Here is a 57671-nt window from a genome sequence, read left to right as displayed (position 1 = left end):
ATTGTGGATCACACCCACAACATAACCATTCTGAACTGAACCATGGGCGTGATCACATCAGATGAGCTTAGTGCTAAAGGGGGGAGGGATAACTACCCCATAAAAGTCTGAGGGGTTATGACTCTTGTTTACAGCGCTGAGATCAACGCGAATAAACAAGTCAGCAGCAAGCTGCTGTGGATCGATTAGGCTTCTGATTGATCTCTAGATCAATGGGGTGAGCGCATGCTCAGACGCTCGATAGGAGATTACTAAGGCAGTGATTTGGGATTGGCAACGTCGCAGAAGGATCTCATCGCTGGCCAAACCGTACTTAAACAAAGTTAGACAGTTGATATCAGCTGAACAAAGTTGTGCGGGGGTGTTGAAGTTAGGCCCCTGGATGAGCAGCTATTGCCCAAACTAAAGGAGCGGCTCCGGCAACAATTGCGCTCAGGAGTTGGGCAAGCATGACAACGACCTGCTTTGAACTCATAACAGAGGCCTAGGGGTTCTGGGCAAATCCGGTTCACTGGGATCCGGGCACTCGCAGGTCTCGACTTCACCGCATCCAGAGCAATAAATCTCTGTGAAGATCTCCTCGGTATTGCTGGTTTCGATTTCGCCAATATTTGTTTTGTCTATAGGTGGCGCAAAATCAAGGCCACTAAGCAACTCCCGAACAATCAGGCGAAGTTCTTCTGGGTCATCAGTAATGTCAACCCGAGCCTGAGCTCCTTCTACTGCTAGAAGCCTCATTGCTGGAAGTTGCTCAGATCGTTCTGAAAGTGGGAGCCCCATTGCCTGAGGTAAGATTGGTAATTATTAGTATTGATACAGCCCTGAACAAGAACTTGTGTGGTCTGTGAGCATCTGAACACTAGACACACCCGTATGAAGACTTAATTAAGCTAAATCGCGGAGATGGGTGGCTATAAAGAAAAAATGGCTGAGATGCAATAAGAGGCTCGTTAGAGCATGCGTAGGAGAACTAAAAAACCTGAAAGGTTTAGATTCAGTGATGTTAATTCTAGGCATAAAAAATTCAATGCCGTAGTTTGGCTTTAGGCCAAACGTATCTACGATGACTGAGGTTCAATAAAAAATTACTAATTGAACAGCCTAGTCAGGCACTAATGAATAAACTTTGCTGCGTAGAGGGAAAAGCAATTAACTTGCGAAATTTATTGCTGGTTTGGACGAAAAAACAACAACTCGACGCGCTATGGACAAGGATTTGACAATGTAGGCTATAATGGTGTTATACTGTAACAATTGCCCTCTCCATGAGGGTGGTTGCATTTATCCATGTAATGAGTCATGACTGTAACCAAGTCCAGTCCAGCCAATAAAAACAGCATACGCAAAGTCCAGCTGATACCCAGAAGCTCGCATTCAGAACAGGTCAGACTTGTGAATACAAGCCTTCCTGGTATAACAGTAATCGCAAGAAAGGATCTATGGAACGACTTTAGGAATCGATTGAAAATAAACAATTATGAAATTGGATTATTAGCAAACGACCTAAACAAACTTGCTCAAAGAATTCAACCAGTGATTATCAATGTAATTGATACTGTAGAGGGCATCATTGCAAGTTTCAGAAAAGCACTTCATATGGATTCAAAATAGCAAAAGTTTTTCTTATTGCTATGAACTTAAGAGGTATAAAGTTTTATTATCCATACATAAATTCTTCTGCAAATTCACTACAAATAACAGAACATTGAGAGGTGATCGCTCAAATTGAAATCAAATAAATAGAGTAGGCTAATACAATAAATGGATCGAAGCTAATAATTGCCTATCAAGTTTAAAGGGAAGAGCCCCTTTAATACGGGAAAGGTGACCTCTTGATTGCATTTACAAGACAACGTAAGTTAATTTGTCAAGACGTCAAGTTGATTTTGGTAAGGGATTAAATCAGCAGACGAAAAAAACCTCTGGAACAAGAGACCTCGAGAGATATCGAAGGTGTAACCCATGGAACTCAAGCACTAGTAACCAGTAGATGCAACTTATACCTTGGAAAGAGCATCTGGAGAAAGATCTCTCGTGTCCAACACAGATATGAACGGCTCAAGAACGTAAACTTGTCAACATCTAGCGATTTCGAAGTTTTGCAGGCTAATGCATTATTGAAAACTCATATAAACAAGTGCTAGAAGGATAAACATTGGAAAAATGCGTTACAAAGAACTGATTAGCCTAAGTAATAGGAGGAAAGGCATGATTGATGTGCACAAGATCAACAAGCCAAGTGATTGGTCTAGTAAAGACTTCTCGGAGAAAAAGAAGGAAGATAATATGACTAATTACACAAGCAATGAAGCATTCACGATAGAAACAACCAAACAAATTAGACCGCAGATAAGACCAGCTAACTACACTGTTCAGTAGTTCTAATCAGATATAAAGTCAAGACAAAAGGCATTCGCTGACCAATACGTTATAATATTATGGATTTGTTTTTAATGATGGGTAAGACCAAGCAACATAAAAAGCTCGTAAGGCTGGCGGAGAAAGCCGAGCTATGCGCGACACGAGAAGAAGCTCAAAAGCTCATCCGAAAAGCCGAAAAGGCGCACGCAAAACTGGAAGCATAGACGCTTTTTGCTCTTGATGTTTAACAGACCTGCCGGTATTAAGGCAAATATCTCAAGTCAGCAAAGTCAAGTCAAATCGATTGCCTGAGACTGCGTAACGAAGCAATTGGATGCCACCGAAAAAGAGTTATCGACTATGAAATTAATTTGAATAAAACACAAGCAATCCATTGCTTTGCAGAGACCATAGAATCAATTTCCTTGAGGAAATCGATCGGTGAATGGGTATGATCATCTCGGCACCAGTCTCAAGTATGACTCTGCAGAAATGGCTTTTCAAGGCACATTTTCAAAACTATCGCGTCTCGGGGGATAAGTGCTATCACTAGCCTTGAATGTTGCTAGATATAGCAAAGAAACTATCAATGAAATTGCTGCTGCTGTTGCAATGAAATAAGCGAGCATCTGCATCAGATCAACGAATCTAGGTAGTCGGACGCTACATCCAAGCAACCGCAAGAATCTTCATTCCGTTGTCTTTCTCATTGATATTAGGCATTTGATCATCCAAAAGTAGCTTTCAAGCCAATATGATTATCAATATGAGGCCAGGAATGCAGCGAAAACCAGCAAAGGTGACATGTAACAATATATACACAGTAAAACATTAGAGAATGAGCTCGTCTATTCGAAATAAATTCTGGAAAGGAAAGTCGAGCAAGTAAATTGAGATGTAAGAGCAGCAAAGAGAGAACGTTATCTACAAATGAAAAAGATGGGTTAGATTAGGCCATTATAAAGAGCGTATAGAACAGTAAAATATCTTAGTACCGCCTTACAACGAGAATCATAGGCCTAATGATCAGTCTTAAACAAGAGTAACGCGTCAATGAACAGCAGAAAAGCCAAAAAGCACACTCAACTGTAAGAAAGATAAAACTAGTTGAATGATTTAAGATGAAAACAGTTGAGGGTTATGATTTTTGCAAAGCAAAGCATAACTTATAGACGAATTTTATTAACTGTAAGGGATTCATTAACAGATTCTCTGCGAGTAATTAGAATCCAATGCCATTAAACTAACTGCGATACTATTCTGCACATCACGCGAATTGTAAAAGTTTATATTATTTATTGATAAAATTAATATGTAGTAAAAGATTATTTCAGCAATATCCAAGATAAAACTAAAAAGCTGCAACAATATCGTCTACACTGGAGTCAGAGGCTAACCACATCGGCCAAAAACAAACCAAGAGTGCACTCAAGCACCCAGAATTTCTAGCTCAATCCAATGACAACAATTCACATTCTCGACAATTTAGAGCCTTTTCTTAACTCTGTTGGGCGTATTTATGAGGTGGGCGGCGGAATTATTACTGTTTTAGCGATCCTATGGATTCTAAACTTCGTTGCAGGTCTAATCCGTAACACCTATGCCGCTGGCCACTCATTGGGTAAATTTTACAGATCATATCTCCATCGCTATTTAAAGACTGCCTTTGTCGCAATCCTATCTGTCATAACGAAGAAAGTCTCCAATTCATCTGATTCTACAAAAGACACCATCAAAGCGTAGGTCTGAGTTAATGCAAACCATAGGGAGCAAAGTAATTGGGTAATAGGCTTTAGCAAAAGCAGGAAGGGATGCAAAATAATTTAAAGAGCATTAGTGATAAATCATAAGTCAGTAAAAAGATAGATTTTACTTAACACAACGACCAAGAAATGACAATGTTGATAAATAAATCCTTTGCGGTAGTCTATTTGATGACTAAAATAATTAAGACTAATACAAAAAATAATGACCTGAAGAAGGCAAGAATGATTCGTTTGAGGGTGTATCATCTAAATGACATAGCTATCGCCAGGTATAATCTATTAATTATAAAACATTTGATTCGAACAACTGGAAGCCTATTGTAATCAAAGAGTATCAAGACCTGGAAGAATAAACAAAACGCAAAAAAGTAATATTTGAACAAAAGTAGACATTGGCATTAATCCCTGCAAGAATGATCACTATTCAAGCCATTCTTGTTGGTTAGACGCTCGGACATCAATGTTGTTCTCAGTCCTAGTCATACTCCACATCCTTGCTGCTACGGTTTGGACTGGAGGACAGTTGATTTTAAATCTAAGGGTCCTGCCAGATGCTCTCAAAGAAAAGAGTGTGGCTCAGGTGCGCTCATTTGAAAAGATGTTCGAGCCTTTAAGGGTGACATCACTAGCAATTCAAGTCATTAGTGGTCTCTGGTTAACATCGATCTATCTACCAGGAGGCCGAGGACTTTTTTCATTTCAGACACCAATTACATCCCTACTAACAACAAAACTGATCCTATTGGCTATCGCCTTTGCATTGGCTCTCCATGCACAAATAAGACTAATTCCTAATCTCAACGACGACAATCTTATTGAATTATCTTGGCATATTCGTAGCATTACAACAGTATCAATTGCCTTTGTGATTGTCGGTGCTGGTATCAGATTAGGAGGATTCTAAGTCAACGAAAATCATAAATTGTTTCATATATCAATACTATTGATTGGATATCCGATCAGATATTAAGGCAAGATAGTGAATTGACTGAGTGAAGGGCTAGGCGATTAGATATCCTACCTTCTATTCCAAGATCCTGGCTAGCTCTGAAAAAGCATGAGTTGGTAAATCTCACAAAACGAAGTGTCATGACCAAATGGTACTGAATAAGTGCCTTTCCTTTTCAGCCAAAAAATTCATCGTCGCCCATGAATGTATTTACAAACTAAAAATCAAATACGAACCCAACAACGGCAAAGTTAAAGCCCATTACCTAATCCCTCCGGATGACTCGACAATTGCCAGATATGGAGCTTGCTGAGCTTTTGTGGACAATTCATACCCGCTGGCTACAGGGTCCTCCATATATGTGTGAAGAGTGCCTGCAGGCTCGTCGTCAAGCACGTCATAGTGAAGTTGGATGGGTTCGTCAACACCAACTATTCGACCGGCAAGCAAGGATCAGACTAAGAGCATGAATAAATATTAAAACTTCCCAAAGTGATGTATTTAGGCACGTAAGTGATTCATTGATTATACAATTGTCAAGATCCATTTCGCACCTATTGGTATATTGTCAATAATTAGCTGTGGCTATTTTCAACAATAGAGTTTCAGTCCTGATGACTAATTAGGAGAAATAAAGAAATTGAGGATTTCAATCACTTAAAAATGTCTTGGGATCATGTAAAGGAATTAATTATTGATTGCTATTGTTGACTCTAACAATATAGATCGAACCGAAGGCTAAATATGTTTTGGTTTTACGCCTCGGCCAAGGCAAAGCATACAAGTGTGGTATGTAACAGGTGAAGACTTCAAATAGCCAACACCACCACAACGTAAGCATACAGATGAACTCTTAGTATGAGAGGGTTTGAGCAAGCAAGGATCAGTCTTGTGGGAGGGCTTGAGTGTTGTCATCATTGTTCTTTGTATGAAAAAGGTGTCCAAGGCCCTTGACATTGGCTTGCTCACCATCACAGGCAAAACCTCTCTACACAACCCCCAAGCTGGGTGATCTTCACCAATAGACTTGGATCAATCCTCAGCAGACAAGAGTCATTATTGCCTTAGGCATTTGGCAAAATCCCTGTTAAGCGGTGCAAATAGTGATAACTTCGACTAATGCCAATATATTGGTGCTATGCATGTAAAGCAAAAAACAGTAAGCACTATTAAGCTTATGCCACGGATCCAATCACTATTGCCAAAAATCAACAACATGAAACTCCCGGCAAAAACTGCCCTAACAGCTGGAATTGCAACAGCTGTCATCATAATTCTGCCTTACATTGTAAATTTGATGTTTACAGTGCTGCCAGGGTTCCTAGGAGCACTTGCCAGCGTTCTAACGCCTATTTTCACAGCAGCGGGGCTGGCCTGGCTGATCACCTACATCTGGACAAAGCAGTGAAAGAATATATCTCTGGGCAAGAATGAATTCAAAAAATAATACAATTGCAATAATGGTTTAGTTGTTCATTAATTAGTTGCTCTGTATATACATTTAGCTTTCTTGCAAAAGCAGAGCGTATTTAATTGATATAAGCACTGATTTTGACAATACTCCCACAATCAGACTTACAGATTCAGGAATGAATGGTGCTGACAATACTTCTCAACGAAACCAATGGATCAAATGCAATAAGTAAATACAGCCAATTCGGTAGCCAACATATAAGGCAGAAAGGTGCGCAGTATTAAAACCAAGATTCGCAAATAGATGAACTATTCTAAGCCGTAATATCCATACGGTTATTGGCTGCAAAAGCATTCAATAAAACCATCGAGATTGAAACCTCTACTTCTCTCTAAGCTCTATCTTAAAGACGTGATCATCTTCCTTAAGGCTAACCTTAAACACTATCAATACTCTCCCTGCGAAACTAAATATAATGACTCAAACAAATAAATTGGCCAAAACCGTTCCAGGCAAGGCACTAGCTCCAGCAGCCAAAACTGGTTCAATCCTAGCAACGACAAAAACACCTGCAGCAACAAGGGTTGTTGCATGAATGAGAGCCGAGACAGGAACGGGTGCTTTCAATACATCAGGCCGCCAGATATACAATGGAAACTCTATTAATTTTGCAATTGGTCCCATAATCATAAGGAGGCAAAGGAGAAGAGTCATTGGATTTGAAAGCTTACCGCTGACAATCGCTTCTTCGAGAAGGGATCCAGTTTCATCAAATCCAAAACTTCTGGTCACCCAGAACAAACCAAGACTACCAAGTAGAAATCCAACGTCACCAAGACGGTCAACCAGGAAAATGTTTTGGGTTGTTTTGGAAGAGCCATTGGTGTCGTACCAAAAACCAACTAGAAGGGATGAAGAGATCCCAACCAACAGCCAAAAGACAAACATCTCTAATAGGTTTGGACTTAGGGCTAGGCCTAGCAAGGCACTAGTAAAAAAACCTAGATAAGTAAAAAAACTCACATAGTTTTTTTTGCCAACCATATAAATGTGTGCGGACAACATCAACAACATCCCTGCAGTGCTGATCAGCGCAAGCATCTCAGCACCAATGCCATCGACAACAAAACCGATCTGTAAATTGAGATCAGTTAAGCCTGGCCAGTCGAAGATCACCTTACTGGCAGCAGTTCCAGCCCTTTGTTCCGCCAGAAGGGCGTAACTGAGTACAGCTGCTGCACCAACACAGCTAACTAACAGGAATGAAACCGGCTTACTCAACCGGTTCATGGTGAGCTTGAAACTGATCAACAAAAATCCGACAAAACATGCACCTGCCAAAGGCAGCACTGGAATTAACCAAGCGAGTTCAGAAGGTAAAGGCATTAGCCGAATTTAGTGATTTTAGAAGTTGCAAGTTCTATTGTCAGATCGTCAAGTCCAACAAAGCAAAGTAAGCCGAAGACACCAAACATGGAAATTGGAAGGGTTTCATACATCACTAATAGGACGAGTTTCCCTGTTGGTAGCAAAGCCTGAGCAAGTCGCCAAATAGATCCTTAGCGTTTGGACATGAGGCCAAAACGATGAAAAGGCACGTCGACTGCATAAGGATTCAGTCAAGCCTGAAGGAAATCAGCCAAATATCCAACAAGATTCTGAATCACCGTGAGTTAATCCAATCCAAAATACCCATCAAAAGCTCGTGAAACGAGGGCACTGTGCGATCCAGTATCAAGATCAGTACCACTAAAGCATTGAGAGCAAATACTGAGACAGAAACGGCTATGCCAAGCTTTTTCTCGCGTGGAGAGATCCGAGCGTTGGCTTCTGAATTGTCCTTTGGCGTTGCATCCACCGCAATACTCAGATGATCTTTCAATCTCGATGCTAAAGCAGGGAACAGAAGTCAGCGGAGAAATGTAGAGGCTATTCATCCTTTCTGTATGCCTTGAGATGGAAGGCCTATTAGCCGAAAATCAGGCCATATCGGCAAGCCGCCATAACAAGCAACAATTCAGAGCCCCTTAGGCAGGCGTTATAGCTGCAAAGAAAGCGGCATGAGATGGCAGGATGAGGGCAGGCGTAACTTTGCCGGCAATGATGATCAACAGAATGCGCGAAGCCATCGTGGATCAACTTCGTTCTTGCAGTACACCTGAGCAGCTTCTAGCGCTAGACGAGCAAATAAGAGTCGAGACCGATGCAGGCCCCCTTTATCGCGTTATCTGTAACTTCTTGCGAGATCGCACGGTTGCTCCCGTCGAAGCAGCGAGATGGCTTAACACCTTGATGGACCATCGAGAGAAGCAACTGGACGACTGTCTCAACCTCCACTGTCAGCTTTAAGAAAAGGAACACTCTGCAGCTAATTCTTTAGGGGATACAGCCAACAGCACAGCACAGTGCTGGAGACCCCCTGCACAACGGCTTCAACGCAAAGGATTTAACGCATAGAGGTTCATGAATGACGATTGGCGACTGCAATCGGCGACTGCAATCGACGACTGCACTCTCCTAAAACCCGGTGAAATCGACGACGAATCGCCGAACTAAAGAGACAACTGACGCGACCCAAGCATTGGACAGCTAGCAAGCTAGGTATATTTGCTCAGCAGCCAAAGCAGGCGCACCAAAAGCGTTGGAACCAGCTTCAAGCAAATCATTCCTAGTTAAGTTTGGGGCTTAAGTCGCAATAATCGCTATGGATAGGCCGATTTGATCTGATTTTTGCTGCTCTTACTCCCCTATCGCTAGCACACACAAAAGCACTTATTCCTTAAGCCATTAAAAGCATTCAATCGCAATGTGATCAACAACCCTATCCAAAGAAAACAACAAGAAGCTGTTCAGACTTCATGGCCAGACCATTGACTGCCACTGCTAGATGGCTTGAGAGGAGATAGCCCTATCCCAAGCAGGGCTACGATATTAATATTTGCTTAAGATGTATTTGCGCAAATAAGATACGAATAAGTATAGGATTGGAAGCCATACTTTCAAAAATTCCTTTCTATGCGCCAATCTTTTGCTGCTACGACTGGTGCGGTACAGCCTTTGGCAACACCACGTATCCAATCAATCCGTGAAAAGATCAGCATACAGGAACTGGAACTACGACTTACAAGACTTGGTCTAGCAACAACGACCCATCCTCCAAATCCTAGCTAGCAATAAAGTTATCATGGAAAGTTAGAAAAGACAGACAAAAGATGAACAGTTGATCACCCCAAAGGGGCTCAGTAGAAAACCATAATCTGCACGAATAAAACAAAATAAAAATTCTAAATTGCCAGACACTCTACAATCCTGGCAATAGTCATTATCGTTCACTAAACAGTTGCCAAAAATACTTTATTGATAAGAAAGCCCCCCAAAGCAGACTCCAACAGAACGATAAATAGCGAAGCAAGTCGCTATGCAAATACGAGTAATCCATTAGCATGATTGGGGCAGAAGTGAAAATTTGTCACCAACAAGAGTTTCGATAACAACAAATTCACCTCTAAGTCGAGCAAAGAAATTTATGGTAATATCATATTTATCGGTAGAGAAATAGCCTACACCTCCACACTAACTGCTGATCGTGCTCGACACCGGGGCAAGTTGGAGCAAAAGGGCTAACTAGAGAGAGAAGCGAAGGATGATCGGCAACTACAAGTTGGCGATATCAAGCCAGAATGACTAAACAACGGACTGATCCTCAACGCTATGTCCCTTAACCGCCGAGACTTCCTAGGCATTAGCGGAGCAGGAGTGGCGAGCTTGTTTCTTCATAGGGACCTTGCCGCAAACCTGATCAGTGCTCCGTCACAGTCTCTCTTGTCTGACCTGCCAAGGGGAGATCAGCGAATCGCACTGATCAGCGACCTCAACTCAAGTTACGGCTCAACCAGCTACGTGTCTCAAGTTCATCGTGGCCTAGAGCTTTTAATCAAACTGCAACCCGATCTTGTCCTTTGCGCAGGCGATATGGTTGCAGGTCAGAAGCTCGGGCTCACTGCAAACCAGCTCGATGCCATGTGGTCTGCCTTTGATGAGCAGATACTGCAGCCCCTAAGAACTGTAGAAGAGTCTTTCGCTCCAACCATGGGCAACCATGACGCATCAAACAGCCGCGGACATTCGGGATATGTGTTTGAACTCGATCGACTGCATGCTCAGAAGTTCTGGAGTGCTCGCCAAGGCTCACTTGGTCTTACATTTGTTGATGCCCATCAATTCCCTTTCCGATACAGCATTCGTCATGGAGAAATCTTCGTGCTAGTTGTTGATGCCTCTTCAGCCAACGTCTCAGCAGATGACTGGGCCTGGGCCAAGAGCCAGCTAGACGGATCAGAAGCTCGCCAGGCAAAGTTGCGCTTGATGATGGGCCATCTGCCGCCTTATGCGATTGCAAAGGGACGCAATCGTGCAGGCGAAGTGCTACACGAACCAAAACGTCTGCAGCAACTACTTCTGCGCAAAAATGTACATTTATACATTAGTGGCCACCATCACGCCTGGTATCCGAGCCGTGTGGGTTCCGCCAATCTGCTTAGTCTCGGTGCCATGGGTAGTGGACCCCGTCAAAGACTCAACGACAGAATGCCCCCACAGCAGACCGTCACCTTGCTCGACCTTTTCAGCCAACAGGGCGAACTTATAGAGACCACTATTGAACTCGATGGCCTGCAAGTCTTACAAGAACAACGACTGCCCAGTTCATTGCAACCAAGCGTTGGTCCAAGGCTTGAGCTGCGCCCAACCAGAATCAATCTCAGCAACAAATCAACTGCCAACAAAACAAAGCTTTCGGTGAAACCTTAATTAAGAACAGGCTTAAAACCATCGTCTAACCTGAGCAGTGGCCAACTGCACCTCGCGTTGAAAGAGAAGGGCCGCTGCCATTAGGCATACCATCGCCATAACGAACAAAGGCACCACAAGTAAGGCAAGATCAAGTTGAGTGACCACACTGATAAAGACAACAGCTACAACCAGTGCCACCAATAGAATCGTGACGGTGAGAAGTTCAATCGCTTTCATCACCAACGCCATGCGCCTCTTCAATGCTTGTAACTCTGTTTTGCTCTCACGCTCTGATGAGACAGGTGTATCCCGGCTCTGGGTCAAAGCTTGAAGCTCACGAGAACGATCAATAATGCGAACCAATCGGCTATTGAGAACTACCAGCAAACCTCCAATACCTGCAAGCAAGAAAACTGGCGCAACAGACATCTGGATGGCCCTCGACAGGTTTTCAGCGGGTTGATGACCCACTTGGGCAACCAGATCAACAAGCCGCGAGACATGAATCATGAGTAAACGTATCGAGCAGTCAAGACAAGCTACCAAGACCCATACGAAAAGAGATGGTGGGCTGATAAACGCTAGCTAAAAGAATGAAAAAGGAACTCACTTACTGCAAAGACTGGTCAATAGCTAAGTACAGATTGGACCTGAGACATTCGAGGACATTGTCATAGGGACTATGTAACTGGAGATGTTGATGCCTGTATGAACAGGCTGAAAGGGTAGATTGTCACCAATATAGAGAGATAGGTAAAAGTGAATTTAGTCGATCAATTCAAACATTAAATAATCTGTCTTCAAAACAAAAGCAATGAAAGGGGGGAAAGTGATAATCATTCATTAGAGAAAAAGAAAGAGTCGTTCGAAATAACAAGCTCTGAACCGAAAACAAACTCAAGGTCTATTATGCGAAAAAGAAGGATGGGGAAGGATAGGCAAAAAAAAAAAAAATAAGTAAATAGGTCAAATATTGTGAAAAGTTTCTGGAAGATGAAATTTGAATAGGGATAACATAGTCTTATAAGCCAGGTTCGAGTTGATTGCAAAATGAGCAAGAATCCATTGCATCGCGCCTTCGATTTACTAACAGGTCAATGGTCTATTTTCTTGGAACAACCTGTTCCAGTTGAAGTGCTTGATGAGGAACGCATTGCTAACTCTTTGCCTTCCTTTGGCTTCTTTGTTTTACTTATCACATCAACAATAATCGCAACGTTTGGACTCATTGCCAACAACACTGCCGTTGTAATTGGAGCCATGATCGTGGCTCCATTAATGAATCCAATCTTGAGCATGGCGTATGGGATATCAATTGCAAGCAGCCTATTGATCCGACGATCATTAGTGACCTTGATCATAGGTACGGGAGTCGTTGTTATCACATCAGCATTGATAACAGCGTGCATGCCGGTAAGAGTCCTAGGCTCAGAAATACTGGCTCGTACATCACCAAATCTGATCGACCTGCTAGTGGCTATTGCGGCCGGAATAGCTGGTGCATTTTCTCTAACCCGCAAGCGTATTGCTAGTTCTATAGCTGGGGTCGCAATCGCCGTTGCGCTTGTGCCTCCACTTTGCGTTAGCGGCATTGGCTTGACACTTGATCCAGAGATCAGTGCCAGATTTGCTAGAGGGGTAATAAGGGGGCTAAACCATGAGGTTGCGACAGGTTCGTTCATACTATTTCTGGCCAACCTTATAGGCATCACCTTTGCCGCTTCACTGACCTTTCTAAGTCAGTCCTATGGATCGATCAAGCGCTCATGGCTTGCATTATTAGCATGGCTAGCACTGATTATTCTTATTTGCGTACCTCTAAGTTCATCCTTAAGAAAGTTCTTCCTTACAAAGAAGATTGAGATGGAACTCTCAACAATCGGGGCAAATCAACAAGAGACAGGAACAACAAATATAAAAATACCAGGAATTAAACAGAAGATGCAGATCCGCTATATGTATGTGAATCTAAAAGAAGACCGTGCTGTTCTAGACCTTGTACTCAATGTCCCAGAAGGCACACTGACTGAGAAAAAAGTAGCCTCTATTAATCGAATGCTTTTTGAATCAATAAAACAGTTTGGGATTCGACAACTCGATGTAGACACAAGAATCGTTCCTTCACGAGTTCATCAGTACAGAGAGACTCTTAAGCAATCAGTATCTCAGCCTAGGAAGTGGGAAATTAGCAATTAAACATTCAAGAAGACTCAAACTATCGCATATGCAAAAGATATATTTGACTGAAAATTGCTTTGATGTAGAATTTATGTGACTTGGTAAAGTTAATCATTTTGGTCGAAAAAATAACACATTTTGAATAGGAGCACCAAGAGTAATTCCCTCCCTGTCAAAAGCTTCTTTAATCTGCAACCTAAACTCACGGCCTACACTCCACTGCGCCAAGGGTTGAGTTTTTATCCAAACACGGATTAAACAACCTGATGATTGGACTTGATCAATCCCAAGGATCTCGGGAGCATCAAGAAAATAATCACTCCATTGCTTGTCATCTCTCATGGTATTGGCTACAAGCCGAACCACATCGAGCACATGGCGAAGATTCTCGCGAGCTGATACCTCGATATCAAAATTAACTCGAGACCAATCCTTAGTAAGGTTCTCTACGGTTCGAATCTGGCTATTAGGCAGAGTTGTTAGTTGACCATCAGAACCACGAAGTTGAGTGTTGAATAAATTCATATCTTCAACAAAGCCACCAAAGGTTCCGATCGTCACGACATCACCTATTGCAAAACGATCACCAGCCAAGATAAGAAATCCGTTAAGAATATCCTCAAGTACATTTCGAGAAAGAAAGCCCACACCCACAGCGATTACTCCAGCACTGGTAAAAATAGATCGATCGACTCCTATTGTTGTTAAAGTAAAAACGAGACCTAGAAAGATAGTGATTACGGTTGCTCCACCTTTAAGAACCTTAGAGTATGTACTTGCCCTAAGCGTATAGCGCATCGAACTAGCATCTCTGCTACTAATCCGCCTTATCCAATTATTGATATTGAAATCAATCATGATGACAACCAAAAGCCGCAAAATAAAGACGCCTACCCAAATCAAAGGAATCGCAATCGACTGCTGTAGGGCAATAAATGCGTATATACGCATTGAAGGATAAACAGCTGTAGCAGAAAGCAAGACTAAGACTAAAAATGCGATTCGCAGAAAATTACTTACTAATAGAACGAGTTCTAGGAAGTTCTGGGTCTGGTTCAATAAAGCATTAGTATAAGTAGCTGATCTAGGAAGATTATTGATGCTTGGATTAGGGTCTTGAGTTGTAGACTCATTGACATTATCGACGCCATATGAATCCTTTGAATGCTCGAGTGAATCGATATAATTAACATGTCCGTCATTATTGGAAAGGGGCATAAGGTTGCCCGAATAAGCAGCCATCACATCGTCTTTAAAAGATTCTGCAAGTGATTCCTGTTTATGCAATAAACTACGATTTATGGAGAGCAATGAAGCTCGTATGGTCTTGAGAAGAAACAAACCTAAAATGCCTGTTAACAACAAGCCGGCAGAAAGTAAAACACGTAATCCAGGAAAGGAGGAGGAAAATTCCAGGCCCCACAAACGATCACTAAAGTTGACCCTTATTCTCTGCTGCCACTCTTGCGCCAACTGAGGGATCTCAATGCCTGCATGCTGAGCATCTGGAGCAGTTACTGTAATTACTGTCTGTTTAAAAAGACGATACTTTGGATTGTCTGGCAAATAGATGACTGTGGCTTTATTTTGGGTGCCGATCTCCACTGCAGGAGTAAGAGGATGCAAAGGTTTCTGATGTAAGAACCACCAAAAGCGTGGATCATAGATTCGTTGTAGATCGTAAGTAGAAGCCTTCCCAGACAACTGGGTCTCTCGCCAAAACCTAACAAGACGATTTTTGACAAATTTAACAGTTAACTGAACAGATTGAGCTCGTTGTTCAATGTTCTGGGATGCCTGCTGTGGAGTAATGTTATTTGTAGCTTGCGCAGCGAGAGTGAGACGATTGTTCTGGCTAAGAATTCGAACAGGAAAAACAACTCTGCTGCAGTAAAGGCGGCCACAACGCCAAGGTCTATTAAGGTCCCAGACAGGTCGGTTCATAGGATTACTGATGGGAGCTGCTGTTGACCCCAACGAGATCTGTGCAAAAGCAGGGGAAAAAAGCAGACTGATCAGTAAGCTACAAAAAAGACATACCAACAGACGCAAAGCTAATTTTTTTTTGGAAAGTAGCTGCATTACCAATTCTTATCCATCTAAGGATTGTAGCTAGATTAAATGAGTTGCTGATCGAGAGCCAGCAAAAACAGGAAAAGTTTGATCCATCAGCATGATCTGGGAAACAAGCAGTAGATATTACCCTAGTCTATACATTTCGCCTACAATTCTAATGAAGGGAGACTTACAACCTATAGAAGAACTAGAATAGCGGCATGCTATTGCCCAAGAAAAATGCACAATATAGACAAACAATACTACGTGGAAAAGATAAGTGCGTATACGTTAAAAACGCAGGGTATAAACTATGGTAAAGAAAACTCATCGACACAAGAAAACTCATTACCAAGGAAATTAAACAGCATAATAATGTCAACACGCTATTCGCTAGCAACCAGTCAATATTAAAAATAACGTCGAAAATACTAAAGTGTTAATAGCGATAACAAAGTAAACAGTAGGACACTATAAGAGATTGCAAATGATCTTAGTAAGCAAGTCTTCGATTTAAATCATCATGCTTTGAGATATTCAACGGGTGAATAGGTAAGGATTGACTTGGTGAAGCTTATAAATCAGCATATGCCATGGATAATCTAAGAGGGGTTAGACAATGGAGGATACTATGATGCATGCTAACACTGCATCTTCTCACAACTTGAATTACCAAATGAGCATTTCTTATGTAAAATGTATTGGCTTACGCAAATGAATAAGAGAAATATTAAATTAAACCTAACTATCACTGTTGATAGTTAGGTTTAATTACGTCTAGAAGGTTTCGTATTGGTCTAGCCCTATCGATAATCAGTTAGATAAAAGCAGCAAAAGATCTATCGAATTAAGACTCTGACTTTTTCACTGAAGGCTCTAAGGTGGCCAAGTCTGCAGTTGCTTCAGCTATATTGTTGCTGAATTTACAAGTTCCCAGATAACAACCTAGGAAACGCTCTCCTTGCTTCGCAGGAAATTTATGGATAGTGCCACCTTGGGCAGTGGAATGAACAAGAATAGCTTGGAGAGCCATAATAGGTAGCAAATACTTTTCTATCTTCACGCAATACACCAGAATTGCCATAGGTGGATGTACTGGCTTGAGAGATAGGATTCAATATACCAAACAAATTAATAAATTCTAACGGATTAAGCATCTCAAATTAATTGTCGTTTAAAAACCAATTCGGACACAACTTGATGCCAGGAAAATTCAATGAAAATGAAGGTGTGTTGGATTTATCCCAAATTGCTGTAAAGAGAATTAGTACAGTTAAACAAAATAGAACTCTTATGTTAAGTTAAAAGGAGAGCTATAACACGACAGACACAAAGTTAAATCGTATTAAGTCAAGAAAGGTGGTAATAGCAAATGCTAGGGTTGATTGAACTTCGTGAATATAAAGTGGCGCTAGACATTATCATTCTGATAAGGACTCCTTGACTAAGTTACTAATAGTTTTAAATTCAACTCTATCAGCTCGATTACACCACTCAAACATCACTGATTCTGTAGTAGTTAAAGTCACACCAACTGACTCCATTCGCCTTAATGCAAACTCATAGTCAATTCTCCTACGACTACCAATTGCATCGACAGCTACAAAAACCTGATAATCATTTGAGATTAGATCTAGTGCTGTTTGAAGGACGCAGACATGAGCTTCTATTCCGCAGAGAAGAACCTTACTAATACCAGAGTCTCTAAATTGTTGAAGGATTTCGGCACATCTAACACAACTAAATGACATTTTTGGGAAAGGCTTGTGTACTATCCTTTCCTCAATTTTTTCTATAGTATCACCAAGACGTTGAGGATATTGTTCTGTTGATGCCATCTCTATACAAAGAACATTCGCAGCATCAATCAGACGCCTGATATTCCAAACGATCTGTTTCTGATCATCCACAGCCTGTATCAATCTCTCTTGCACATCAATAATCAAAAGGGCTGTGTCTTTAGATTGCATCAACATTGGGCTATGCAAAAGAGAATCAGTAGATGAGCAAGTTACATTCACAATTGAATTATTGGGATAATCATTGGTCATGGAGTTCTTAAGAATCTAGTGGATAAGTAGGAACAGGACAAGTACTAGTAAGTAAGAAAATTGACAAGATAAAGGCTGTTGGTTAATACTGTGATCATCTCAGAGCTTACGGGATTCGAGCGCAATTGCTAAACGCTCAACAGCATCAGCTAAATCCTGCTGGGGGTTTGGAGCTGCAGCAGCTTTAGCCTCCTCTTTGCGTTTGAAGCGCTCGATAGCCCTCACCACAATAAATACCACGAAGGCAATGACCAAAAAATTAATCATTGAGACCAAAAGTGCGCCTCCGGGCACGGCACTAAGTGTCTCTACCTTAAGTTTACGAAGTACAGGATCCATAACAGCGGTAGTGACCAACTGAACAAGTGCATCCACCACCTTGGAGAAGGCACCACCTACGACAACAGCGACCGCGAGATCAACGACATTGCCGCGATTGACAAAGTCAGTGAAGTCATTAAGGACGTTGGTCATTTTGCGACGGTATGCCATATGAAGCAATGACTAAAAAGACACCATAATGACTCTCTGAGTGAGATGACGCCACAATCCTCAAAATTCAAACGATTTGCCCCTTCCAAATTATCAGGGCTTGGTCAGAATAAATCTTATCTAATGACTAATGAATAAAAATTCAACTGGTTAATTCGGCAAAAGAATAAAAATCCCCTGGCCTCCACTGGCCAAGGGATCGTTTATGCGTTCCGTGAATAGTATTGCGTATATTCAAGAACTACTGAGTAATCGAAGTCCCATAAGGGTGTGCCGGATGTATCAAGCAGACTACTCAATCAATCTAATGAGATCGGTTTAGTGATTTAACATCATAGAATTATATGTATTTCTATGATGTTAAATATAACGACTTGTTGGGGGAGGTAATGCATTTGCAGGCAAACCCTAGAGGGATCAAGAAAATGATAGATCAGTTTCATGCAAGGCCAAGTGAAAAGGTGAAAATAACAGCATAAATACTTGAATTGGAAAAGTTTAAAGCCAGATTAGTACACGATATGTTATGAAAAACACAGATCAAGCACGCCAATATCTGGCCAGAATATTTAAATTATTAATAGATGAGTAAGCGGATCTGTAGGTGATATGAGAGATAATGTGCGAACAGCATTATATCCTTATCCGCTACATTTTTTTAATAGGTTGATTTTTGTCTCTGGTGCTAGTCTTAAGCAATATCAGCCTTCCAGTCATCAACATCAAAACGTACTTAGAGAGCTGATGATTAGGACTAATCAAAATTGCCTTGTGTCCTTTTTGAAGAGGTGTACAAGCCTAAATTCAGCGCGCTGGATTGAAACGTCCATTTTAGTAATTGCAAACTTTGGTTTCGTTGCCCTGATGCATATGGCGCCTGTAAGGGCAACTCCACTCAAGCTCATGTGCTCTTACATCTATGAAGGGAAAGCATATAAGGAAATATACATTGTCGACTCCGAGCAATTATTAGTAGAGATAAGTTATCCATTTGCACCATCTCAAGAAGAAAGAAATATCATCGAGAGTCTTATCGTTGAATCAACCTCACCAGTTATTGTTGTTGCTAGACTTCAAACAGGCAACAGTCATTACTTCAAATATGAGATCAACAAAGTAAAGATTGAGATCAAAACATTTTCAGTAAGCCTTGTTGCCGGAGTTCAGCCAATGACAACCCGTACTTGCAAGAGAATTAAAGATTTTCCTAGCCATCAGAGCAAGATTTAAACCTCTAGAGCTAGCTTTAACTCACTCAATTAAGGCTAGGCCAATCTATTTCAAAAAGCTATAACCAATGAGTAAGTTTACAGGATTATAATCAGTCTCAAGTATCGTTACCTAAAGAGCATTAACAGTTTTATCTAAACTTACGCTCATAACAATTCAACTCGAAAGACAGAAAAAACTAATTAAATTTTACCAATTTTCCGCAGTAAAATTTAATTATGCGCGTAGTCTTGCTACTGAGCTAATTTTTCCATAAAAGGAATCTCTAGCAGACCCGTTTGGACCATCGATAGCGATGGGGAATGCCGATTTGGCTGGAAGGCGATTGCAGCCAGCGTGAAACAACAGAGCGCTAACGCCTACCTCGACGACATGGGACTGACAACGGCAACAGGGGCGGATAGCACCATGGCTACTAATGGCAGCCCTGCCGATATCAGTTGGGAAAACCTTGATGGGGTGAGCTACTACACACAGACTCTCGCAGCACAAGCCACAGACGAAAAATCTCACAGCCTTTTAGGCAAACAGGAATCAGCACTCTTTGATCAACTTCAAGGTCCTCCCTGTCACGTGCCCAGCCAGCGGAAAGGGAACAATTAACAGTCAGTGGCAAAAGTCATCAACGACCAAACAATCTGGGCTTACACCGACCTTTTGCTTGACGAGATGGGGCCTACCCTCGATGACGGTGTGGCTGAAGAAGGTCTTAGCCTCTCATCGCAGTGGCGAACAGCCCCTTTGTGGGGATTGGCAATGACGCAGAGGGTTAATCGCAAAGCAAGCTTTTTACAAGATGGACGTGCACGCCCCCTCGAGGAAGCGGTCATCTGGCATGCTGGCGAGGCTACAAATACCTAGTAGCGCTATCAGGCCTTGCCACAAAGGCAGAAGGATCAACTATTGGCTTGGTTCAAACAACTTTAAAGAAACAACGCGATCTACCTTGAGATGCTGCCTTGCTTGTAGGAATCTCAAACCATCAATTGCGCCAATCACTCTCATTAGCGGTTACTGTTGAGAAATGCATTGCAGAGGTGGCCTTGCCTACTTCTTCGTCCCTGGCCCGTATCCATGGACAACTTGAGGTTGGCTTGCATCAGGGTGGTCGACGTTTAACGCCTCAAAGACGCCGCGTTCTTGATCTCTTTGAAAGTATTGGTTCTGGCATTCACCTCAGTGCTGAAGAAGTCCATCGGCAACTTCTAGAAGCAAACTCGAAGGTGTCTCTAGCAACGATCTACCGCACGCTGCGCTTGCTTGTCGAGATGGGCTTTCTACACGAGTTGGAAATCAGCGATGGCGGACATCGCTTTGAATTAGCAAGTCACGACCATCCTGATCATCACCATTTGGTATGCGTGCGTTGTGGTCGTACTGAGGAGTTTGAGAGCAAGCCAGTACTGGAAGCTGGACGCTCTGCTGCTGAGCGGATCGGGTTCCAACTGATCGAGTCAACATTGAATGTAAGGGCTCTATGTCCGTCTTGTCAGAGACCCTCTACAACCAATGTCCATTGATGGCTGATAACAAACATCAGTGTTGAGAATGCTGATCACACGGCATCCAATGGGTTCCCATCTGGTGAGCGCCTTTGCATCCCAACTCACGCGCCTTCGCTTCGGCCTCCAATTGAGTGGGGTAGGCCATCAAGCGAGGGTCCGTCTGCGACGCAGACTTGCCGCTCACGGGACGGTGATGCTGATGGGGATTTTCAATCTCCGACCCACCCAAAGACACCAAGCCCATGCTTATTGGACCTGCCGTCCACACTCCCATGGTGCTTACACCAACAGAAAGCAAGCCCATCCCAACGACAGAAGCATTGATCACCCCCATGGCCACAACGCCAATGGAAACAACACCCATGGGAACAACACCAATGCAAACCACTCCCATTGGGACAATACCGATCGAAATTGTGCCTAAGGGAGCTATCCCAATAGCCAGCTTTTTCGGTTTGCTCCCGCAGTGTGCTGATGCTTTGTCATCGCCAGTTTTATCAGCAGTGTTCATGGATTGTGTTGAGACTCCATTTGAATGACGTGCTTGTCACAGACCATCCACATCTGACCCATCTGATGGGACCCCTTACAACCAAATTGTGGGGCGGCAGCTTCTGCCTCAGCTTGAGTTCTAAACATCGCCTGCTTCGGTTCAGTAGCTGATGTTTCAGCAGCGTTGATCCCTACTTCGCTCATTACAACTGTCAATCCAGTCGTTGCAGCAATCAACAGTAGCCATCCACTTAATGTAGTTGAGGATAGTCGGCCCATGAGCTCCATTATTTCCACCATCCATGATGCATCCAGGTTGAAGGATGCACCACAAAATCCCCTCGCTCGCTTTTGGCGAGCGCGAACTGGATCAGGCCCATCGACTGCACCAAAACTCCACAAGCGTCGAGGCTATGGACGCACCGTTTGGTGACTGGTGGCACGAGATCGTCGTGTTCAAACCATTGGTTTTTGAAGAGGCCTTTGACGCCGTTTTGGCTGTCCGTGAGCAGCACACCGTTTTGCTCAACATCTGTCGGATGGACCCAGAACATGCCCGGCGCACCATTGATTTTGTGATTGGAGCTGTGACTGCACTTGATGGACAACATGTGCGTATTGACGAGAAAGTATTCCTATTTGCACCTTCACTTGTCGCGATCAAGACGTTGTAAGGTTCCCTTATAAGAGATTCAGGCAGCAAATCTATCGAGCGCTGATCATCAGCTTTGATCACAGGGCCTTGAATGATTAACCGATCTCTCCCTCAGATTGAAGGGCGCCGCCACAGCTTGATCCATTGCCTGCAGTGCAACCAAAACAATGAGGTCCAACAGTGATTGGTTGACCAGGCCATTGAACTTCGACATCCAGCAAGTCCCTGAGGTGGTGAACAGGCCCCTTAGGGTGAAGACTCAGTTGCTGGTTAAAATCACAGTCAAAAAGTTGGCCCTGCCAATTCACACTGATCAAGCTTCGGCACATGACCGTTTTTAGATTATCGGGATTATGAGCACCTTCTAGAAGCTGCTGATAACTCTCCCGCTGGCCGGATATCGTCAACTGTGTAGCGAAACGTTGAATCGGCATGTTCGCTATCGTAAATAATCTGGTGAATTCGATGCCATAACGTTGTTTCAGCTCTTTACGGTAGGCCTCTTCTAGTTGAGCTTGAGGAGGAGGCAGCTGAGGACCCTGGGGGTTAAAAATCAAGTTGAGAATTAGTTGCTCATCGTTTTGCCCATAACCAAGTTGATTCAACTGACGTAATCCAATAAGGCTGCGTTCAAACACTCCTTTGCCACGTTGTTGATCTACATTCTCCGCCTCGTAACAAGGCAGAGAAGCCACCACAGTGACACGATGTTTTGCGAGAAAAGCCGCCAAGTCGTGCTGGCCTGGCTCAGTGAGGATGGTTAGGTTGCAACGGTCGATAACCTCCACACCCAAACAGCTGGCCTGAATAACTAAATCCTTAAATCCTGGGTGAAGCTCGGGAGCTCCACCGGTGAGGTCAAGACATTCCAGCTGGTATTGATCCAACACCTTTGGTATCAAGGCCATGGTTTGGGGATCCATCATTTCCAGACGGGTCGGCCCTGCATTCACATGGCAGTGGGCACAGCTCTGGTTGCATCGGTAACCAAGGTTGACCTGCAAAGTACGTAGGTTGTCCCGATGCAGCTCCGGAAAAACCGCAGATCGAAACGCAGTTGCTGATGTGTCGTGAGAAGGCAACACTGAAATCATTTGAGTGCAATCATCCTGACGCGGCCAATGGCAAACAAACCACTTAGTTAGTTATTACTGCTGATGTCGAAACAAACTGATGATTCTTAGCGACCAGAGCCTTTAGCGAGACGACTTAACAGAAGTACAATACTTTACTTACGTTCAACAGAAGCTCTTTATTGAAGCAATCATCCACTAGCTTAAGAGCAAAGAGACAACAACAAAACATTCACAATACATCCTATGTTTGCTACATTTGAGCTCAAATCTGTACAACATTTACGTTCCAACTCTTACTTTGTCGATTGAGAGAAAGAAATGGCAATACGGTCAATTATACTCCAAAGACGATACAAAATACTCGAGGAGTAGGACAGGTCTCAATGCCGTACTTCCGAAGGGGTATTCACAAGGAGCAATCTATGTTTACTTTAAAAAATCATTAACATTAAAAAGAATCTTTATCTAAAAAGACATGGTTAAAAGCAATCAACTCATGAAGTCACTCAATGCAGAATTTTCAAACGACTTAGAATGATTTTTCAAGACATGGCACTGGATGAATTGTTGTTCAACAATCTCAATCTGGGAGAACAATCAATCAAGACAAAGGAACTCTAGTACTTATATCTAATCTCACACTTGAGGCCCAATAGGCACGAAGGGATGATCTCCTCTTCAGCCTTCCAAGGATTGCTAATTACAGCATTCAACGAGCTGAACGGCGTTCAGCAAGTGACCTAAACCAAGCCACGTATGTGCTGGGGCCGCTAGGAACCAGCACATCAAAATGCAAGGGATCCTCAGGGTCACTGATCCCTTGTAAACGTTCATCCAACAAGCTGGGTCGGTATACTTCACCACCACTACTATCGACAAGAACCACTCGATTGGTACGGTTATAAGTTGCACCTAAATCCTGTAACAAGGTAAGAAAACCGCGGTCGCTTCCGCCACGTAACCATCCAGTTCCATCAGGAGATGGATTGGATGTAACCGTATCACCCACACCCATCAAAAGTGGCATCTGATCAACAGGAATATGTTTGCGGCAGAGATCCAACAATCCCTGATGAGTTTTAGGTGCTGAACGCACATCAAAGTCTTTGCCGAGAGGAGCTGTGCCTTTGTGTTTAGCGATATGCTTGTTAATCAAAACCAATAGTCCGGCTTCCTTGACAGCACCTTTGAGCATGAACTGGATATCAGTGGTGCCTACATCGCCAGGGGCAGCAGGCTTAAGCCTCTCCCGTTGTCCATCACAGCCCATGTTGGGAGCAATATGCAGAAAAAACGAATTAGGCAAGCCAGCACTTATTGCACTATTAATCAATTCATTCATCAACTCCTGCAGCATAATTTGCAGGGATTGCTGAATACCGACATCGTCAGGAGTCAGGCTAAACAAGCCATTCAAGAGAATTGTGGGCGATAGCTCTGTATCAAGAACTGACTTCTTTGCGAGGATTTGGATCTCATCAGAGGTGAGCTGGGGTAGCAATGCAGGAAGACGCTGTTCAAGCAAGGTCTGCATTCGGCTAGGCAGTGCAGCAAGAAAGGCAATTTCTGCATCAGTAATGCCGGGATGACTGATCTCGCCATAACAATTCTGCAGTTGCACACCGCCTGCGGCTAATCCCGGTAAGTAGAGGCCCTGCTTAGCCGGCAGCTGGGGATCACCCAAAGCCCTCTCGACTACACAATTGACTCCACGATGTCCGCCATGCTCTCCATTGGTCAGTACAGAGAAAGACCCCTCAAGCCTTTTGGCTGCCCACACGTAGGCAGGATCCAAAACTCTCGTCAGAGGATCCTTGACAAGGGGGATACAAACGCCGTCAAGATCCTGAACGATCAAGAGGTCTTCAGTACTGACCATCTCAGCCAAAAGCTGATCGAGGTCGATGTGGCCCATGCTTGGTTGATATGGCCGGGTCTACACACCTTCCCACGTTGAGCAGGATGGGCCAAGCCACTGACTTGGAAACACTGTGGCTAGCGGCTGCTGACTAGTGAGCAGCTGTATTGGTGCGCGGAGAAAGTTCAGCTGTTTGTTGAGCAGATCCTGATTGAACTAAAGGCCACAAAAGCAGACCGATCTGAATGGAAGGTGCTCGATTTATCATAGAGATTAAACGTTTTAATATGGTGATATGCAAATTTCCATTTTCCTGAGATCAGCTGCATCCGTAGGGTCAAAGAAGAAAACAACAAATCTGCATAGAAGCAAGGAGAAGTGATGAACAACAGTTTTTTCACCAAGTCCCTAAATCCGGAGTTGATTCAAAGCAGAATTAAAACACTGGAAAATGGCAATGTAGGGTTCTACAGCGTGGGGCTTTATCCAGCCTCACTGGCATACAACTGTGCGATGCAAACCGCTGGTGTCAGCTTATTGCTTGCCCCGCGTCCAGAACGGGAATTGCTGGGAGCCTTTCCAGAGGGCTCATTGGATGGAATGGACGAGGCCCATGTTGCATCTGTTATAAAGATGGGCACACATGTAAAAGCTGGAGTTCGTGTCACAAACACACTGGCTGATCTAATTGAATGCTGTGAGCTCGTCGTGCTCAGTGCGAACAGCAACCATGTAGAGCTAGACCTTGAGGAAGCTTGCCGACTACGTGAGGAGATGAAACGAGAACAGGTTGTTCTAGCTTGTCTGGCAGGTTCCTTCTCTCATAACCAGATCAATAATGAATCATATGTCCTATGTGAAAAGCAACCAAATCTAGCTTTCTTCTCAGGATTTCACCGCCATGGAGCATTGCGAAATCCGTTTGATAGCTTCACGGCCAACTTCTGCCATCCCAATGCACTGACAGCGATGCTTGGAGCTCGAATGCTGGATCGATTGTCACCAAATATCCAGGTATCGTCAGGTGTTCACAATATTGAAGGGCAATATATCAAAGCGGCAAAAAACATGGCATCAATATTTGCTGGATTTGGGTATACATACCACCATGACAATCCAGGCGTACTTCCAACTCTGCTGACCTTACTTTTAGATCAGTGTCTTGATCAAGCTGCCACAGTATCGATGTGTAGAAATGATCGTCAGGGGCTCTACAATCAACAACCATTTTCATTAACTGAGCTTGGTTACGGAGTGCAGCGCATTGAAGCCGCATTGGCTCGAGATGGGGAGATGGAAAAGGTACGAGATCACACCTTTGCACAACTTACTGCCATGGTTGCAGATGTTAGGGGCAGCATGATGCTTCCAGTTTGTGGCAAGCCTACGCGTAACTTTCAAGCTGGGCAGGTACTCGGTAAAAAGATGAGGGAAGAAGAGCGCTGCCCTCATCAAATGGAAGAATTTGAAGAATGGTGTGAATCTGGTGGCCTACAAAAGGGGGGTTTAGAAGGCTTAAAGTCTCTGCGTTATTGGCCACAAATTGTTCGTAATTACTCTATTCCCCTGCATGATTCATCGATGGTAAATCTTTTATACATGTCTATCTATGGCAATCAGTCCAGCAAAGAAGTTGCTTATTCTGTGATGACAGAAAGCCGTGAACTCACTAATTACTGCCAGGAATCTGTCAGGCCAACCCATAGCCGCAGATATGCCGAAGCTCTTCAGAATCTTGACAACCCAGAGGCTATAGACCTCATCGTTAATGCAGTGATTGCTGACAATGGACGCCGTGCAATCCGGGATGATTCATTCCTTAATGATTCGGAGGCAGTAGACAAGACACCAGCTTATCTCAGAGCGATGAATTTAATCGAGACAAGCCTATAAGTAGGATTCACCAGCAGATCACCAGTAATTTCAAAACATCTGCTGAATGGAAACCAAATATCCTTTGATTTGAATCATGAGCAAGCTGGCTGATCTAGTTATCAGATCATAAGTCTGAGTCAATTAAGGACTTGGCAAGTCAATAGTCTTATCAGCAATTGTTTCGTAAGGTGTTGGGTCGCAACTGAGCACAATCACCTGAAGGCCACGCTTTACCGCCTGGGTCATCATCCTGAGCACTGACTCGATGCGATCTGGATCAGTATTGGTAAAAGCATCATCAAACAGAATTGGCAAACAGTCGTCATGTCCTCCTTTGAGGGCATCTGCGATCGAAAGACGAAGAGCCCCATTGAGCTGTTCCTTCATACCGCCACTTAAATCTCGAAATTGTACGTTTTGACCGTCACGTCGAAGGCCTAATTCTCGAAATCCATCATGAGGGTCGAAATTAAGTTGACAACCATCATTTTCGTTACCAAGCAGGGGCTGTAAGTAAGAACAAATTGCCTGACTAAGTGGAGTCGTATATCGATTTGATAGTTCGGCTTGAGCATGTTGAAATGATTTCAAGAGCCTTTGCTGTGCATGAGCAAGCATCAATTGTTCACGCTCCTCCAGCTTGGCCTGATTGAAGTTAACGCGGGCTTCCTCAAGAGCAGCATAAGGTTCAAGGCTTCCAAGCCCTTCACAGCGTTCACGCAGAGCTCCTCGTTGTCCGCTAAGCACCTGTAAATGTTCCTGCAAACGTTTTTCCTGGGCATCAAGCTCTGCAAGAGCTGACTTGATAGCTTGTAGAGTTTGGGTTCCGAGCTGTTGTTCCAAATCAGAAACTTTCTGTCCCAAGTGAGTCAGTGATTGATTGAGTTTCAGTAGTTTTTCCTGAATGTCTGGTTCAGGACCATGTTCAGTCAAAAGAGATTTCCTATGTTCTTTTAGTTCAATTTGTTTTGCACTTAGCACCTCAAGTGAAAGTGTAAGCTTCTGTAAGTTCTTGTCTTGCTCATACTCTTCTCGATGCAGCTGCTGAAGTTGCAACTTGATTGCCTTAATTGACTCACTAATGGTTCTGTAATTCTGGCGACATCGCTTAAGCTCAACGCGGATGGTCTCGAGATCAAGAGGTTGATTCAAGCTTCCATCATTAGAGAGTAAACTATCATCTAGCCTTGAAAGTTCTGGTTCTGAGGCCATCTCTTTTTCAAGTTCATGCTGACGATTTTCAAGTTGTTTTTTCTGTAGAGATAGGCTTATGTTTCCATCATGTCCATCTTGATATCCATTGAGTTGTTCGTTGATAAGGTTCAATTGCTGACTTAACTGATTTCTGTGATTAATCTTTTGTTCGGCTTCCTCCAAAGATTTCACTTGCCAAGCCTTTAGGGTGTCCGTGTACTTCAGAAGATGACTCTCATGGTCACGTTTTAGTTCTTCAATTCCCGTACCTTGCCCAGGATTAATATGAAAGCGAACTCCATCACCAACATTCACGGTGAAGCTTGATATAAGGCGTTTCGTCTCACCCTCCTTCAAGGGAAAACCATCGACAAGTACAGGTTGATCAGCACGTTCTAGATTGAACTCAGATGCCATCGTTTCAATGCGAATAGCACATCCTTTGACTTGGTCATAACAATCACGAAGGCGCTGCAAGTTAGCCACACCAAGATCAGGCAGTGCATCGAGTTGAATTTGCAGTGTTTGGGATTGGTTGCGCAAGCGTTGTTGCTCGTTGTGCTGTCGTTGGAGGGATTCGCGTTGAAACCTGAGCTGTGTGAGTTCTTCCAACCGTCTCATGTGCAGACCCCTTAATTCCCAATCCGATCGTTGTTGATCCAGATCATCAAGCTTTTGCTGTGTGGTCTCAATCTGCTTTTTGGTCTCACTAAGGCTGTGCTTAAGCAGAGTCTGCTGCTCACTCCCTTCCTCAAGATTCTTCTGGCAGAGGAGAAATTCATTGTGGATTTGATGATTGGCATGAAGGACGCTTTGCAGTTGATTCTTTCGCAGTTGAAGAGGTTCGAGCTGCTGTCGATAAAGGAGCAGAGCAGCTTCGTCCTGACGGGTCTGCTCCTGTTGCGTTTGCAACTCGAAACGTCGCTTCTTGAGGGCAGGTTTGCGGTCTGACGTGAGCAAATCAAGCTCATGCTCCAGTTGATCCAACTCTGCACTGGTGGATTCAAAGCTGTCCCGTTGCAGTTCAGCAGTTTTAAGAGCATCTTCCGCTCTCTCTCGTTGTTGCTGACATTGCCAAAGAAGTGAGTTACGACGAACCCCTCGACTCGTGAAAGTGGCTTCCACAAGAGCCTCCAACTCCGTACTCACCTTTTGATCAAAAGGTGATTGCAAAGACACTTCTGCCCGTTGCTCCAATTGCTGCATCAACCCATTGAGGTCGTAATGCTGGGGTCCTTGATCTAAAAGATTCTGGCCAGCTAGTCCCTGTAATACCCAGAGATGAGCCCATCGACTCGGAAGAACTCGTGCTGCCTGACGACTGCCAACGATCTCATCAACTCCGAGAAGTTTTGCTAGGAGCTCTTCTGCTGCAGAACCGTTGAGTGGAACTTCTTGCCCGGTTCCATCAAGCCTTACGCTGCCACTCTGACCACTAAAGCGTTTGCTCAACGACCAGATCGCACCTTTTGCTTCAAAAGAAAGTTCAATGAGAGGGTGGCCTGGGAAAAGGTTAGAGCGCAACGCTTCTACTAGCGAGCCGCTAGCTGTGGCCTTGAGAAATAAGACTCGATGCATCGCCTCCACAAGTGAGCTTTTACCGCTTTCATTGGCTCCAGAAATCAACGTCAATCCGGGCGAAAAGTCGATATCCAAGAGCCGATGACGGCGAACATTTTCAAGATGGCAGTGCAATAAGCGCATAGGGCGATCAGTTATTCAAGGATGACTCACTGCAAAGCCGATGGAGTTCACAAAGAGCTAACTCGATCAGCTCGGCTTCGCTCTGCTGTTCAGTTGTAAGAGATTTGGCAGGTTCAAGGTTTTCAAGTTCTCCCTGTAGTTGTAAGGCAATAGAACTAATCAAATGATCTTCACTGCGATCAGTCATGGCCCGAAGTTCTTCCTGACCTGGACGTCGATGGCAGGTTCCTTTGATGCGTACATGCAGCAATTGCGTCCTTAGCACCTCGATTAAGGCATCAAAGCGTTGATACTCACGAAGGCTCAGTTGTCCATTAATTTCAAGCCTCAATAGATCACGGCCTACTCGACTTCCAATGCGCTGCTGGAGAGTCCGCTCCAGTCGATCAAGATCGCTAGTGGTTCTGAGCTGTACCCGAAGATTGTGCCAGTGCAAACCAGCCGTTGATACAGACTTCGGGATGGGACATGTCCCTCGATCGATATCAAACACTAAAACCTGCCCACGCTGGTCCTGGTCCCCCTGATCAAAGCGATCCGGTTCAGGGGTTCCGCAATACCAAGCACGATCTCCTACTTGTTTGAGATTGTGCCAGTCGCCAAGAGCGACGTAATCAACCTGCCCATGTTGGATCATGTCAAGATCAATGCGGTTGATCCGCTCCGACTGACCAGCGCTGTCTTGGTTGTAATCAGTGCTCTCGAATCCGTGCACAGCTCCATGTGCAAGAACAATTCGAGGACAATCTTCAGCTAGATCCTGCCAATCCAGCTGACTGATCCAAGCTGAGGGGTCTTCGCTATCGCGCTGACGTAGCAGAGGGCAAGGCAAAACAAGCGCATGATCAATCAAAACCGGCTCCGGTTTAAGAAGCAACTGCATCAAGGGTGCGCGTTCTTTCAACTGCCTTTGAACATCCTGGCGCTGCCAAACACCTCCAGCTCCACCATGGTCATGATTGCCCGGGATCACCAGGACTGGACGATTCATAGAACCAATCACCTCCAAGACCTCCATCACCACAGCTGATGGGACGGTGCTGGAATCGAACAGATCGCCTGCCACCAGCACGGCATCAACGTTGTGCTCTTCGGCAACAGCAGCGATCCGTGAAACAGACAAGATCCGCTGCTGTTGCAGGCGAAAGCGCTTCTGAGGATCTGTGATATTCCTAAAGGGCTTACCGATTTGCCAGTCAGCGGTGTGAAGAAATCGGGGCAAAGCTGCAACACACTCCGGGTCCCCATGCTGCCGTGACTCTTCTATTTCTGAAGCCCCCTCAGGGGAGATCAAATTGGCAAAGCGGCCCTAGAAGTGTGTCAAGCACTGACCTCAAAGGTCTTCTGGGCTGGGGCCAGTCAGACTTGGTCATAATTCCCCGCAGAGCTAGTCAGATTTAAAGCAGTTCAGCTGCGCAGCATGGTTCTGCCACCCTTAGTGTTCGAAGTGAAATCATTAACGCCTCGGGAACGCTTTGTCCTCCGTCTGGTGTGTGACGGGTTCACCAACCGCGAGATTGGTCACCAGATGTTCATTGCAGAAACAACTGCTCGAGGGCATGTCAACTCAATCCTTCGCAAATTAGATGTCCGTAATCGTGCGGCCGCAGCTGCTGAGGGTATACGACGTCAATGGGTTGCCTAATTAAGTCTTGTGTTGAAGAATCTTTGCTGAAATCCTCAGTGCATTCAGCTTGGTTCAAGCGGATTGATTCTAAAGCACAAAAGTGATCTACAGATACAAGGGCGCGCTAGCAAGTCCTGTAGATCACCACAGTTCTCGGTCGCATAAGTTCCATAGAGCAAAGCAAAGTGCTTATTGTGCTGTCTCCAGCTGCGTGTCAAGATGACTTGCCTTGTCAGATTAGTTGAGCGAGAAACAACAACTCTTTCGAAACATTCAAAATAGAGGCTGCTTCTGATGAATGGAGCTGGCATATTAAAGATTTTAGCTTGCACGCGAGACAAGATTCATATCTATAGACAAGGATTAGAATGTTAAGTTGCAGAAACTATTACTGAGAAAGAGCTACAACAATATGCAGATCAAAAAGGTGGTCTATATGGCGAGTCAACCAACCTAACAAGACCCAATAATATAGGCGGTCATAGATTCTCCATGCCTTGACCGACAGGAATAATAAAGCTCGATTAACTATAGATTACTTATAAATTGATTGCCAGAAAGCCAGACACTGTGATCAATAGCAACCCTCAAACTTAGCCTGTTAACTTAATAAATTCACTACGGTTGGCATCAATCACTGGATCTTGAACAAGGTTTGCATCTCCAGCTCAAAGCAAAACAATCATTCCAAGCATGATGCACGAAGCAACGATGCCCTAACCTCAACCATGCCCTAACCTAAAGAATTCAATCCAGCGTGATGCCTGGTGCAAATCATCGAGTCTTTAAGTCAAGGCGAGAGCTTCGGAGATCCACCGCCTGCTTTTCCGCACACTGATCTCTGGCAAAAGCCTCTAAAAGACATCATCGTTGCTCATAAAGACACAAGTAAGCAGTCTTGGCCAAATCCCCACTCGTGACCAGCAATACTCTAATGAGTATTGCTGGTCAGTTTTGTGCTCAAGGAAATATATCAAGTATCGATGTACTGGGATCTGGCAACGTCAATGATACTTTTTTAGTGGCCTTGACGGGGACTGAACCTCAGCGCTTTGTGCTCCAACGTCTCAACACCCATGTGTTTGATCGACCTGATCTAGTGATGAAAAACATGCTCAACCTTGTTGAACATGTGGAAAGGAAATTAGCTTCAAATCCATCAGAGCTAACCGACAGGAGATGGGAGATCCCAAGAGTTCTACCAGTCCGTGGCTTAGATGAACATTGGATTGAACAAGATGGACAATTCTGGCGTTCCATCACCTACATCAACTCCGCTACAACTGTTGAGGTACTCCGCGACTATGAACACGCTAAAGAGATCGGATATGCACTTGGCATGTTTCATTACCTTATCAGTGATCTCCCCAACGATGGGTTAGCAGACACGCTTGAGAATTTTCACGTTACTCCTGCTTACTTACAACAGTTCGACATCGCCCAAACCATAGGATGCAGTGGTAGCGTTACAACTTTGAAGCGAGACTCACGCCTTAGCTCGGCGATGCATTTCATAGAGACCCGTCGCGCTGGCGTCGATGTACTAGAAGCCGCACTTTGTCGTGGTGAATTAAAGAAACGTCCCATTCATGGTGATCCGAAGATCAACAATGTCATGATCGACAACCTCACAAGACAGGCGGTGGGGTTGATTGACCTCGATACCGTCAAACCTGGCCTGGTTCACTATGACATTGGTGATTGCCTTCGTTCCTGTTGTAATCCAGCAGGAGAGGAAGCTACCGATATCAGCCAAGTTCAATTTGATCTCTCAGTATGTGAAGCAATCCTTGATGGATACCTGTCTGTAGCAAGAGGCTTCTTGAGTGAAAGGGATTATCACTACATCCCCGAGTGCATCAAATTGATCCCATTTGAACTTGGTTTGCGCTTCCTTACTGATCACCTCAATGGCAACATCTATTTCAAAACGAAACATCCAAACCAAAACCTTGATCGCGCGGAGGTGCAGTTCCGCCTCATGGAAAGTATTGAAGCTCAGTGGACCTCTATTGTTGGCTTGGTAGAGCGCCTGAGGAGCCAAAGCTAAAGATGGCTCGCCATGCTGTCATGACACGCCAAGTATGCACTCTGGTTCCCTATGAACCAAGGCAGAAACCAAACTTACTAGTTAGTGCTGAGTTTGTATGGCATGAAGAAGGGATTCTTGAGCTCAGTTATGGGCTTCGAAGTCGAGGAGAAGCTGGGCTCAACGATATTCAAATGCCCGCCACTGCAGTTTCACCACAGAGATGTGATGAGCTTTGGTCAAACACTTGCTTCGAGGCATTCCTCGCTCATCCTGGGCAAGAGAACTACTGGGAACTGAATGTTGCCCCTAGTGGTAATTGGAATCTTTACTCCCTTGAGAACTACCGCAACGGGCTCAAACCAGAGCTCGGCGTACTCCTCCCAACCATCAGCATCCATGGTGGAGCAAAAGATTTTCGCTGTGATGTGCTTCTCAATTTACAGCCCTGGTTGCCAGGTATTTCCTGCCCAGAGTTCTCTCTCGCTGCGGTCATCAAACATGCCGATGCAGATTATAGCTATTGGGCCATTCGCCACACAGGTCAAGGTCCAGACTTTCATGACCGCCGCAGTTTCATTCAACCTTAAATTGTGCAGTCATCCTGGGGACAATGCAGCAGCTCAAAAGCAAAACCATGCCAATGTTCTAGATCAGCCAGATTTAGCATTCGCAAAACTTCATTGAAACATTGAAGTTTCATGTCTAATAGATTCCGAAAGAATCAAGCAGCCTTCGGTTTCTTGATCATCATAACTGTAGCAATCATGATTACAGCACTCAACATCAGTAAAAAACAGCTTTTAATGAGGGAAGTATCTTTAGTCCATCAATGTCTGCGAATGGCTGATCTCAGCGCTTGCACGTCCATCGATATGGAACGAATCCATCCCAATACGCGTGAACTGATATGGCGGATGATCAAGAAGCTGCAGAAGAGCTGGTCGTGAGATAGACAGAAAAGGTTCGCTTCGCTACAAAATAAATGCCATCTACTCTGATCACCATGTTCAATAACATCGTTATCATTCAGCTTGCAGCTATCCTTGCTGCTTGCTCATATGACAAAGATGAGGCAATTATTAAATGGGGTGGACTGCTGGTTGCTGTCGTGACGTTGGTTGTCGGCTTGGTGCAGGGCTGAGCACTAGACAAAAAACAGTCGTTAGCTGCTAGGCGGAAAGAACTCCTACCCCGCCTTTTTTCTTGCCTGAGAAAGGAATTGTGTTTGAACTAGACGTAAAGGATGGTGCGACGAATTCAATTCAGCGTGTAGCAGCGTTGAAGGTCATCCCCTAGAGCGAGGCACCCAGCACCATCTTCTGCATAGGGTGCAAACCATGACCAAAGCCCCCTCGTCAACAGTCCACAGCCGTCGAATCCTGCTCACAGGAGCAAGTTCTGGAATCGGCTATCAAGCTGCAGTTCGAATGCATCGTGCTGGGCATCAGCTCATTCTGCCTTGTCGAGATCGTTCTACAGCCACGGCAACGCTTAAAAAGCTCTCAGAAGAGACAGTTCAACATCAGCAAGAGAGGAGCCCAGTTTCAGCTCCAGTCATGGACTTGGCTGATTTGGAAAGCATCAAACATTGTGCTGATGAGCTATTGAGCATCGGCCAGCCAATCGATACCTTGATCCTCAATGCTGGCCTTCAATACACTGGTGCAGCAAAAGCGCAGCTCTCATCTCAGGGCTACGAACTCACCATCGCGGTGAATCATCTTGGTCATCAGGCCTTGAGCATCCGCCTATTACCGCTGTTAGATGCAGGGATGAGCCCACGTGTGGTGGTAACAGCTTCCGAGGTGCATGACTCCAATTCTCCTGGCGGACGCTTTGGCAAGCCTGCTGGCTTAGGTGATTTGACGGGTCTCAAAACCGGAGCGGGCTTTGAGATGATTGATGGCAGTTCAAGCTTTAATGCAGACAAGGCCTACAAAGACAGCAAGCTTTGCAATGTACTGTTCGCTCGGGAATTGGCAAGACGCCTGAGTTTGCGTTCCATACAGATGCCAGTGCTGGCCTGGGCACCAGGGCTAGTGATACCTCGCAGCTCAGGAGGCTTCTTTCGCTACAGTCGGCGCTACAACGAATGGGGTCAGCGGGTCTTTTCACTAGTGGTGCGAGATGTGTTGCGCATTAGCGAATCAGCAGAGAATGCGGGGTCTCTACTATCGAGACTTGCGACAGAGCAATCGTTAAACACATCTCCATTTAGCTATCGAAGCAATCGTCTTGACGGTCCAGGGCAGCACCGTTTTGAAGAGGCAAGTATAAGCAAGGAAGCACAGGACAACAATCTGGCCAAGTCGCTGTGGGAAGTGAGCGCCGAGCTGATAGGACTACCTACTGAGCTACCACCTGCCTCGGTATCACAATGCTAAGCTTTGTTCAAGAGGACCTAATTAAGTGTATACATAGGCCCTGAATTATCAAAAAGTAGAAGCGACAACATGCAGAATGTATCTCAAATCCAAATTCAACGATTGACAAGTTTTGATCGTAAAATTATTGCGATTTCTACTAAGCCAACAATAACACTACTATAATGCCAAAACTTCCCCCTGAACATAAGTTTTGGGACCTGTCAGATTATGCACGTCCAGGGGCAATATGGCTGGTAAAACGACTGCTACCCACATCGATTGGCGCTATCACATTGACATGGCTATTTACCGCAGTAGGCCTAGTTAGTGTACTGCTAATTTATAATCGTTATGCACTTACACTTGCAGGATCACTACTGATATTAAAAAGCTTGCTTGATGCTGCAGATGGTGAAATGGCACGTGCAAGAAATAGACCATCACATACTGGTAGATACTTGGACTCAATAAATGATTTAATTCTGAACGGGCTTGTGTTGTTTGCGATTGGCATCCCGCTGATGGTACCTGTTGGGATAATTGCGCTGACCTGGATCTCATTTCAATTGCAAGGGACCATATTTAATTATTTTTATGTGATCAAAAGGCATCAGGCGTCCGGAGATAAAACAAGCCGTATATCCGAAGTGACATCTCCAATTCCTTACCCTCAAGAAAATCCAAGAGTGTTATTTATTCTTCATAAGCTATATCTAATTTTCTACGGGTGGCAGGACTGGATTATCGACACAATGTTCAAGGGCAATCAAATAACCAACTCAAGATCTCGCCCAATCCCAAACTGGATTATGAGCTTAATCTCTATCTTTGGCTTGGGATTCCAACTACTGATTATAGCGATACTTCTCTGCACCAATAGCTTAGAGCTAACCTTTCCTATCTTTTTGATCGTCTACAACATCATCGCGGCACTGGTTGTATTGAGTGTTTTAATATTAGGGTCAAAAAACTTACGGGAAAGAGCCGCAAGACTCTAACTTCTAATTTATAGTTAATCTTCATTGAAGGAGAGGTATTAACTGCAATCCACTAGTTCCAGATCAAGCCAATAAGATTCGCGGTAACGAGCAAGTATCCTAAATTGATTGATCTACAGAATTCAAGAACTGCCTATAAAAGACATCTCATTATCAACAGGTGGTTAAACCAAATAACTTTAGGTTGCTAGCAGTTATAGCTATGCTCAACGTACGGGGATTAAAAGCTATTGACTATTTATGGGCCAATTCATACTGTGTTAGCAATTGATCATCATCCTGACCATTCTAAATTGATCAAAGCGGTTATCTTGGACTACTTGCTGGAAACTTCCTTAAATAGGTAGGCACAGGAATTGGCTTGTTTTGATTATAACCAACAGGCAGCCATAAATCCCCAGCATCAATGTCAAAGTGAATTTCCCAATGATAAAGGCCAGTGAATGCGCGCGGATCTTCCTTCAATAAGGCTGTGTATTCGAGCACGGCCCTTCCGTAATGGTCGCTATTGTTATATCCCCACAACCCTTTACGGATATCTTGCAGCCCGCCGCGGCGTACTAGATAGCGAGCGGCTGCCTGAATCGCGTCATGGGGGTCACGGATGTCACCTTCTCCAATACCATTCTCTTGCCAAGTTGTTGGCAAGAACTGCATCGGTCCTTGCGCATTAGCTACAGAGACCCCATCAATGCGGCCCATTCCTGTTTCAACAAGGTTCACCGCTGCCAAAACTTCCCAATCGATACCCGTTGAACGTTCTGCTTTGCGGTAATAGCTCAATAACTTCTCTGCAGGCTCGGGCGGAATGATTCTCCAGGCCGGCATTAAGCGAGGAGTAAAGGATCTCCTATGCATCGCAAGAAACTCACGCCTTGCGGCTAAATGCCGTTCAGCCACATGACGCCAACGGCTCGGCAAGTGAGCCAGCACCTTATTAGAAGTGGGTAGATCCTTAGATAACACCCGGTAGATGATCTGTTGTTGATGGCCAAGGCTTGGTAGCTCTTCTTCAGGTGTTGATGGTTGAAGCAGCGCTTCTTCTACTTCTTGAAGAAGATCCGCAAGCTTGATCGGATCATCTGGAACGATGGGGTAATGACGCCCATCAGCCATACTTGGCCGATCGGCATCGCTTGGCAGAATCGGACTTTTTGGTGCGGATTGGCGTTCCGCCACAAAAACATTCGTGGTACTGAGTGACTTCAAAGCCAAGCTACCCATGAGGCTTAAAACCCCAGCGCTGATAAGCATTAGAGCGAGGTGGCGTTTCCCCATGACAACCAACTCAAAGGCAAAGATGACGCTACCGGAACGAACCAACAAAGGCTCGATGGCACTGATCAGCCCGCCGCCGCTTACGCTGCCGTCCATTACATGAAACCCTCGCGTGGCCAAGGAATCCACTCACCGAGCTGATGAGCTCAAAGAACTTGGCTGGTCCAGCGAGGACGTAGCCCGCTATGCGGAGCTATGGGACTACCGGCAGCGTTGGGGTGCAATGAACTTGGAGCGAGAGGACCGCCAGTTCCTAAGAAAGGCTGAAGCCGCTCTGCCAGCAATCGTCACTGGCAAGGCTGCAGCCAAAAAAGCCACTGAGGACAAGTCTTATTACCGCAGGCTCAACTTCTATCTCCAGGCCATGAATGAAGCAGAGTTAGCTCTCGCACTTGAAGAGAACGCTCGTGGCGCATGGCCGATCCTGCTGGAAGAAGAATTGCGAGCTCTCGACTATTACGAACCTGTTCTCGGCCTGCCAGACACCCTCAAGGCCAAGAAGTTCGATGCTGTACGTGAATCGATTGCTAACCGTGCATCCAAGCTTGCTGATGAGCAGGGCCTTGTGGTGAGTTTTGATTTCCAGGCCCCCCTCAACGCTCTCAAAGCTCAAGAGCCGACAAAATGGCGCCAATTAAGAGAAGAAGACACTGCAGCTGATCAGACCTATCCCATACTCAATGCCTCTGTGGTCGAAGGATTCCGCCAGGAAGTGAGGGCCGAATTGGTTCCCTTGATTCGCGAAACACTGCCATCCTTAGCAAAGACAGATAAAGCTGATCTACCTGACGACTGGAACCGCGCCTGAGACGAAGTTGCTAGAAAGAAGGGACCTTCCTGTTTAGATGTAGTTGACTTCACATCGCTTCGAAACCCTACAGCTTCATGCCGGCCAGGTAGCTGATCCTGTCACGAACTCACGAGCTGTACCCATTTATCAAACCAGTTCGTATGTCTTTAATGACGCTGAACATGGTGCCAACCTGTTTGGTCTTAAAGAATTCGGCAACATTTACACCCGTCTGATGAACCCCACGACGGATGTGTTTGAAAAGCGTGTTGCGGCTCTTGAGGGAGGGATTGCTGCTGTAGCGACAGCTTCCGGACAATCCGCCCAGTTCCTGGCAATTACAAACTGCATGCAGGCTGGTGACAATCTTGTCTCAACATCCTTCTTGTATGGAGGAACCTACAATCAATTCAAGGTGCAGTTTCCCCGCCTTGGCATTGATGTGAAGTTTGCGGATGGTGATGATGTTGATAGCTTTGCCACACAAATCGATGCCAACACAAAAGCAATTTATGTGGAGTCGATGGGGAACCCTCGCTTCAATATCCCTGACTTTAAAAGCCTTTCATGCTTAGCAAAAGACATGGGAATCCCCTTAATTGTTGACAACACCCTTGGAGCAGCTGGTGCTTTGCTTCGGCCCATAGAGCATGGCGCTGATGTGGTGGTGGAAAGTGCGACCAAATGGATTGGAGGCCATGGCACCAGCCTTGGTGGAGTGCTTGTGGATGCTGGCACCTTTAACTGGGGCAATGGCAAGTTCCCACTGATGAGTGAGCCAAGCGCGGCATATCACGGTCTGGTGCACTGGGATGCTTTCGGCTTCGGCAGCGACATCTGCTCCATGCTCGGCGTTCCAAGCAATCGCAATGTGGCCTTTGCACTGCGAGCTCGAGTTGAGGGACTGCGCGACTGGGGTGCAGCTCTTAGTCCATTCAATTCATTCCTACTTTTGCAAGGGCTCGAAACACTGAGTTTGCGAGTGGAGCGCCATGCATCCAATGCCATGGCTCTTGCTACATGGCTGCAGGATCATCCCAAGGTTGCCAGTGTCAACTATCCCGGCCTGAAAAATGACCCATACCACGCACAAGCCAAAACATACCTAACGAATCGAGGCATGGGATGCATGCTGATGTTCTCCCTTAAAGGAGGCTTTGATGATGCTGTGAGCTTCATCAATGGTCTTGAATTAGCTAGCCATCTCGCCAATGTTGGTGATGCCAAGACCTTGGTGATTCATCCTGCATCCACCACGCATCAACAACTTTCTGCTCAAGAGCAGGAATCTGCAGGAGTCACTCCCACAATGGTTAGGGTATCTGTTGGCCTTGAACACATCGAAGACATCAAGGCTGATTTTGAACAGGCCCTAGCGGTCATCAGCTGAGACTGGAGGCATAGATGGCGCTGATCCTGCCACGCAGTTATCACAAGATCGCCGCGGTGGAGAAGAACCGGATCTCATGGATAGAGCCGGAACTTGCAGAACGTCAGGACATCCGGCCATTAAGAATCGGAATCCTCAACATCATGCCCCTGGGCAAGCAGTATGAATTCAATCTGCTGCATCCCCTAGGGCTTTCCCCACTACAGATCGAACCAATTTGGATAAGGCTTCGTAGCCATAGCTATAAAACATGGGACCTTGCTCATCTCGACAATCTCTATGTGAGCTGGGAGGAAGCGATGGAGCCTAGTCCTATTGATGGTTTGATCATCACTGGAGCACCAGTTGAGCATCTTCCATTTGAGGAGGTGAACTACTGGCCAGAGCTAGTGAAAATCATCGAAGAGGCACGGCAGAACTGTGCAAGCACGCTTGGCTTGTGCTGGGCTGGTTTTGCCATGGCCTATCTCGAAGGTGTCGATAAAAAGTCATTTAGCAAAAAGTTATTCGGGGTGTTCCCAATGCGCAGCTTGGTCCCCGGCCATGCCCTGATGGGCACTCAAGACGATCGATTTGTGTGTCCGCAGAGTCGCCATGCGGAGTTACCTGATGGCGCAATGGAAGCTGCACAACGACAGGGGCGTCTACGTTTACTGGCACATGGTGAGAAGGTTGGATACACGATCTTTGAAACCACCGATCAACGCCAACTGGTGCATCTTGGCCATCCGGAGTACAACGCAGGCCGCCTGTTAACAGAGATGGAACGTGATCAAGCGCGAGGTGATGTTCAGCCTCCTGAAAACTTTAATCCAGACAACCCTTTAACTCTATGGCGATCACATCGAAATCTACTGTTTCAGCACTGGCTATGGTTCTGCTATCAAAGAGTAAGCTTGCTTGGCTGAAATGTTGTCAGAGTGACGACATATAGAAAAAACAATAACCAAAAGATTCAAGAAGTCTCTATCAATGGATCGTCAAAAGCACGACATATAGGGGATCTTCCTCATGCCTCGCAGACTTTCTTGACTTATAAATACAACCAAGGCAAATCCATTTGTTGCAATCAAGAAACATGGCAGACATGAAAATAGTTTTTTTGCCTATAAGACTACAGTCTGCTAAAGCAGTATTAAAATAAGGCCATTCACCATGAGTCACCCAATGATGAAAGAAAGATTTGCTACTTGCCTGATCTTTTCGGCATTGATTATGCCTGGACCAGTCATGTCAAAGCCTATCAATGAGCAATACGAGCAAAAGAATCTGACTGAATCAAGCAGAGAGCGTAATGCTGAAAACAGCGGTTTCTACACTTCGTTAGGACTATCTATAGGCTTAACTAGCAATATGTCTCTTGAGAGTACCAACGACTCGGCTCCTTGGATATCAGACGAATCTTATAAATCAATAAAACAATAGGTCCAAATATTGCTATCGGTTATATCTTCCCGGGTGAATGACGTCTCGAAGGTGAATATTTAGGCCTTTACCCAACAGCTACGAACAAATTCAAAATATCAGGAAGAAAAAATTGGAATGACGGAGACCAAATCGCCACTAATTTATTGCAACCCAATGTAATCAAGGATATTAAAACAAATTCTAAGTTTACTCCTTATATCCGTGGAGGATTAGGGTTTACCTTCAGTGAATACAATGTTATGAGTGGTGCTCACAAAGGATGCGCTTCAGGAACAACCTTTGCTGGCCAAGGCAAGACTGGAATTTCCAATGAGCTTTCCAAGGATACAAGTTTTTACTTGGGTTACCGAATTGCATGGATTAGCGGAGGTAATACTATCGATGCATGGAGCGACAATCCTAAAACTGGGGACCATTTACAACAGAGTGTAGATACCGGCATTCGCATCCGACTCTAGTAATTACTTTAAAAGTTATCTACAGTAAAAAATTAAATAATTAATATTGCTATAGAGTCTAATCCATCAGCTTCATAAGCATCTCATTGAAAAATACAACCAAAACCAGCATCGACCATTGCTATGATTAGGTAGAGCTAGAACATTCGCTAATTCTCTACAAAAGGAATCCCATCAGTGCTTACTGTTGCTAATCATTCTTCTGAATAGCTACGAAAAAATAGAAATTTGATGACGTACCAACCTCATCAAGAACGTCAGCTTGGTCTTGGAAGATAACAATTGTATTAATGTCTCCAAGGCGGTGATCAAAAAATCATCGCCTTACTTGCTTAAAAGGCAGTTCATCATTCAGACCATCGTGAAACCCTTCCGACTCTATCTAAAGATGTAAAAAGAGGGTCTGTCGATAGAGCCCATCAAATCGGCAATCAGGCAAGAGTGGTGAAGTCGCTGATGTTGAACTGCCCATCACCACCGAACACAACATCGAAACCAGGGCTACGTGCAATAACCAGATCAGGAGAGACCCCGCCACGAAGAAGATCGGACGCAGCACCAATCAAGCTCTGCTCGCCAGAACTATCGCTGGATAATGCCCAGAACATCATTCCGCCCAGCTCAGCGGCATCGACGTAAGCAGCTTTACCTGCAATTGTGCTTGGTGTCTCGATCGAACTCCAGATCTGCTCCTGGTCGTTGTAGAGATAGGCAGCCTTGGAATCGTCGTCCCAGGCAAGGTCATAGGAGCCATTATTGATGCCAGTAACGAGATCCTTCTGGTCATAATTGCCAGCCTCATAAGAACCGGGAGCAGAGTTTGCAGAGCCCAGCTCGCCATAACCCAGCTTTTCACCACTGTCGACGCCACCCCATGCCCTCGTATAAGTCGGTGCTCCCAATACCACCTTCTCGGGGGCAATTCCAGCATTCCTGAACTGCTGAATGGCAGTCACGACGTCATAACCACCAGCATCAGCCGTCATCGCAGCCTGGTGTCCTGTAACAGACTCCCAGCCGCCATGGAAGTCGTAGGTCATCACATTATAAAAATCGACGTAAGCATCAATTGCCGGCAGATTGAGATTAGCCAGCTTCTCTTGACCTCCCGCGGTAGCAATTGAGATCTCGTAGTCCTCGCCGGTGCGAGTCTCGAGGAGATCCATCTTCTGACGCAAAACCTTCAGCGTCGCCGCGAAGTTGGCGCCGTCCTGATCACTGGAAGCATTACCGCTAAGACCACCACCTCCTGGATACTCCCAGTCGAAATCAACGGTATTGAAAAAGTCGTAAGTCTCGAGTGTTGAAATGACGTTGTCAGTAAACCGCTCACGGCCGGCCACATCATCAAAGGCAAGGCTGAACTCGTCGGACAAGGTCCAACCACCAAGGGCAAGGCCAAGATTGATGTCGGGATTCAGTTGCTTCAAAAGGGCAAACTGACGCAGGTTGCCTGCAAGCTCACCGTTAACGTCCCAGCCCACTGGTACACCACTCACGCTCACGCTTCCATTCCCATTGGTGCGAGTCGTAAATTCAGAACCAGACGTATAGCTGGAGCGACGTGAATCGTCCAGGGCGGCCCACTCGTCGGCACTAAAGGTACGGCTAACTTGCTCCTCGGCGCTGTAACGCTTATCGGTGGCAGCCCAAGAATCAAAAAGGTTGACATCTCCATTGGCCTTAACATCGAAAAAGGAGTAGTTGATGTGGGTCAAGTCTTCGACATTGATGTCTTGCACCAAAAAGTCGCGGGAGTAGATACCCCACTCTTCGAAATAGCCCACGATCCGCTTAGACCCATTTGCGATGGCCATAGAAGACACCTCCAATAGATGCGCGTCGTCGTTGGTCCCCGTCTCAGGCTCAAAATCAGTGGTCGTCGGGGTACTAGACGTCTCAGACTCCTGAGGCTGCATAGGTTCCGCCTCAACAGTGATGCCTCCTGATGGCATCTGTGTCTGACCGTCAGCAAAGAACAGTTCGCTGTTCAAACTGCCACTATTTGGCAGACCTACGCTCTGAGCGTTGAAACTCACCTCGATATTCTGGCCAATTGCGATGCTCTTGTTCCAGGACGCAGGTGTCAATGTGATCCGGTTGGTACCATCCGCCAACGACTCAATCTGAGCATCCCCGGCCCAGCTCTGGAAGTTTGTATGCGGAGTCACGAAGGACACCGACCAGCCATCTAGATCTGTATTGCCGCAATTTGTGAGCGTTAGCTTTCCACTCATGCCTCCCCAATACAGGTAACCACTCACCTCAAGCGACAGCGAACCATTGCTGGCCAACACAGCATCACCAGTAGACATATCAGAGCCAATGGCGCTGTGATCCAAGGCGTTGTGATGTGGGCTGTGATGCATGCTGTGGTCAACCTCGTTGATGGTTAGCGTTTCAGCCGCCTGAACCAACTGGCCAGAACGCACCTGGTAGCCATCGGTCGTTGCACCTCCAATTGACTGCGGTGTCAGCAATAACTCCCGACTAACCAGGCTGACGGCAACCTCAGCAACCCCAAAGGGTTCCTCGAGGTTGTCTTCCATTACCTGGTCAAAATGGAACTCCAGGTTGCCTGCATACAAATCAGTACGCTTCACTCCCACCAACAGCAAGCTCTGTGATGAGGGATCCACTGAAATCAGTAGGCCCTCGTCGGTGTCGGTCAATGACAAGCGCTCACGTGTGCCTAGATATAGAAAGTTCAGCTTCTGGGTCTGGGGATCAAAGTTCTCGAGCCGCTCATGGACGCCATATTCATGGGAACGTATGTAGACCGTGTCTGCATTGCGCGGACCGATACCCAACTCCCAGGACATCACACCGCCGATATCCTCCCGCAAGTGTTCATTACCAACCGGGGCGAAATTTTCAAGCGTTAGCTGGTTCCAGCTAATTCCGTTGCCGTTGTGATCAAGAATCCTTTGATAATCACTATCTTGCCAAGGATTAACAAGCACCGCGGTGCCATCGACAAGCTTGCCAAGGATTAGTCCATGTACGGAAATGTCGCCAAAATCAAGACGATCACGAGATGGATCGAAGCCCGTGATGTCCGCCCCTGAGGCGTTAACCGCATAGGTCTGACCACCAAGTTGAAAAGCCATTGAAGTAAATCCGCCTACGCAAGAATTCTTGTCTTGAATACAGCGCAAAAAAACCCTACAAGTGAAGGGTTTATCTATGATTCAGATGATTCTCAGAAAAATCTAAGCGTTGATTAAGGCAAGGAAAAGCACAGTCATAGATGTTTCTAAATGTGAATATCAAGAACAAACATACATGAAATAAAATGCCGTTATTATGAACGATATGCGAAATACCTTAAGCCTTCATTTTTGCAAAACAGAACAACAGGGAAGATCAACAGAATAGCGGCAAGTTTTTGTTAGTTGTGAAACTTAGACCCTGAGAAGATTACTCAATCTTAATGGTCAATGAGCAAAAGGTAAGCTGTAAATTATATTTTGGTTAGATTTCCTGTCTTGGTCGTAGAGAAATACAAAAGCAGAAATCTATAGCCAAAGATTCTTCACCATTTGTCCCCACAAGAGAACCAAAGTCATACTCTATTGCAAAAGCAAAGTGTATCGGATGCACTAAGGATTCAACAAAACACGCAAACGTTCTAGGCCAATGCTGATCGGAGTTTTTTCCGTAAACCTAACCGTGAAGTCTTGCTCATAGGTTGTTAGAGGTTCAATCCACGCTTTCTGCAGTTCACGCACGCTTAAATCTGCCTCAGAGGGGTCTGTTCCAATCCCCATCCTTGTAGCGATATGCTGCTGAGCTGTGAAATCACTACATTCACAGGCCACGATGGCAATCGGGCATCCTTGTTGACGCGCTAATACAAACATTCGCTGTCGTTCTCGTTCGCGTAAGAAGGTGGCATCAACAATTGTGGTGTAACCACTGCTCAAGCAACTTTGAGTCAATGCCGGTAGGCATTGATCAAACAACCACTGGGTGACCTCAGGTCGATAAGGATCTCCTTGAAAAAGTGGTGTAATTCCACCACTTGTCATCGATCCTTTCTCAAAGCCAAGCAGCTTGTGCAGTGGTCGGCGACCGAAAGCACGCTGACGTTCAACATCTGAACGCAAGCGTACTGCTGGCAACTGCTGATAGAGCTGCTCACTTAAGAAGGATTTACCACTACCGCTGAGTCCATGCATCAGCACAATACCGGCTGATTTTGTTTGCTGGACCTCTCTTGCCCGCTGAATGTAGAGGTTGAGATCCTTAAGCAGCCGTTGAAGGTGTTGCTGATCAACAGAGTCATGTTGACTCTGGGAGGTGAGTTGTTGCCATTGCAGGCCACTCACCTTGGCGCGCACAAGCGCTCGGTAAGCCGAATACCAAGGCCAAAGGTCAAGAGCCTTGTAATCGCCTGTCTGCTCAAGCCATTCGTTGAGTATCACCATGGCATCACCCTGATGATCGTGTACCTCAAAATCCATCACTAGAAATGCCATTTCACTAATCGGATCGATCCAACGAAGACTTGGATTAAAATCAATGGCATCGAAGACTTCCAGGCGGTCATCATTGTTTAGATAAATATTGCCGACATGAAGATCGCCATGGCATTCGCGTATGGCTCCTGCGTTGAGTCGTTGTTTAAAACGAAAAGCCAGTTCTGGCTGAATCCTCTTAATCCAAGCTCGATGCTGCTCAAGCCAAAGCTCTAATGGCTCAGGAAGTTTCAACTGATCCAATACACGCAAATTGGCATGAACAGGATTGATTACCGCATCAAACCCACCAAAATCACCATCTGCAACGGCCGTTTTGACACTGAGATGAAACTCTGCAAGTTCGAAAGCAAGCCTTTTTAGGGATTCAGTCTTCAAAACCCCATCACTCAGATAAACACTGAGAAGACGAGAGGCAGGGAACTGACGCATCTTCACAGCAACCTCAACCACACCGTTTGTGGATGGATCATTCGATTCAAAGTTTTCATCGAGAACTTTGGCGCCATCAACTGATTCGAGAATCCTGGTCACACCTAGATAAAGGTCTGGGGCCAAGCGACGATTTAGGCGCAGCTCCTCTTGGCAAAAATGAAGGCGTTGCTTCAGCGTGGTGGCGTCTAGAAAGTCCAAATGCACAGCTTTTTTGAGCTTGTAGACATAGGAACCGGTCAGAAGCACCCAGGAAATGTGGGTTTCGACAAGCTCCACAACCTTCACCGGATGTGGATAAGCCTCTGGCTTCATTAATGCCTGAATCAAAGCGGGTTGGTTTTGCTTGGTCGTGGTCACCCGCGGAGTGTTTCAGCTATGACTCAACACTGGCATCTATGACTACTCTCCGCCATCTATAAAGCCAACATGGTTCTGTTCAATAATGTTGGCTAGGAGCTCTATGGCACAGCCATCACAAAGACACGGTTGGGCAGAAGCTCGCCCTTGGACGTGGATGGTCAATTGGTTGAACTGCGCTGATGCTCGATCCTGGCTGCATCGACTACAAGACGGTGTGGCTTGGGAGCAACCGGTTGTTCGAGTCTACGGACGTCATCACGTTGTCCCACGACTGACGGCATTCATGGCAGCGGAGGGGGTCAACTATCACTACAGCGGTGTAAACCATCGCGGCGAAGGATTGCCTGATTGGCTCTATCCCTTGCTCAGGCGAGTGAATACGGCCTGCAAGGAAAACTTCAACGGTTGTTTACTGAATCTCTATCGCAATGGCAACGACAGCATGGGTTGGCATGCGGATGATGAAGCTGAGATTGAACCAAACACACAGATCGCTTCCTTGTCACTGGGAGCAACAAGGGATTTCTGTTTAAAGCATCGCCATCAACCGTTGCGGGAAGTGCTTCATTTGCAGGGAGGCGATCTGTTGATCATGCACCCTCAATGTCAAAAAGAATGGCTACATGCGTTACCGAGACGAAAGAGAGTGCTTCAACCAAGAATCAACCTTACCTTCCGTTGCTTTATCAAAAGCCAAGGTCTATAATTCATAATGCTTGTGGTTAATCAATTCTATTTTACAACCAAGTTGGATGCAAATAAATAATATCGATTGCCATGGCTTGGGATATTCGCCTCAATCAGATTCCTAAGGATTGGCATCAGGTTGCGGTGAGATTTAGAAAAACAAATGGAATTAGAGATGGCGATAAAGAGCGAAGTCTTTACTGGTTGCTTTGAGGAGATAGATGTATCGGTAGAGATAAGAATTGAAGAGCTTTGCTTTGCTGGGCCTCAAGTGTCTGGAGTTTATTGGCTAGCTCTAAAGTGACCAAAGTAAGACAGCGAATGATCTCAATCGTGCCAGGTATCGGATGTCGTTTTAAGCTAATAGTGAGGTGTTTTAAGAAATAAAAAGCCCATGCCAATGCAATGGCTTTGATGGGTAGGCTGTGCTGTTATTAGGCAGATGTTACGTCTCTGTATTTAATCGCTACCAACGCAAACGCAAAAGCTGACGGCTGAATCTGTGCAAAACGGCCCCAAATTTAAGCTGGTCTGATCGCCGCCACCAGCCACACCCTCCAGCTCATTATCAGACAGGGTTTAGCGATGCTCTTTGTAATCTTCTGTGGTGATCGAGAAGCCAGCAGCTTTGGCAATAGCAACAGGGTCAGTGCCTTCTGCTTTGAGTTGTTCCTGCAATGAGGCGTCTGCTTGAGCCTTGGCAATGAATACATTTAGTTGCTCTTCTAACATCGATTGTTGATCTCTGAACATGTCATAGCAGTGAATCAACAAAAAGCTCCGCCATACTGCGGGGCTTTTACTTATTTACTTTCTCCCCCTAGAGCGGTGGCGACTTTTTGTCTTAATCCTTCACCGCTATCCATAGATTCACTCAACCTCTGTAAAAACTCAGTGACCTGGCTCAATGCCAGAAATGAGTTTGAGCACAAGCATCAAGAACAGATGCGTTTTCTCTACAAGTAACACAAACAACTGACATGAAGAAGGGCACCCGCATCGGATGCCCTCAATTCCAGGACAGGTTTTCAGGGGTTCTACGTCCTCGGTCTCCGGATCTAGGTCTACGCAAGCAGGAATAAGACGTCAGCAGGCAGAATTACTCCTTTCGATCAACTGTCTCTAAACACCCCCGCACTACCCTTTCGCACCACTCAGGGACTGGATCGCACAAGCATTTTTTGCTGCTAAGAACATAAAAAAGAATCCCCAAATCTGGATGGGGGATTCGGGTAGGCATTACCTTTTTAACGACGCCCCCAATCTTCACTCCTATCCAATAACCCCTTACTGTCACTTGCCAGAAACTACTAGCTCAGACAAGAGAAAGGGGCCCGCAGGCCCCGTAGAACGTGCTGTTGTATCCCAGCAAACGACGGCAGATGGGTCCCACTCCAGCTGCCGCTAGCGGTCACTCTTTTGTGGCCGCTAACTCTTTGTCTGACTCATTTGCTGGTAGTGCAGCTTGGAGTTCGCCGATCTGCTCATTAAGGAGCTCAATTACTTGCGAGTGATGCTCTTTACGAGCTTCAAGTCTGGCAACTTGGCGCTCGTTTTCTTGGGCACGCAGCTTGTTGTACTCCGAATCAGGGATCACAACAACGCGATCACGAGCGATGCTGTAGCCGAATGGAACGTCAAAGACTGAATCGAATAGTGAATACATGATTGATCTCCTCAAGACCCCTACATTTTGATGCAGCTGGATGGTGCGACCGAACAAAAGGGTCGTGAGAACCAGGGCCGGTTGGCGATAGACATCCCGTCGTGAACGTCTCTGGTACGGTTTTCGCGAATTAAAATCGATCGTCTCCTAAAGCACTAACCACAGCGTCTTCGCTTAACCAAGATTCAACGCTTACCTCTTCGACTCGCTGTTGTTCTCCTCTTCAGCAAGAGGAGCTTCGAGCCGTTTCTTTGCTCTTTGTACTGTTCGCTTCCTGTTCGTGCCTCTTGTGGCCATGCTGAATACAGCAAACGTTTGTCAGTTCTCCGGTATGGAATTGAACGGTGGATATGTAGGCCTTGCGATCATTTGCCTCTATTTCGCTATCTGGCCGTTTTTTGGGATCGCCAAAGAACTGGGATGGTTCAGAGCAACAAAGGAGGTCAGGCTTTCACAGGAAATCAGCCTAGACACTGAATCAGGTCGCGATCACAGCCCAATCAGTCGGGATGATTCATTCAAAAGGGATCTGGAGAAGACCTTCGCGCATAGCCCTTCACAGGTCTCAGATGATTGGAGGCCATTACCAGGAGGGTGACACGACCCATACCACTAGTGGGATGCCGTGGCCATCCAACCCTCTTCTTGCAGTCTTTTCAATCGCTCCCTTGTGTCATCCAGGCCTGGGTTCATCGATCTGGTTTTCAGTAAGGCGAGCTCGCCCATCATCTGGCGGCCTTTGATCACTTCGATGGGGCGGTCTAAGTAGCTACAGCCGAGAACATCTTTAAAACACAGAGACCAATAACCCTTTGGGTCAGATAAACATTGCGTCTTGCCATTCCTGACCTGCCTCAGCGTCGAGACCTACGTGTCAGTATCTATGTACCGCTGACCCCAGCGTCAAAGATGCTCTGCGCTTCTACATCCCTGACGTTTCTCAACAAATGAGCTAGGACAAGAAGAGACTGGTCAGAACCTATGGAGGACAACCTTGTTCAGAAAGAATTGCTTTATCTATTCGGTGGGATCGTTGCTATTGGTGCTGCTGGCTTCCTGGCCTGGTTCCGTTCGGGCAGGAGAGGCGACGGCTGATGGTGAATCGGAGGAGATGGCACAGGCGCAGGCGCAGCGAAAAGTCCCTCAAGGCAAAACTGTCACTGATATGTCCTGCATAACAATTGCTGTTGCCATGAGCACGCGCTATAGGTGCACAGCGACGTGGGCTGATTGAACGTCCAAAAGAAAACCCCTGGCACTTGGTGTGATCTCATCACTTGTTTTGGGCAGTCAATCACTGAAACCCTTTCTTGTTCTTGGGAACAAATTGTTTTTGCTTCGGTTTCTTGTCGGCTTTCTTGTCCCTTTGAAGCCAGACAGCTAGACCACCACCACCAATAACACCGAGTGCAACCAGCAGATAGCGCAAATTGTCGCCTGCTTGAACAGCGGTGTCTTCCATAGTTTTCGATGTGTCTCCTGTTGTCCTAGCTCTTTTAGGGGCGGAGAAGCAGTTCGAACACTTACCCAGTTACATCGAACCCATGAGGCCGAGTTGGTCTTTCGAGCTGAACACTGTGAGGTTGAGCAGTCAATCAGCCGTCGTCACCGTTCCCTCCAAAACGCCAGGCAAAGAAGGCAGCAGCACCAATAACAACGATCCCAATCTCAAATAGATAGAGCCTCAATAGTTCAGGTGGCATAGGTTTTGAGGCGGCTTGCCTTGTCCTAACGCCTTTGTTGAGAAACGTCAGGGGCGTGGAAGAGGAGCACCCCTTGGCAATGGGGCTTAATAGGACATAGGTGCTGGCAAAGGCCCTTAATCGTGAGGGGTGCGGCATGGCCAACTCTTAACAGATGAGCCAAAGCCGAATAGGGAACGCCAAGTTCACCTGCAATGCGTTCAGCTGTAACTGCTGTGGAGTGCTGGCAGAAAGGAGGGGCAACTCCTGGTGTGGAGTTCTCTTCGATGAGCGGCGAGTTGCGGCACTGCTTAGCTCCTAGCCTGATTTCTAAGAAGCTACGGCAGGTTATTCGACCTCTCTATCTCAGCAAACTGATCTGGATCGGCTGGTCTCCAGAACCTTCAGATAAAGCTGCTCGTCAATTTCTCGGATGTCGTACTCCGTTGGCTTTACTCCGTGAGCATGCTCATGAACCACCATCCAGCAGCTGCGCTCCAACTCCCCGCCTGCACTTGCCGAAAGCTCTAAAGCCTTAGTGACAAGGGCGTCTAAAACTGCCGGGTCAGGTTCTGTCAATTCCAGCTCTCTATTGGCACGCATCATCATGCTTAGCAGGCAGAAATACACCGGGGCTTAGCGACTGCGAGAAGACTTCCTGGCATGAAAGAAGGCCCCGCCCTCAGGGCCTTGATCCAGTAACTCCCTGATGTTGACACGCCTAAGGACAGCTTTGATCACATACCGATGTGTCATAAAAGCCAGGCCGGCTGATTTTGATGGGCGGCCTCGAAGGCCCATGGCGGATCACAAGCGCGTAAGAAAAGGGCGGCCCCAGCGAGTACCGCCCAACCACGCTGTGTGAGGAGTGTCGTAGCTCTGTGCGACTTCTCCAAAAAACCTCCCTTAGAAGCAGAACAGGTACAAGCACTCATCCCTTAACAGTGATGGATGTTGCTAGAGCGTGTGTCGAAAGGACAGGGCCTCCTCCGGGGGGCTTTTTATTGGCCTTTTTTGGACAGGGCCATGTAGTTGGTCATGTTGGTGAGCTTGTCTTCCAGCCTTTGCTTGAGCGTGTCGTGAGCCGAAATGACATTCTTGAGCAGAACTCGCATCTCCTCAATGTCATCTAGTGAATCGACCTGAGAGCGTGCGCTCTCGATCGTGCCATGCGAGGCCTTCTCAAGCCCCACCCAATTCCTCAACACTGCGTCACCCCTTGATGTATCAAATGTAGCTCTGAACACAAGGGGCAAGGTGTGACACCACGACCCGCAATGGCTGAAACCGCTCACCCTTGGAGTCCTGATGCGCACAAGAGGGCAGATCGCGACCCTCCCCTGACACTCCAGGAACTTCAGGGTCAGTCCTTAGCCTTTGCTAAGGAAGCGAAATTAACCAGAACCCAAGCCATCCATCGGCATCACCATTGCGGTGATGGTCCAAAAGGGTCACGTCTACAAGTCAGCCTTTGATTTTGTTCATGGTGAAAACGCCTTCAATTTTATGGCTGGCGAGATTGATGACTACAAGCTGCGCCGATTGTTGGTCTGACTAATTTTAAAAAAGCGGAGATCTGCAGGCCCCACGCCAGGGCTTTTTTGGGTTCCTATAAAACCCATTCCAAAATCGGTGACAGATCCAAGGCACTTCGAGTTGCTGGCTAAATAAGACAAAAAAAGTGTCCGGGATTGACAAAGAAAACTGGAAAATTCCTCGATGGTTCCACAAGCCGCCACGGAAACGATGTCCAGAAGCGCTTGGCTCAAGCCCCCAACTCGCTGCTCGGCAGCCTCAACATGGCGGACCTTTTACCAACCGTCAAAACAGACGTCGCCCTCACCGTCCGTAATTACTTCAAAGGAGACTTCCTCTATTCCCGAGGACACCTCAGCATCTCCGAAGTAATCCAGTTCATATAGCCCCCAGACGAGTTTGGAACCGATCCCTTATTGAACCCACTTCAAAAATCGGTGACAAACGCAATTCCACTGGAAACATCCACGGCACCTTGCTGTGGGATGTGATCGCCTTGCAGGAGTGGCAACGCGATCAGACATGCCAACTGGAGGCAACGCCAGAGATCAATGCCTCGCGAATCGAGACCTACTGCTCTGGCAAGGATTAAGTCAAATCGCTCTTAACCACTTCCGATCTCAAGACTCCATGAGCAACACTTCCCCCTCGAAGTCTTCCCCAATAGCTGAGTGGTTCATAAAGGCCTTTACTCCTGGGTGGGGCTATGTGATTGAGGTGAATGGAGTCAAGGCATTTCGTTCAGCTCATCCTTCACCGCTATCCATAGATTCACTCAACCTCTTTAAAAACGCAGTGCTCTGGCTCAATGCCAAGAGTGAGTTGGTTCACAAGCATCAATAACAAATGCCTTTTCTCTGCAAGTAGAACAAACAACTGACATGAAGAAGGGCACCCGCGTCGGATGCCCTCAAGTCCTGGACAGGTTTTCGACGTCCTCGGACTCCTGCTCTAGGTCTAAGCAAGCAGGTACAAGGTTTCAGTAGGAAGAATTGCTCTTTTCCGCTTTTCCCACACAGTGGCTAGCAATGTCCTCTTCCAGTGGACATCGGCATCAGTGAACTTTTTGAGGCTTTGCGGGCTTCAGTTCCTTAAGCAGCTCTCGCAGCCCCACTAGTGCAAGCACAAAACTGATCCCCATGACAATCACAGCAGGTGTGTCCATGCCCTGAAAAGCGAAGCACTTCTTTAATAGCTAACCCTTTGCTTGGTCGAGATGAGAGATTTTACTCATTATTTATTCTGGGTTTTACTGACCGAGGAGTAGAATAGAACAGAGACACTCCTCACACAGTTTGCCGTTTGGCGCTACTCGATGAGGGTGCCCATTTCTTATGCGCCTGTGATTAATGCTTGAAACAAGGGCAAAGAAGTAGCGGGGGCCCTGCCAATTACCTGCGTCGATCAATCAGGCAAGTTGCGCTTCCATGACTGGGTTTTGGTATGTGAAGGCTTGGCTCAGCCTGTTGCGCTATTGGTTGGCAGTGAAGAGGATTTCAGCGCGAAACTGGTAGGTCCATCACCGCCCTAATCGTTAGTGGCGGCGTATTTGGCTATCTCCGCTGCGCACCTCTCAAAGGACTGTTCAACAGGGATATGCCTTGATCCATGAGGACATCGATCAGGCAAATATCCAAAGAACAGAACTTGTTGCTCAAGCTATTCATCTACTGATGGAAAGCGTAAGGGTTGCTTTAAAGCAGAACAACCCCGGTGCTGTTGTGAGCGCTGTAGCTCAATTCGACAAGTTATGTGGGTTAGGAGTGAGGAAATAGTTAGGGGCCTTAGTTCTGTCCCTCTTTTAATTTATTGATTTGTTTGATCCAAGGAGTTCTTCTAAACAGAATGAATTTATCTTCATGACCTGAACTAGAAGTCACGGCAAGCGTGTTGGGAAAGATAGGGAGAACGCCTAAGAATTTTGTCCAATCCTTTCTTAGCCTATTGATTTCAGAAATTGAGACGGTGGTTACCCCTGCTTGAATGTTGAGCGCATGTGACTCAAAAATCAATCTTGCTGTGGTCAGGTAAAGCATCCCTCCAACAGTCTCAATACCTCTTTGATGGTTTGCCGGCGATTTCTTGACAAGCTTTTCTCCAACCTCAAGAACAGTCTTCACGCAATGAGCCATTTTAATTGAAAATTACACTAGCTTCAATTAAAGAAATTTCAAGCCCTCTATAGTTAAGACCTAAGAAGTTGTTGCCTTACCGATCCACCCAAAAGATCACCGGCGAATGTTGAATACGCACAGAACTATCCATGCCAACCCAAAAGCGGCTGGTGCAAGGAAAGGCTTTGATGACCCCTCTTCCAATTATGGCCACTACAGCAGATTGAAGGCAGACGGCATCAGTGAATGGAGCCCTGCCTTTTTAAAGCTCTCGGCCACTCTGAATTCTTGAGCCAGGCGCTATGAGCGTTTCTGCCAGCGTTATCGCCATCACAGCAAAGCTGCACCCAAATGCCATTGGGGGAGTCACTTGCTCAAACGACTGGTGAGCAGTGCCAGACCCGCTGGTAAGCAGAGCACTCCTCCTGGCTGAAATCTCCGATTTTCAGGACATCGGGACTATCCCAAGACACACAAGGGGTCCGTTGCTAACCAGAAGATGCTTTACCTCAACTCAGTGCAGCATTACCTGATTGTCTGGACTTTCCCCACTGTTGAGGGAGCCTGGGAGTCTTGCCCTGGATTTGCGGACTACATCAACGCAGGAGGTCCTGGCGACAAATTCGAGGGCTTTGAGCTGAAATATCGCGTCTGCGAACCCGTGAGTGGCAGTGGGGTTGCCATCGCAGTAGCTAGCGACATCGGCAAGGTTTGGGCCCACCTAGCCCCTTGGATTAAGGGCTATGGCATCCAATTCGAGGTCACGCCTGTGGTGTCAGATGCCGAGTTCGCAGCAATGTGGCCTGGTGTGGAGGCTGCTGCTGCTGTCGAATAAAGACCCACATTTAGCAGGCCGGCTGGCTGCTGATGGACGCCAGCAACAGACAACTCAACCAGTGTCAGGAGCACTGGTTGAGCCAATGGCAGCAGCGATAGGGAAATAGCAAGTGCCGTTCTTCTTCGTGGCATCCGTTGGGTGCTGCTGGGATCAAGTTAGGTCGGCTATCTTTCGTCTTTAGTAGTGGGCTTTCATGTCTTAAGCCTTCATCTCTTCACTTTCTGCTCCTTAGCACTCGAGCCATTCACCGCATCAAAAGCATTAGCCAGATCGTGAGTCATAAAGCTGGCATAGAGACACATATGAACTTCTAAGCTATATCCCATCTCATCTGCTATTTGTTTTAGGTGTAAACCTCTGGCATGCTTCTGGTTGCAGCCACTAGGTCAGATCAACTGTAGGAATGAATAAAGAGCGAGGTGTTTCTCCTTTAAAAGCCCTACCTAACGCAGCGGGAGGAATAGGACAGTCTGGTTAGTACCAATGACTTACAAAGCTGTTAGATCTAGATCTAAAGAAAGTCACTACAACCCCCTTGGGCTCGAGGGGGCCTGGGCGGGATTCCCGGATGAGGTGGCTTAGGGGCCCTACTTTCTCGGGCCCCGCAAACGATTGACAATCAATCAAGCGCTAGCCCACCTTCTAACGGTGTTGGTTGAGCCGTTGCCTAATGATCGATCCATTGAGTAATTGCTGTTTCGTCATAGATATGACCACTTGATTCAATCATTACTTTTGCCTCAGGGTCATTCCACATGCCCATCGTAACTCCCTCCTCTGCTTGGAATATCACAATCGCTCTTGATGAATCTTCTTTGTGTAAGCCTCTGTACAGAGATGTGATTCCACCTGCTTTCAACATTGCTTTGTTGTCTTCACTGTCGTAAACAGCTCTCCACTCGTCAAAGGTTTTACTGATTTTGAAGTCAAACACGGTGGTTTCGATTGCCATTCCTAAGGAATAATTTCGACCAATTAGACCATGCTTACCCACCACCTAGCTGTACGCGTTGAACATTGATAGCGCTCAAGCAACGTTTGATGAGGGTTGAGAAAGCATCCCCGAAAAGCTTGAATCCAATTTCAGTTCACTTGTGCAGTGCCCGCATTCACCTGCGCATAAAGATCTGCCGTTGCATCTGTTTTGAACCTGGCGTAACTACCGAGATGCACTTCAATTGTGTGACCCATGGCTTCAGCGATATTGGCGACAGGCAGATTCGCTGCATGTGACGCCTTGGCGTAGCGATGCCTAAAGGAATACGTCGTGAGCTGTTCACCTGTGTTCAGCGCCTCAGCTTTCAACCTCCTCCAGACCTCACGCCGACGTAGGTAGTTCCTTAATGCCTGTGCTCCATCGCCATCACTCTGCAGTGGGGGTAACTTTTCGCCAACTTGAAGCCGGGCTTGCAACTTCCAATCAATGGAAGAACCATCGAGATCACGAACAAGTAGCGGTAGCAGGCGACGCGGTTCTGTCTTGTCTCCTTTCCTGCCACCCATCGACTTTTGATAGATGGTCCATAGTTCAGACCCCTTTGCCCCGCCTTTGATCCGTAGCCATCGCAATTCTTCTGGCCGCAGTCCGTATACGGCACACAGTTGAATGGCGAACTGCCAGCGTGGATCAGGTGTGCCTTCCAGCAACCTGAGGATCTCTGCGTCTGAAATGGCGTAACCAACGCGCTTGCTCTTCAGTACCTCAGGAAGCGTTGCAGGAGCTGAGTAGATCGGTTTTAGGTGACCTCGTTGCACCGCCCAAGTCAGAAAGCCATAGAGCTTTTGACGGCTGATCTGACGGGACCTGGAGCCTTGATCCCATTGCTCGAGGCATGCCATGCAAAGGGCTTCCCCATCAC

56 protein-coding genes and 2 pseudogenes (1 of these 58 running past the window's edge) are annotated in these 57671 nt (G+C 45.9%); 32 read left to right on the top strand and 26 right to left on the bottom strand.

Annotated features, from left to right (window positions below; genetic code table 11):
• Nucleotides 1–471: 471 nt before the first annotated feature.
• Complete coding sequence (locus SIB74_RS04550; RefSeq protein ID WP_063395151.1) at nt 472–780, bottom strand: hypothetical protein; 309 nt, start codon at nt 778–780, stop codon at nt 472–474.
• A gap of 519 nt (nt 781–1299) precedes the next feature.
• On the opposite strand from SIB74_RS04550, the gene SIB74_RS04545 reads away from it, so the two are divergent.
• The 4 genes from SIB74_RS04545 to SIB74_RS04530 all read left to right on the top strand — a co-directional run bounded on the left by SIB74_RS04545 (nt 1300) and on the right by SIB74_RS04530 (nt 6484).
• Nucleotides 1300–1611 (top strand): hypothetical protein, encoded by a 312-nt coding sequence (locus SIB74_RS04545; protein WP_063395152.1) that lies wholly within the window; start codon nt 1300–1302, stop codon nt 1609–1611.
• A gap of 2976 nt (nt 1612–4587) precedes the next feature.
• On the top strand, nt 4588–5031 hold the full coding sequence (locus tag SIB74_RS04540; protein WP_063395156.1) for a CopD family protein: 444 nt from the start codon (nt 4588–4590) through the stop codon (nt 5029–5031).
• A 323-nt stretch (nt 5032–5354) separates the two neighbouring features.
• Nucleotides 5355–5546 (top strand): hypothetical protein, encoded by a 192-nt coding sequence (locus SIB74_RS04535; protein WP_413681788.1) that lies wholly within the window; start codon nt 5355–5357, stop codon nt 5544–5546.
• 746 nt (nt 5547–6292) lie between these two features.
• Complete coding sequence (locus tag SIB74_RS04530; RefSeq protein WP_413681787.1) at nt 6293–6484, top strand: photosystem I reaction centre subunit VI; 192 nt, start codon at nt 6293–6295, stop codon at nt 6482–6484.
• Between the two features lie 486 nt (nt 6485–6970).
• Here the strand turns inward: SIB74_RS04530 and SIB74_RS04525 are convergent, their stop codons facing one another.
• Nucleotides 6971–7876: a proton-conducting transporter membrane subunit gene (locus SIB74_RS04525; RefSeq protein WP_063395159.1), complete on the bottom strand. Its 906-nt coding sequence runs from the start codon at nt 7874–7876 to the stop codon at nt 6971–6973.
• A 277-nt stretch (nt 7877–8153) separates the two neighbouring features.
• Nucleotides 8154–8348 carry a hypothetical protein gene (locus SIB74_RS04520; RefSeq protein WP_156486934.1) on the bottom strand — a complete coding sequence of 65 codons (195 nt, stop codon included), beginning with the start codon at nt 8346–8348 and terminating at the stop codon, nt 8154–8156.
• A 215-nt stretch (nt 8349–8563) separates the two neighbouring features.
• Here SIB74_RS04520 and SIB74_RS04515 point away from each other — a divergent pair, with 215 nt between their 5' ends.
• From SIB74_RS04515 to SIB74_RS04505, 3 genes are all read left to right on the top strand, one after another.
• Entirely contained in the window at nt 8564–8839 is a 276-nt protein-coding gene (locus SIB74_RS04515) for a hypothetical protein (protein WP_063395160.1), read from the top strand.
• Nucleotides 8840–9505: 666 nt separating this feature from the next.
• A complete protein-coding gene (locus SIB74_RS04510) occupies nt 9506–9661 on the top strand; it encodes a hypothetical protein (protein ID WP_413681786.1) in 156 nt (51 codons plus the stop codon).
• Nucleotides 9662–10201: 540 nt separating this feature from the next.
• Nucleotides 10202–11299: a metallophosphoesterase family protein gene (locus tag SIB74_RS04505; RefSeq protein WP_063395161.1), complete on the top strand. Its 1098-nt coding sequence runs from the start codon at nt 10202–10204 to the stop codon at nt 11297–11299.
• Nucleotides 11300–11311: 12 nt separating this feature from the next.
• On the opposite strand, the gene SIB74_RS04500 is transcribed toward SIB74_RS04505, so the two are convergent.
• A complete protein-coding gene (locus SIB74_RS04500; RefSeq protein WP_036912524.1) occupies nt 11312–11710 on the bottom strand; it encodes a DUF2721 domain-containing protein in 399 nt (132 codons plus the stop codon).
• A gap of 621 nt (nt 11711–12331) precedes the next feature.
• Here SIB74_RS04500 and SIB74_RS04495 point away from each other — a divergent pair.
• A complete protein-coding gene (locus tag SIB74_RS04495; RefSeq protein ID WP_063395162.1) occupies nt 12332–13477 on the top strand; it encodes a TIGR00341 family protein in 1146 nt (381 codons plus the stop codon).
• Nucleotides 13478–13570: 93 nt separating this feature from the next.
• Here SIB74_RS04495 and SIB74_RS04490 read toward each other — a convergent pair whose 3' ends face one another.
• The 3 genes from SIB74_RS04490 to mscL form a co-directional block, all read right to left on the bottom strand.
• Nucleotides 13571–15541 carry a mechanosensitive ion channel family protein gene (locus SIB74_RS04490; protein WP_063395163.1) on the bottom strand — a complete coding sequence of 657 codons (1971 nt, stop codon included), beginning with the start codon at nt 15539–15541 and terminating at the stop codon, nt 13571–13573.
• 1394 nt (nt 15542–16935) lie between these two features.
• On the bottom strand, nt 16936–17565 hold the full coding sequence (locus SIB74_RS04485) for a hydrolase (protein ID WP_082818435.1): 630 nt from the start codon (nt 17563–17565) through the stop codon (nt 16936–16938).
• 99 nt (nt 17566–17664) lie between these two features.
• Nucleotides 17665–18057 (bottom strand): large conductance mechanosensitive channel protein MscL, encoded by a 393-nt coding sequence (gene mscL / locus SIB74_RS04480; RefSeq protein WP_063395165.1) that lies wholly within the window; start codon nt 18055–18057, stop codon nt 17665–17667.
• Nucleotides 18058–18723: 666 nt separating this feature from the next.
• On the opposite strand from mscL, the gene SIB74_RS04475 reads away from it, so the two are divergent.
• The 4 genes from SIB74_RS04475 to SIB74_RS04460 all read left to right on the top strand — a co-directional run bounded on the left by SIB74_RS04475 (nt 18724) and on the right by SIB74_RS04460 (nt 20807).
• Nucleotides 18724–19287 carry a hypothetical protein gene (locus tag SIB74_RS04475; RefSeq protein ID WP_413681785.1) on the top strand — a complete coding sequence of 188 codons (564 nt, stop codon included), beginning with the start codon at nt 18724–18726 and terminating at the stop codon, nt 19285–19287.
• 336 nt (nt 19288–19623) lie between these two features.
• Entirely contained in the window at nt 19624–19890 is a 267-nt protein-coding gene (locus SIB74_RS04470) for a hypothetical protein (RefSeq protein WP_074159107.1), read from the top strand.
• Nucleotides 19891–19896: 6 nt separating this feature from the next.
• Nucleotides 19897–20148, top strand: a complete 252-nt coding sequence (locus SIB74_RS04465; RefSeq protein ID WP_063395168.1) for a di-heme oxidoredictase family protein — start codon at nt 19897–19899, stop codon at nt 20146–20148.
• Nucleotides 20149–20330: 182 nt separating this feature from the next.
• Nucleotides 20331–20807: a Fur family transcriptional regulator gene (locus SIB74_RS04460; protein WP_063395202.1), complete on the top strand. Its 477-nt coding sequence runs from the start codon at nt 20331–20333 to the stop codon at nt 20805–20807.
• A gap of 16 nt (nt 20808–20823) precedes the next feature.
• Here the strand turns inward: SIB74_RS04460 and SIB74_RS04455 are convergent, their stop codons facing one another.
• Nucleotides 20824–21303: a hypothetical protein gene (locus tag SIB74_RS04455; RefSeq protein ID WP_063395169.1), complete on the bottom strand. Its 480-nt coding sequence runs from the start codon at nt 21301–21303 to the stop codon at nt 20824–20826.
• Nucleotides 21300–21563 carry a hypothetical protein gene (locus SIB74_RS04450; RefSeq protein ID WP_369818004.1) on the bottom strand — a complete coding sequence of 88 codons (264 nt, stop codon included), beginning with the start codon at nt 21561–21563 and terminating at the stop codon, nt 21300–21302. The genes SIB74_RS04455 and SIB74_RS04450 overlap by 4 nt, the downstream gene beginning before the upstream one ends.
• Nucleotides 21564–21607: 44 nt before the next feature.
• Between SIB74_RS04450 and SIB74_RS04445 the strand changes: the two genes are divergently transcribed.
• Complete coding sequence (locus SIB74_RS04445; protein WP_082818436.1) at nt 21608–21958, top strand: cell division protein SepF; 351 nt, start codon at nt 21608–21610, stop codon at nt 21956–21958.
• A 76-nt stretch (nt 21959–22034) separates the two neighbouring features.
• Here SIB74_RS04445 and arsS read toward each other — a convergent pair whose 3' ends face one another.
• Nucleotides 22035–23033: an arsenosugar biosynthesis radical SAM (seleno)protein ArsS gene (gene arsS, locus SIB74_RS04440; RefSeq protein WP_063395170.1), complete on the bottom strand. Its 999-nt coding sequence runs from the start codon at nt 23031–23033 to the stop codon at nt 22035–22037.
• A 691-nt stretch (nt 23034–23724) separates the two neighbouring features.
• Nucleotides 23725–24930 carry a glucosylglycerol 3-phosphatase gene (stpA, locus tag SIB74_RS04435; protein ID WP_063395171.1) on the bottom strand — a complete coding sequence of 402 codons (1206 nt, stop codon included), beginning with the start codon at nt 24928–24930 and terminating at the stop codon, nt 23725–23727.
• 324 nt (nt 24931–25254) lie between these two features.
• Between stpA and SIB74_RS04430 the strand changes: the two genes are divergently transcribed.
• Nucleotides 25255–26766, top strand: a complete 1512-nt coding sequence (locus tag SIB74_RS04430) for a hypothetical protein (protein WP_063395172.1) — start codon at nt 25255–25257, stop codon at nt 26764–26766.
• A 123-nt stretch (nt 26767–26889) separates the two neighbouring features.
• On the opposite strand, the gene SIB74_RS04425 is transcribed toward SIB74_RS04430, so the two are convergent.
• Nucleotides 26890–29646, bottom strand: coding sequence for an AAA family ATPase (locus SIB74_RS04425; RefSeq protein WP_063395173.1), 2757 nt, complete (start codon nt 29644–29646; stop codon nt 26890–26892).
• Between the two features lie 7 nt (nt 29647–29653).
• Nucleotides 29654–30868: a metallophosphoesterase family protein gene (locus tag SIB74_RS04420; protein WP_063395205.1), complete on the bottom strand. Its 1215-nt coding sequence runs from the start codon at nt 30866–30868 to the stop codon at nt 29654–29656.
• Nucleotides 30869–31066: 198 nt separating this feature from the next.
• Between SIB74_RS04420 and SIB74_RS04415 the strand changes: the two genes are divergently transcribed.
• The 6 genes from SIB74_RS04415 (at nt 31067) to SIB74_RS04390 (ending at nt 36669) form a co-directional block, all read left to right on the top strand.
• A complete protein-coding gene (locus tag SIB74_RS04415) occupies nt 31067–31291 on the top strand; it encodes a helix-turn-helix domain-containing protein (protein WP_063395174.1) in 225 nt (74 codons plus the stop codon).
• Between the two features lie 916 nt (nt 31292–32207).
• Nucleotides 32208–33323: a phosphotransferase enzyme family protein gene (locus tag SIB74_RS04410; RefSeq protein WP_063395175.1), complete on the top strand. Its 1116-nt coding sequence runs from the start codon at nt 32208–32210 to the stop codon at nt 33321–33323.
• Nucleotides 33324–33343: 20 nt separating this feature from the next.
• Nucleotides 33344–33892: a DOMON-like domain-containing protein gene (locus tag SIB74_RS04405; protein WP_413681784.1), complete on the top strand. Its 549-nt coding sequence runs from the start codon at nt 33344–33346 to the stop codon at nt 33890–33892.
• A 416-nt stretch (nt 33893–34308) separates the two neighbouring features.
• Nucleotides 34309–34446 (top strand): hypothetical protein, encoded by a 138-nt coding sequence (locus SIB74_RS04400; RefSeq protein ID WP_196757138.1) that lies wholly within the window; start codon nt 34309–34311, stop codon nt 34444–34446.
• 196 nt (nt 34447–34642) lie between these two features.
• A complete protein-coding gene (locus SIB74_RS04395; protein WP_063395178.1) occupies nt 34643–35689 on the top strand; it encodes an SDR family NAD(P)-dependent oxidoreductase in 1047 nt (348 codons plus the stop codon).
• Nucleotides 35690–35853: 164 nt separating this feature from the next.
• Complete coding sequence (locus SIB74_RS04390; RefSeq protein WP_063395179.1) at nt 35854–36669, top strand: CDP-alcohol phosphatidyltransferase family protein; 816 nt, start codon at nt 35854–35856, stop codon at nt 36667–36669.
• Between the two features lie 306 nt (nt 36670–36975).
• On the opposite strand, the gene SIB74_RS04385 is transcribed toward SIB74_RS04390, so the two are convergent.
• Nucleotides 36976–38043, bottom strand: coding sequence for a lytic transglycosylase domain-containing protein (locus tag SIB74_RS04385; RefSeq protein WP_063395180.1), 1068 nt, complete (start codon nt 38041–38043; stop codon nt 36976–36978).
• Nucleotides 38044–38059: 16 nt separating this feature from the next.
• On the opposite strand from SIB74_RS04385, the gene SIB74_RS04380 reads away from it, so the two are divergent.
• The 4 genes from SIB74_RS04380 (at nt 38060) to SIB74_RS04365 (ending at nt 42013) form a co-directional block, all read left to right on the top strand.
• Nucleotides 38060–38755 carry a hypothetical protein gene (locus SIB74_RS04380; RefSeq protein ID WP_063395181.1) on the top strand — a complete coding sequence of 232 codons (696 nt, stop codon included), beginning with the start codon at nt 38060–38062 and terminating at the stop codon, nt 38753–38755.
• A 43-nt stretch (nt 38756–38798) separates the two neighbouring features.
• Nucleotides 38799–40127, top strand: a complete 1329-nt coding sequence (locus tag SIB74_RS04375; protein WP_063395182.1) for an O-acetylhomoserine aminocarboxypropyltransferase/cysteine synthase family protein — start codon at nt 38799–38801, stop codon at nt 40125–40127.
• Between the two features lie 14 nt (nt 40128–40141).
• Nucleotides 40142–41035 carry a homoserine O-succinyltransferase gene (locus SIB74_RS04370; RefSeq protein WP_063395183.1) on the top strand — a complete coding sequence of 298 codons (894 nt, stop codon included), beginning with the start codon at nt 40142–40144 and terminating at the stop codon, nt 41033–41035.
• Between the two features lie 663 nt (nt 41036–41698).
• Nucleotides 41699–42013 carry a hypothetical protein gene (locus tag SIB74_RS04365; protein ID WP_156486036.1) on the top strand — a complete coding sequence of 105 codons (315 nt, stop codon included), beginning with the start codon at nt 41699–41701 and terminating at the stop codon, nt 42011–42013.
• Nucleotides 42014–42444: 431 nt separating this feature from the next.
• Here SIB74_RS04365 and SIB74_RS04360 read toward each other — a convergent pair whose 3' ends face one another.
• Complete coding sequence (locus SIB74_RS04360) at nt 42445–45123, bottom strand: glycosyl hydrolase family 18 protein (protein ID WP_063395185.1); 2679 nt, start codon at nt 45121–45123, stop codon at nt 42445–42447.
• A gap of 492 nt (nt 45124–45615) precedes the next feature.
• Nucleotides 45616–47286: a bifunctional aminoglycoside phosphotransferase/ATP-binding protein gene (locus tag SIB74_RS04355; RefSeq protein ID WP_231905992.1), complete on the bottom strand. Its 1671-nt coding sequence runs from the start codon at nt 47284–47286 to the stop codon at nt 45616–45618.
• Nucleotides 47287–47389: 103 nt separating this feature from the next.
• On the opposite strand from SIB74_RS04355, the gene SIB74_RS04350 reads away from it, so the two are divergent.
• A complete protein-coding gene (locus SIB74_RS04350) occupies nt 47390–47995 on the top strand; it encodes an alpha-ketoglutarate-dependent dioxygenase AlkB family protein (RefSeq protein WP_063395186.1) in 606 nt (201 codons plus the stop codon).
• Between the two features lie 563 nt (nt 47996–48558).
• Here SIB74_RS04350 and SIB74_RS04345 read toward each other — a convergent pair.
• Together SIB74_RS04345 and SIB74_RS04340 are read right to left on the bottom strand one after the other, a co-directional pair.
• A pseudogene (locus SIB74_RS04345) lies at nt 48559–48708 on the bottom strand (Nif11-like leader peptide family RiPP precursor); the annotation flags it as partial.
• Between the two features lie 679 nt (nt 48709–49387).
• The gene (locus SIB74_RS04340) at nt 49388–49642 is read right to left on the bottom strand and encodes a hypothetical protein (protein ID WP_063395187.1); all 255 of its coding nucleotides are present in this window, start codon (nt 49640–49642) and stop codon (nt 49388–49390) included.
• A 211-nt stretch (nt 49643–49853) separates the two neighbouring features.
• On the opposite strand from SIB74_RS04340, the gene SIB74_RS04335 reads away from it, so the two are divergent.
• Nucleotides 49854–50240 carry a hypothetical protein gene (locus tag SIB74_RS04335; RefSeq protein ID WP_063395188.1) on the top strand — a complete coding sequence of 129 codons (387 nt, stop codon included), beginning with the start codon at nt 49854–49856 and terminating at the stop codon, nt 50238–50240.
• 14 nt (nt 50241–50254) lie between these two features.
• On the opposite strand, the gene SIB74_RS04330 is transcribed toward SIB74_RS04335, so the two are convergent.
• Together SIB74_RS04330 and SIB74_RS04325 are read right to left on the bottom strand one after the other, a co-directional pair.
• The gene (locus tag SIB74_RS04330; RefSeq protein ID WP_074159108.1) at nt 50255–50500 is read right to left on the bottom strand and encodes a DUF1651 domain-containing protein; all 246 of its coding nucleotides are present in this window, start codon (nt 50498–50500) and stop codon (nt 50255–50257) included.
• Nucleotides 50501–50936: 436 nt separating this feature from the next.
• Nucleotides 50937–51104 (bottom strand): hypothetical protein, encoded by a 168-nt coding sequence (locus SIB74_RS04325; RefSeq protein ID WP_156486037.1) that lies wholly within the window; start codon nt 51102–51104, stop codon nt 50937–50939.
• Here SIB74_RS04325 and SIB74_RS04320 point away from each other — a divergent pair.
• Nucleotides 51094–51318, top strand: coding sequence for a hypothetical protein (locus tag SIB74_RS04320; protein ID WP_156486038.1), 225 nt, complete (start codon nt 51094–51096; stop codon nt 51316–51318). The genes SIB74_RS04325 and SIB74_RS04320 overlap by 11 nt on opposite strands.
• 372 nt (nt 51319–51690) lie before the next feature.
• On the opposite strand, the gene SIB74_RS04315 is transcribed toward SIB74_RS04320, so the two are convergent.
• The 3 genes from SIB74_RS04315 to SIB74_RS04305 form a co-directional block, all read right to left on the bottom strand.
• Complete coding sequence (locus SIB74_RS04315; RefSeq protein WP_011825930.1) at nt 51691–51933, bottom strand: hypothetical protein; 243 nt, start codon at nt 51931–51933, stop codon at nt 51691–51693.
• A 27-nt stretch (nt 51934–51960) separates the two neighbouring features.
• Nucleotides 51961–52125 (bottom strand): hypothetical protein, encoded by a 165-nt coding sequence (locus SIB74_RS04310; protein ID WP_413681783.1) that lies wholly within the window; start codon nt 52123–52125, stop codon nt 51961–51963.
• Between the two features lie 200 nt (nt 52126–52325).
• A complete protein-coding gene (locus SIB74_RS04305) occupies nt 52326–52571 on the bottom strand; it encodes a hypothetical protein (protein ID WP_231905994.1) in 246 nt (81 codons plus the stop codon).
• 30 nt (nt 52572–52601) lie between these two features.
• Between SIB74_RS04305 and SIB74_RS04300 the strand changes: the two genes are divergently transcribed.
• The 3 genes from SIB74_RS04300 to SIB74_RS04290 all read left to right on the top strand — a co-directional run bounded on the left by SIB74_RS04300 (nt 52602) and on the right by SIB74_RS04290 (nt 53703).
• Complete coding sequence (locus SIB74_RS04300; protein WP_156486040.1) at nt 52602–52799, top strand: hypothetical protein; 198 nt, start codon at nt 52602–52604, stop codon at nt 52797–52799.
• Between the two features lie 216 nt (nt 52800–53015).
• Nucleotides 53016–53246 (top strand): hypothetical protein, encoded by a 231-nt coding sequence (locus SIB74_RS04295; RefSeq protein ID WP_063395191.1) that lies wholly within the window; start codon nt 53016–53018, stop codon nt 53244–53246.
• Nucleotides 53247–53490: 244 nt separating this feature from the next.
• Nucleotides 53491–53703 carry a hypothetical protein gene (locus tag SIB74_RS04290; protein WP_413681782.1) on the top strand — a complete coding sequence of 71 codons (213 nt, stop codon included), beginning with the start codon at nt 53491–53493 and terminating at the stop codon, nt 53701–53703.
• Nucleotides 53704–54644: 941 nt separating this feature from the next.
• On the opposite strand, the gene SIB74_RS04285 is transcribed toward SIB74_RS04290, so the two are convergent.
• Nucleotides 54645–54980, bottom strand: coding sequence for a GRAM domain-containing protein (locus tag SIB74_RS04285; protein ID WP_413681781.1), 336 nt, complete (start codon nt 54978–54980; stop codon nt 54645–54647).
• Between the two features lie 85 nt (nt 54981–55065).
• Between SIB74_RS04285 and SIB74_RS04280 the strand changes: the two are divergent.
• Nucleotides 55066–55407, top strand: a pseudogene (locus SIB74_RS04280) (hypothetical protein); the annotation flags it as partial.
• Nucleotides 55408–55473: 66 nt separating this feature from the next.
• Nucleotides 55474–55809, top strand: coding sequence for a DUF3303 domain-containing protein (locus tag SIB74_RS04275; RefSeq protein WP_231905995.1), 336 nt, complete (start codon nt 55474–55476; stop codon nt 55807–55809).
• Nucleotides 55810–56479: 670 nt separating this feature from the next.
• Here the strand turns inward: SIB74_RS04275 and SIB74_RS04270 are convergent.
• The gene (locus tag SIB74_RS04270; RefSeq protein WP_063395208.1) at nt 56480–56764 is read right to left on the bottom strand and encodes a DUF3764 family protein; all 285 of its coding nucleotides are present in this window, start codon (nt 56762–56764) and stop codon (nt 56480–56482) included.
• A 131-nt stretch (nt 56765–56895) separates the two neighbouring features.
• On the bottom strand, nt 56896–57671 hold the 3' portion of the coding sequence (locus SIB74_RS04265; protein WP_063395194.1) for a hypothetical protein. 403 nt of this gene lie beyond the right edge of the window; 776 of the gene's 1179 nt are visible here — the last part of the coding sequence; its start codon lies beyond the right edge, outside the window; the stop codon is at nt 56896–56898.

The sequence above is a fragment of the Prochlorococcus sp. MIT 1306 genome, from assembly GCF_047304515.1.
Classification (GTDB): domain Bacteria; phylum Cyanobacteriota; class Cyanobacteriia; order PCC-6307; family Cyanobiaceae; genus Prochlorococcus; species Prochlorococcus marinus_D.
This window is presented reverse-complemented; position numbering and strand designations above follow the sequence as displayed.

Coding starts and splice junctions, on each gene's coding strand:
- SIB74_RS04550 (WP_063395151.1), bottom strand. CDS start 780: ATGGGGCTCCCACTTTCAGAACGATCTGAGCAACTTCCAGCAATGAGG.
- SIB74_RS04545 (WP_063395152.1), top strand. CDS start 1,300: ATGACTGTAACCAAGTCCAGTCCAGCCAATAAAAACAGCATACGCAAA.
- SIB74_RS04540 (WP_063395156.1), top strand. CDS start 4,588: ATGTTGTTCTCAGTCCTAGTCATACTCCACATCCTTGCTGCTACGGTT.
- SIB74_RS04535 (WP_413681788.1), top strand. CDS start 5,355: ATGACTCGACAATTGCCAGATATGGAGCTTGCTGAGCTTTTGTGGACA.
- SIB74_RS04530 (WP_413681787.1), top strand. CDS start 6,293: ATGAAACTCCCGGCAAAAACTGCCCTAACAGCTGGAATTGCAACAGCT.
- SIB74_RS04525 (WP_063395159.1), bottom strand. CDS start 7,876: ATGCCTTTACCTTCTGAACTCGCTTGGTTAATTCCAGTGCTGCCTTTG.
- SIB74_RS04515 (WP_063395160.1), top strand. CDS start 8,564: ATGAGGGCAGGCGTAACTTTGCCGGCAATGATGATCAACAGAATGCGC.
- SIB74_RS04510 (WP_413681786.1), top strand. CDS start 9,506: ATGCGCCAATCTTTTGCTGCTACGACTGGTGCGGTACAGCCTTTGGCA.
- SIB74_RS04505 (WP_063395161.1), top strand. CDS start 10,202: ATGTCCCTTAACCGCCGAGACTTCCTAGGCATTAGCGGAGCAGGAGTG.
- SIB74_RS04500 (WP_036912524.1), bottom strand. CDS start 11,710: ATGTCTGTTGCGCCAGTTTTCTTGCTTGCAGGTATTGGAGGTTTGCTG.
- SIB74_RS04495 (WP_063395162.1), top strand. CDS start 12,332: ATGAGCAAGAATCCATTGCATCGCGCCTTCGATTTACTAACAGGTCAA.
- SIB74_RS04490 (WP_063395163.1), bottom strand. CDS start 15,541: ATGCAGCTACTTTCCAAAAAAAAATTAGCTTTGCGTCTGTTGGTATGT.
- SIB74_RS04485 (WP_082818435.1), bottom strand. CDS start 17,565: ATGACCAATGATTATCCCAATAATTCAATTGTGAATGTAACTTGCTCA.
- mscL (WP_063395165.1), bottom strand. CDS start 18,057: ATGGCATACCGTCGCAAAATGACCAACGTCCTTAATGACTTCACTGAC.
- SIB74_RS04455 (WP_063395169.1), bottom strand. CDS start 21,303: ATGAACACTGCTGATAAAACTGGCGATGACAAAGCATCAGCACACTGC.
- SIB74_RS04450 (WP_369818004.1), bottom strand. CDS start 21,563: ATGGGCCGACTATCCTCAACTACATTAAGTGGATGGCTACTGTTGATT.
- SIB74_RS04445 (WP_082818436.1), top strand. CDS start 21,608: ATGCACCACAAAATCCCCTCGCTCGCTTTTGGCGAGCGCGAACTGGAT.
- arsS (WP_063395170.1), bottom strand. CDS start 23,033: ATGATTTCAGTGTTGCCTTCTCACGACACATCAGCAACTGCGTTTCGA.
- stpA (WP_063395171.1), bottom strand. CDS start 24,930: ATGGGCCACATCGACCTCGATCAGCTTTTGGCTGAGATGGTCAGTACT.
- SIB74_RS04430 (WP_063395172.1), top strand. CDS start 25,255: ATGAACAACAGTTTTTTCACCAAGTCCCTAAATCCGGAGTTGATTCAA.
- SIB74_RS04425 (WP_063395173.1), bottom strand. CDS start 29,646: ATGCGCTTATTGCACTGCCATCTTGAAAATGTTCGCCGTCATCGGCTC.
- SIB74_RS04415 (WP_063395174.1), top strand. CDS start 31,067: ATGGTTCTGCCACCCTTAGTGTTCGAAGTGAAATCATTAACGCCTCGG.
- SIB74_RS04410 (WP_063395175.1), top strand. CDS start 32,208: ATGAGTATTGCTGGTCAGTTTTGTGCTCAAGGAAATATATCAAGTATC.
- SIB74_RS04405 (WP_413681784.1), top strand. CDS start 33,344: ATGACACGCCAAGTATGCACTCTGGTTCCCTATGAACCAAGGCAGAAA.
- SIB74_RS04400 (WP_196757138.1), top strand. CDS start 34,309: ATGTTCAATAACATCGTTATCATTCAGCTTGCAGCTATCCTTGCTGCT.
- SIB74_RS04395 (WP_063395178.1), top strand. CDS start 34,643: ATGACCAAAGCCCCCTCGTCAACAGTCCACAGCCGTCGAATCCTGCTC.
- SIB74_RS04390 (WP_063395179.1), top strand. CDS start 35,854: ATGCCAAAACTTCCCCCTGAACATAAGTTTTGGGACCTGTCAGATTAT.
- SIB74_RS04385 (WP_063395180.1), bottom strand. CDS start 38,043: ATGGACGGCAGCGTAAGCGGCGGCGGGCTGATCAGTGCCATCGAGCCT.
- SIB74_RS04370 (WP_063395183.1), top strand. CDS start 40,142: ATGGCGCTGATCCTGCCACGCAGTTATCACAAGATCGCCGCGGTGGAG.
- SIB74_RS04360 (WP_063395185.1), bottom strand. CDS start 45,123: ATGGCTTTTCAACTTGGTGGTCAGACCTATGCGGTTAACGCCTCAGGG.
- SIB74_RS04350 (WP_063395186.1), top strand. CDS start 47,390: ATGGCACAGCCATCACAAAGACACGGTTGGGCAGAAGCTCGCCCTTGG.
- SIB74_RS04340 (WP_063395187.1), bottom strand. CDS start 49,642: ATGTATTCACTATTCGATTCAGTCTTTGACGTTCCATTCGGCTACAGC.
- SIB74_RS04325 (WP_156486037.1), bottom strand. CDS start 51,104: ATGGAAGACACCGCTGTTCAAGCAGGCGACAATTTGCGCTATCTGCTG.
- SIB74_RS04315 (WP_011825930.1), bottom strand. CDS start 51,933: ATGATGATGCGTGCCAATAGAGAGCTGGAATTGACAGAACCTGACCCG.
- SIB74_RS04310 (WP_413681783.1), bottom strand. CDS start 52,125: ATGGGCCTTCGAGGCCGCCCATCAAAATCAGCCGGCCTGGCTTTTATG.
- SIB74_RS04300 (WP_156486040.1), top strand. CDS start 52,602: ATGGCTGAAACCGCTCACCCTTGGAGTCCTGATGCGCACAAGAGGGCA.
- SIB74_RS04290 (WP_413681782.1), top strand. CDS start 53,491: ATGAGCAACACTTCCCCCTCGAAGTCTTCCCCAATAGCTGAGTGGTTC.
- SIB74_RS04275 (WP_231905995.1), top strand. CDS start 55,474: ATGCTTTACCTCAACTCAGTGCAGCATTACCTGATTGTCTGGACTTTC.
- SIB74_RS04270 (WP_063395208.1), bottom strand. CDS start 56,764: ATGGCAATCGAAACCACCGTGTTTGACTTCAAAATCAGTAAAACCTTT.